The 57,671-nt window shown below is 36.9% G+C and carries 50 protein-coding genes and 1 pseudogene (1 of these 51 running past the window's edge); 49 read left to right on the top strand and 2 right to left on the bottom strand.

The annotated features are described in order from the left end of the window. The 18 genes from sdaAB to KRR19_RS00170 form a co-directional block, all read left to right on the top strand. Window positions 1–565 carry the 3' portion of an L-serine ammonia-lyase, iron-sulfur-dependent subunit beta gene (gene sdaAB / locus KRR19_RS00255; protein WP_060803492.1) on the top strand. The gene continues 98 nt to the left of window position 1, outside the view, so the window shows 565 of its 663 coding nt (coding positions 99–663); its start codon lies off the left edge, out of view; its stop codon occupies window positions 563–565. A 19-nt stretch (window positions 566–584) separates the two neighbouring features. Next, window positions 585–1,454 (top strand): L-serine ammonia-lyase, iron-sulfur-dependent, subunit alpha, encoded by an 870-nt coding sequence (gene sdaAA, locus KRR19_RS00250; RefSeq protein ID WP_057511041.1) that lies wholly within the window; start codon window positions 585–587, stop codon window positions 1,452–1,454. Between the two features lies 1 nt (window position 1,455). Beyond that, window positions 1,456–3,510, top strand: a complete 2,055-nt coding sequence (recG, locus tag KRR19_RS00245) for an ATP-dependent DNA helicase RecG (protein WP_207021286.1) — start codon at window positions 1,456–1,458, stop codon at window positions 3,508–3,510. A gap of 177 nt (window positions 3,511–3,687) precedes the next feature. Next, complete coding sequence (gene fapR, locus KRR19_RS00240) at window positions 3,688–4,245, top strand: transcription factor FapR (RefSeq protein WP_002480663.1); 558 nt, start codon at window positions 3,688–3,690, stop codon at window positions 4,243–4,245. Between the two features lie 7 nt (window positions 4,246–4,252). After that, window positions 4,253–5,239 (top strand): phosphate acyltransferase PlsX, encoded by a 987-nt coding sequence (gene plsX, locus KRR19_RS00235; RefSeq protein WP_060803494.1) that lies wholly within the window; start codon window positions 4,253–4,255, stop codon window positions 5,237–5,239. After that, on the top strand, window positions 5,232–6,158 hold the full coding sequence (gene fabD, locus KRR19_RS00230) for an ACP S-malonyltransferase (protein ID WP_002480665.1): 927 nt from the start codon (window positions 5,232–5,234) through the stop codon (window positions 6,156–6,158). The genes plsX and fabD overlap by 8 nt, the downstream gene beginning before the upstream one ends. Then, entirely contained in the window at window positions 6,151–6,888 is a 738-nt protein-coding gene (gene fabG / locus KRR19_RS00225) for a 3-oxoacyl-[acyl-carrier-protein] reductase (RefSeq protein ID WP_057511044.1), read from the top strand. Before fabD ends, fabG begins: the two co-directional genes overlap by 8 nt. 124 nt (window positions 6,889–7,012) lie before the next feature. Beyond that, window positions 7,013–7,246 carry an acyl carrier protein gene (locus tag KRR19_RS00220; protein WP_002480667.1) on the top strand — a complete coding sequence of 78 codons (234 nt, stop codon included), beginning with the start codon at window positions 7,013–7,015 and terminating at the stop codon, window positions 7,244–7,246. Window positions 7,247–7,405: 159 nt separating this feature from the next. Next, window positions 7,406–8,113, top strand: coding sequence for a ribonuclease III (gene rnc, locus KRR19_RS00215; protein ID WP_371106790.1), 708 nt, complete (start codon window positions 7,406–7,408; stop codon window positions 8,111–8,113). 40 nt (window positions 8,114–8,153) lie between these two features. Then, window positions 8,154–11,723 carry a chromosome segregation protein SMC gene (gene smc, locus KRR19_RS00210; RefSeq protein WP_207021284.1) on the top strand — a complete coding sequence of 1,190 codons (3,570 nt, stop codon included), beginning with the start codon at window positions 8,154–8,156 and terminating at the stop codon, window positions 11,721–11,723. Next, window positions 11,720–12,955: a signal recognition particle-docking protein FtsY gene (gene ftsY, locus KRR19_RS00205; protein WP_002480670.1), complete on the top strand. Its 1,236-nt coding sequence runs from the start codon at window positions 11,720–11,722 to the stop codon at window positions 12,953–12,955. Before smc ends, ftsY begins: the two co-directional genes overlap by 4 nt. Further along, window positions 12,942–13,274: a putative DNA-binding protein gene (locus KRR19_RS00200; RefSeq protein ID WP_002480671.1), complete on the top strand. Its 333-nt coding sequence runs from the start codon at window positions 12,942–12,944 to the stop codon at window positions 13,272–13,274. The genes ftsY and KRR19_RS00200 overlap by 14 nt, the downstream gene beginning before the upstream one ends. Window positions 13,275–13,287: 13 nt before the next feature. Beyond that, entirely contained in the window at window positions 13,288–14,655 is a 1,368-nt protein-coding gene (ffh, locus tag KRR19_RS00195; RefSeq protein ID WP_002480672.1) for a signal recognition particle protein, read from the top strand. Between the two features lie 161 nt (window positions 14,656–14,816). After that, entirely contained in the window at window positions 14,817–15,095 is a 279-nt protein-coding gene (rpsP, locus tag KRR19_RS00190) for a 30S ribosomal protein S16 (RefSeq protein ID WP_002480673.1), read from the top strand. Between the two features lie 112 nt (window positions 15,096–15,207). Next, window positions 15,208–15,711, top strand: a complete 504-nt coding sequence (gene rimM, locus KRR19_RS00185) for a ribosome maturation factor RimM (protein ID WP_002480674.1) — start codon at window positions 15,208–15,210, stop codon at window positions 15,709–15,711. Next, complete coding sequence (gene trmD, locus KRR19_RS00180; protein ID WP_156666888.1) at window positions 15,708–16,445, top strand: tRNA (guanosine(37)-N1)-methyltransferase TrmD; 738 nt, start codon at window positions 15,708–15,710, stop codon at window positions 16,443–16,445. The genes rimM and trmD overlap by 4 nt, the downstream gene beginning before the upstream one ends. Before the next feature lie 105 nt (window positions 16,446–16,550). Further along, window positions 16,551–16,901, top strand: a complete 351-nt coding sequence (gene rplS / locus KRR19_RS00175; RefSeq protein ID WP_002480676.1) for a 50S ribosomal protein L19 — start codon at window positions 16,551–16,553, stop codon at window positions 16,899–16,901. Between the two features lie 180 nt (window positions 16,902–17,081). After that, the gene (locus tag KRR19_RS00170) at window positions 17,082–17,396 is read left to right on the top strand and encodes a YxeA family protein (RefSeq protein WP_060803498.1); all 315 of its coding nucleotides are present in this window, start codon (window positions 17,082–17,084) and stop codon (window positions 17,394–17,396) included. Window positions 17,397–17,452: 56 nt separating this feature from the next. On the opposite strand, the gene KRR19_RS00165 is transcribed toward KRR19_RS00170, so the two are convergent. Both KRR19_RS00165 and KRR19_RS00160 read right to left on the bottom strand, forming a co-directional pair. Then, a complete protein-coding gene (locus KRR19_RS00165; protein WP_156666889.1) occupies window positions 17,453–19,084 on the bottom strand; it encodes a hypothetical protein in 1,632 nt (543 codons plus the stop codon). A gap of 91 nt (window positions 19,085–19,175) precedes the next feature. Beyond that, entirely contained in the window at window positions 19,176–21,878 is a 2,703-nt protein-coding gene (locus tag KRR19_RS00160; protein WP_253901099.1) for a YfhO family protein, read from the bottom strand. A gap of 238 nt (window positions 21,879–22,116) precedes the next feature. Between KRR19_RS00160 and KRR19_RS00155 the strand changes: the two genes are divergently transcribed. The 31 genes and pseudogenes from KRR19_RS00155 (at window position 22,117) to rbfA (ending at window position 57,503) form a co-directional block, all read left to right on the top strand. Beyond that, window positions 22,117–22,971, top strand: a complete 855-nt coding sequence (locus KRR19_RS00155; protein ID WP_002480680.1) for an ABC transporter substrate-binding protein — start codon at window positions 22,117–22,119, stop codon at window positions 22,969–22,971. Window positions 22,972–23,104: 133 nt separating this feature from the next. Further along, window positions 23,105–23,593, top strand: coding sequence for a GyrI-like domain-containing protein (locus tag KRR19_RS00150; RefSeq protein WP_105966839.1), 489 nt, complete (start codon window positions 23,105–23,107; stop codon window positions 23,591–23,593). 144 nt (window positions 23,594–23,737) lie between these two features. After that, window positions 23,738–24,607, top strand: coding sequence for a ribosome biogenesis GTPase YlqF (gene ylqF, locus KRR19_RS00145; RefSeq protein ID WP_023015701.1), 870 nt, complete (start codon window positions 23,738–23,740; stop codon window positions 24,605–24,607). Beyond that, window positions 24,607–25,383, top strand: coding sequence for a ribonuclease HII (locus KRR19_RS00140; RefSeq protein WP_156666891.1), 777 nt, complete (start codon window positions 24,607–24,609; stop codon window positions 25,381–25,383). The genes ylqF and KRR19_RS00140 overlap by 1 nt, the downstream gene beginning before the upstream one ends. A gap of 222 nt (window positions 25,384–25,605) precedes the next feature. Next, a complete protein-coding gene (gene sucC, locus KRR19_RS00135) occupies window positions 25,606–26,772 on the top strand; it encodes an ADP-forming succinate--CoA ligase subunit beta (RefSeq protein WP_002480685.1) in 1,167 nt (388 codons plus the stop codon). Window positions 26,773–26,792: 20 nt separating this feature from the next. After that, a complete protein-coding gene (gene sucD, locus KRR19_RS00130) occupies window positions 26,793–27,707 on the top strand; it encodes a succinate--CoA ligase subunit alpha (protein ID WP_023015699.1) in 915 nt (304 codons plus the stop codon). A gap of 220 nt (window positions 27,708–27,927) precedes the next feature. After that, on the top strand, window positions 27,928–28,818 hold the full coding sequence (gene dprA / locus KRR19_RS00125; protein ID WP_156666892.1) for a DNA-processing protein DprA: 891 nt from the start codon (window positions 27,928–27,930) through the stop codon (window positions 28,816–28,818). Between the two features lie 142 nt (window positions 28,819–28,960). Then, window positions 28,961–31,027: a type I DNA topoisomerase gene (topA, locus tag KRR19_RS00120; protein ID WP_023015697.1), complete on the top strand. Its 2,067-nt coding sequence runs from the start codon at window positions 28,961–28,963 to the stop codon at window positions 31,025–31,027. Window positions 31,028–31,110: 83 nt separating this feature from the next. Further along, window positions 31,111–32,418 (top strand): FADH(2)-oxidizing methylenetetrahydrofolate--tRNA-(uracil(54)-C(5))-methyltransferase TrmFO, encoded by a 1,308-nt coding sequence (gene trmFO, locus KRR19_RS00115; RefSeq protein ID WP_002480689.1) that lies wholly within the window; start codon window positions 31,111–31,113, stop codon window positions 32,416–32,418. A gap of 121 nt (window positions 32,419–32,539) precedes the next feature. Next, complete coding sequence (gene xerC, locus KRR19_RS00110; RefSeq protein WP_070626625.1) at window positions 32,540–33,430, top strand: tyrosine recombinase XerC; 891 nt, start codon at window positions 32,540–32,542, stop codon at window positions 33,428–33,430. Window positions 33,431–33,432: 2 nt separating this feature from the next. Beyond that, window positions 33,433–33,972, top strand: coding sequence for an ATP-dependent protease subunit HslV (hslV, locus tag KRR19_RS00105; RefSeq protein ID WP_023015696.1), 540 nt, complete (start codon window positions 33,433–33,435; stop codon window positions 33,970–33,972). 78 nt (window positions 33,973–34,050) lie between these two features. Then, the gene (gene hslU / locus KRR19_RS00100; protein ID WP_156666893.1) at window positions 34,051–35,457 is read left to right on the top strand and encodes an ATP-dependent protease ATPase subunit HslU; all 1,407 of its coding nucleotides are present in this window, start codon (window positions 34,051–34,053) and stop codon (window positions 35,455–35,457) included. Between the two features lie 33 nt (window positions 35,458–35,490). Continuing rightward, on the top strand, window positions 35,491–36,264 hold the full coding sequence (codY, locus tag KRR19_RS00095) for a GTP-sensing pleiotropic transcriptional regulator CodY (RefSeq protein ID WP_216733386.1): 774 nt from the start codon (window positions 35,491–35,493) through the stop codon (window positions 36,262–36,264). 186 nt (window positions 36,265–36,450) lie between these two features. After that, window positions 36,451–37,233, top strand: coding sequence for a 30S ribosomal protein S2 (gene rpsB / locus KRR19_RS00090; RefSeq protein ID WP_002480694.1), 783 nt, complete (start codon window positions 36,451–36,453; stop codon window positions 37,231–37,233). Between the two features lie 237 nt (window positions 37,234–37,470). Continuing rightward, window positions 37,471–38,352, top strand: a complete 882-nt coding sequence (gene tsf / locus KRR19_RS00085) for a translation elongation factor Ts (RefSeq protein ID WP_002480695.1) — start codon at window positions 37,471–37,473, stop codon at window positions 38,350–38,352. 138 nt (window positions 38,353–38,490) lie between these two features. Then, window positions 38,491–39,213 carry a UMP kinase gene (gene pyrH / locus KRR19_RS00080; RefSeq protein ID WP_002480696.1) on the top strand — a complete coding sequence of 241 codons (723 nt, stop codon included), beginning with the start codon at window positions 38,491–38,493 and terminating at the stop codon, window positions 39,211–39,213. Window positions 39,214–39,239: 26 nt separating this feature from the next. Then, on the top strand, window positions 39,240–39,794 hold the full coding sequence (gene frr, locus KRR19_RS00075) for a ribosome recycling factor (RefSeq protein ID WP_023015695.1): 555 nt from the start codon (window positions 39,240–39,242) through the stop codon (window positions 39,792–39,794). Window positions 39,795–39,979: 185 nt separating this feature from the next. Continuing rightward, complete coding sequence (locus KRR19_RS00070; RefSeq protein WP_002480698.1) at window positions 39,980–40,747, top strand: undecaprenyl pyrophosphate synthase; 768 nt, start codon at window positions 39,980–39,982, stop codon at window positions 40,745–40,747. A 19-nt stretch (window positions 40,748–40,766) separates the two neighbouring features. Beyond that, window positions 40,767–41,549: a phosphatidate cytidylyltransferase gene (locus tag KRR19_RS00065; protein WP_002480699.1), complete on the top strand. Its 783-nt coding sequence runs from the start codon at window positions 40,767–40,769 to the stop codon at window positions 41,547–41,549. Window positions 41,550–41,750: 201 nt separating this feature from the next. Beyond that, window positions 41,751–43,034 carry an RIP metalloprotease RseP gene (gene rseP, locus KRR19_RS00060; protein WP_002480700.1) on the top strand — a complete coding sequence of 428 codons (1,284 nt, stop codon included), beginning with the start codon at window positions 41,751–41,753 and terminating at the stop codon, window positions 43,032–43,034. Between the two features lie 21 nt (window positions 43,035–43,055). Beyond that, window positions 43,056–44,756 (top strand): proline--tRNA ligase, encoded by a 1,701-nt coding sequence (locus tag KRR19_RS00055; protein ID WP_156666895.1) that lies wholly within the window; start codon window positions 43,056–43,058, stop codon window positions 44,754–44,756. Between the two features lie 264 nt (window positions 44,757–45,020). Then, window positions 45,021–49,328: a PolC-type DNA polymerase III gene (locus KRR19_RS00050; RefSeq protein ID WP_105978763.1), complete on the top strand. Its 4,308-nt coding sequence runs from the start codon at window positions 45,021–45,023 to the stop codon at window positions 49,326–49,328. A gap of 137 nt (window positions 49,329–49,465) precedes the next feature. Further along, complete coding sequence (gene rimP / locus KRR19_RS00045; protein ID WP_156666896.1) at window positions 49,466–49,933, top strand: ribosome maturation factor RimP; 468 nt, start codon at window positions 49,466–49,468, stop codon at window positions 49,931–49,933. A 21-nt stretch (window positions 49,934–49,954) separates the two neighbouring features. Continuing rightward, window positions 49,955–51,208: a transcription termination factor NusA gene (nusA, locus tag KRR19_RS00040; RefSeq protein WP_002480704.1), complete on the top strand. Its 1,254-nt coding sequence runs from the start codon at window positions 49,955–49,957 to the stop codon at window positions 51,206–51,208. 18 nt (window positions 51,209–51,226) lie between these two features. Continuing rightward, a complete protein-coding gene (gene rnpM / locus KRR19_RS00035) occupies window positions 51,227–51,511 on the top strand; it encodes an RNase P modulator RnpM (RefSeq protein WP_057509824.1) in 285 nt (94 codons plus the stop codon). Further along, window positions 51,508–51,813, top strand: a complete 306-nt coding sequence (locus KRR19_RS00030) for a YlxQ family RNA-binding protein (protein WP_216733385.1) — start codon at window positions 51,508–51,510, stop codon at window positions 51,811–51,813. Before rnpM ends, KRR19_RS00030 begins: the two co-directional genes overlap by 4 nt. A 16-nt stretch (window positions 51,814–51,829) precedes the next feature. Then, complete coding sequence (gene infB, locus KRR19_RS00025) at window positions 51,830–53,965, top strand: translation initiation factor IF-2 (protein ID WP_023015689.1); 2,136 nt, start codon at window positions 51,830–51,832, stop codon at window positions 53,963–53,965. 95 nt (window positions 53,966–54,060) lie between these two features. Next, window positions 54,061–54,444 carry a VOC family protein gene (locus KRR19_RS00020; RefSeq protein ID WP_002480708.1) on the top strand — a complete coding sequence of 128 codons (384 nt, stop codon included), beginning with the start codon at window positions 54,061–54,063 and terminating at the stop codon, window positions 54,442–54,444. Between the two features lie 271 nt (window positions 54,445–54,715). Then, window positions 54,716–55,465, top strand: a complete 750-nt coding sequence (locus tag KRR19_RS00015; protein ID WP_207021282.1) for a glycerophosphodiester phosphodiesterase family protein — start codon at window positions 54,716–54,718, stop codon at window positions 55,463–55,465. Window positions 55,466–55,494: 29 nt separating this feature from the next. Beyond that, window positions 55,495–56,781 (top strand): annotated as a pseudogene (locus tag KRR19_RS00010) (MFS transporter). A gap of 374 nt (window positions 56,782–57,155) precedes the next feature. Further along, complete coding sequence (gene rbfA, locus KRR19_RS00005; protein ID WP_002480711.1) at window positions 57,156–57,503, top strand: 30S ribosome-binding factor RbfA; 348 nt, start codon at window positions 57,156–57,158, stop codon at window positions 57,501–57,503. Window positions 57,504–57,671 lie beyond the last annotated feature (168 nt).

The following is a 57,671-nucleotide window of genomic DNA, read 5'->3' as shown; positions in this document are numbered from 1 at the left end:
TGAATTATTCGGGGATTTGCCAGACCGTGTCGATATTTATTTATATGGTTCGTTTATGGAAACCTATCAAGGTCATGGGACAGATGTTGCATTAGTTGGAGGCTTGCTTGGTTATGATACAGACGATGACCGTATCAAGACCAGTTTACAGACGGCAGAAGAATTAGGAATGACTGTTAACTTTATTTCTATGCATGAAGATAAACCGCATCCGAATACGACGGTATTAAGTATGTCGAAAGGTGATCAAACGTTATCTGTTGAGGGTGTTTCTATCGGTGGAGGCAAAATTGAAATTGTCGCTATTAATGGTTTTCCAATCAGTATCTCAGGTAACTATCCAACATTATTAGTCTTTCATCGAGATACCTTCGGAACTATCGGACGAGTCACGAATATTTTAGGAGAAGCCAGTATTAATGTCGGTTCTATGCAAGTTGCGCGTAAAGAAAAAGGAGATTCTGCATTGATGACTTGTGAATTAGATGAAAGACCGGATGAAGCTATCTTAGATCAAATTAGAATGGTTAATGATGTTACAGCGGTATCCTTAATGGAAGATTAGAAAGAGAGGGGGATATAAGATGTTTCAAACAGTAGAAGAATTAGTAAAGAGATGTGAAACTGAAGACAAAGCGATTCATGAAATTATGTTAGAGCAAGAAATGGATGTGACGGGTGCGACGGCTGAGGAAGTATATGCGGGGATGTCGCATCATTTTAAAACGATGGAAAATGCCTTAGAAGAAGGGTTAAACGGGGTGACTTCTACAACGGGTTTAACGGGTGGCGATGCAGTACTGATTAAAAGATATTTAGAAAGCGGACAAGCTTTATCAGGTCCGATTTTATTAGATGCGGTGAGTAAAGCAGTGGCGACCAATGAAGTGAACGCGGCAATGGGAAAAATTTGTGCAACACCGACTGCGGGTTCTGCAGGGGTTGTGCCGGGTGTATTATTTGCGATTAAGCATCGTTTTAATCCTACGCAACGTGATATGTTGAACTTCTTGTTGACAGCAGGTGCATTCGGCTTTGTGGTTGCGAATAACGCATCCATTTCTGGTGCATCAGGCGGCTGTCAGGCAGAAGTCGGTTCTGCCGCTGCGATGGCTGCAGCCGCAACGGTTGAAATGGCTGGTGGTACACCGCAGCAATCAGCTGAAGCTTTTGCAATTTGTATGAAGAATATGCTAGGTTTAGTATGTGACCCGGTAGCGGGATTAGTTGAAGTGCCTTGCGTAAAGAGAAATGCGGCAGGTGCTTCGAATGCGCTTGTGTCAGCGGATATGGCACTTGCGGGCGTGACGTCGCGTATTCCGACAGATGAAGTGATAGAAGCAATGTATCGTATCGGGCAGACGATGCCTTCTGCACTGCGTGAAACAGGACGTGGCGGCCTCGCTGGAACACCAACCGGCCAACGCTTAAAACAACAAATATTTGGTGATTAACATGTCTAAAGTAAACCTCATTGATCAGCCGTATACGTTAGACCAAATCAAAGGTTTAGGTCCAAAACGTATAGCGGTGTTAAATGAATTAAATATTTATAACGTAGAAGATTTAGTGCTTTATTTACCTGTACGCTATGAAGATAATAGTGTGGTAGATTTAAACCAAGCAGAAGATCAATCAACTGTGACAGTGGTCGGCGAAGTTTACACAACGCCCACTGTCGCTTTTTTTGGCAGAAACCGTTCTAAAGTTACTGTCCATTTAATGGTCAACAATATAGCGGTTAAAGCTGTGTTTTTTAACCAACCGTATTTAAAAAAGAAAATCAACTTGCATGACCATGTGACAATTAAAGGTAAATGGAATCGTGCGAAACAAGAAATCAATGGCATGCGTCTCTTTACGACGAATCAGCCAGAACAAGCACAAGACGGCGAACAATTAGAACCCGTCTATCGCATTAAAGAAGGCATTAAACAAAAGATGCTTCGAGATATCATTCGTAAAGTGTTAGATGATATTGAGATCAACGAATGGCTATCTGAAGATTTACGTCAAAAATATAAACTAGAATCGTTAGCGTCAACGATTAGAACGTTGCATTACGCAGATAATAAAACGGCGATATTAAAAGCGCGCAGAACATATGCTTTTACTGAGTTGTTTTTATTTGAATTGCGGATGCAGTGGTTGAATCGTTTAGAGAAATCGAGTGATGAAGCGATTGAAATTGATTATGATTTAGCACAAGTCAAAGATTTTATTGACAGTTTACCGTTTGAATTAACGGATGCGCAAAAAACTGCAGTGAATGAAATCTTTAGAGACTTGAAAGCACCGCTTCGCATGCACCGCCTCCTTCAAGGTGACGTAGGTTCTGGTAAAACAGTCGTAGCCGCTTTATGTATGTATGCCTTAAAGACAGCAGGTTATCAATCTGCCTTAATGGTACCGACTGAAATCTTAGCGGAACAACATGCGGAAAGTTTAACGGAGCTATTTGGCGACCGCATGAATGTTGCGTTACTGACAGGTTCAGTTAAAGGTAAGAAGCGAAAACTCTTACTAGAGCAACTTGAAAACGGCACAATTGATTGTCTAATCGGTACACATGCCTTGATTCAAGATGATGTCTCTTTCCAAAATGTAGGACTAGTGATTACCGATGAACAACATCGCTTTGGTGTTAATCAACGCCAAGCATTACGTGAAAAAGGGGCTATGACGAATGTGCTCTTTATGACTGCGACACCGATTCCAAGAACGTTAGCCATTTCTGTTTTCGGTGAAATGGATGTGTCATCGATTAAACAATTGCCTAAAGGTCGTAAACCAATTAAAACGATGTGGGCAAAACATGAAGCCTATGAATCAGTACTAAACCAAATGACAGCAGAGTTAAATAAAGGCAGACAAGCTTATGTGATCAGTCCGCTCATTGAGAGTTCGGAACACTTAGAAGATGTACAAAACGTCGTAGAGTTATATGAATCACTCGAACAACATTATGGTGTCGGTCGCGTCGGCTTACTCCATGGTAAAATGCCTGCAGATGAAAAAGATGATGTAATGCAGCGCTTTAACCAACATGACATTGATATTTTAGTTTCAACTACAGTGGTTGAAGTGGGTGTAAACGTACCGAATGCGACATTTATGATTATTTATGATGCTGATCGTTTCGGTTTATCTACACTCCATCAGTTAAGAGGTCGTGTCGGTCGTAGCGACCATCAAAGTTATTGTGTGCTGATTGCCTCTCCTAAAACAGAAACAGGGATTGAGCGTATGACCATTATGACGCAAACGACAGATGGATTTGAACTGAGTGAGCGTGATTTAGAAATGCGTGGACCTGGTGATTTCTTCGGTGTAAAACAAAGTGGTCTGCCTGATTTCTTAGTCGCAAACATAGTCGAAGATTATCGTATGTTAGAAGTCGCAAGAGATGAAGCGGCAGAACTTATTCAATCAGGTGTCTTCTTTACAGACCAATATGCGATTTTGCGCAACTTTGTAGAACAAAATCTCTTGCATACAAGTTTTGATTAAAAATGAACGCTTTAAATAAAGACAAATCCTTTTGATTTAACAATACATGACACAACAGACTAATTTCGATACACTATACTTAATTAGGCTGTTGTGTTTTTTGTTGAGCAAATTTAAGAGAAAATGATATGATATGTAGGTAGCCTTAAGACTTGGTACTAATTAGGGGGTAAAGCGATGAAGTTGAAGAAACAAGAACGACGTGAAGCTATCAAACAACGACTGCAGGAAAACCCCTTTATGACTGATAATGAACTCAGTGATTTATTTTCTGTCAGTATCCAAACCATCAGATTAGATAGAACGTTTTTGAAGATTCCAGAATTACGTAAACGTATTAAAACCGTTGCTGAGCATAACTATAAGCATATTCGTGCAATAGAAGGAAATGAGATTATCGGAGATTTAATCCGGGTAGAACCAGATGTGACTGCAGAATCTTTAATTTATATTACGGAAGATTCAGTCTTTACACGTAATGACATTGCACGTGGACATATTCTTTTTGCGCAAGCGAATTCATTATGCGTTGCTTTAATCCAAAAGAGTATGGTGCTGACAAGAGAAAGCCAAGTGACGTTTTTAAAACAAGTGAAACTGCATGATACAGTCCATGCCTTTGCGCAAGTGGTTGATTTCGGTTCGAAATATATTACTGTTGCGGTTTCGTCTTATGTGAAAGATAAATGTGTTTTTAAAGGTACATTTAAAATGTATTATTATAACGAGGAGTGATCACGAAATGGTGACATTAGCCATTGATATGATGGGCGGAGATGACGCACCGGGTATCGTGTTAGAAGCGGTAGAGCAAGCGTTGAATGACTTCCCAGATTTACATATAATTTTATTCGGAGATGAAGCACAGTGCACACTAAAACATGACCGTTTGGATTTCCGTCATACGACTGAAGAAATCGAAATGGAAGATGAGCCGGTTCGTGCCATTAAACGTAAGAAAGACAGTTCAATGGTCAGAGCTGCACAAGCAGTTAAAGATGGTGAAGCTTCTGGTTGTGTCTCAGCTGGTAATACCGGTGCTTTGATGTCAGCAGGTTTATTTATTGTCGGCCGTATTAAAGGTGTCGCACGTCCAGCATTAGTTGTAACTTTACCGACAGTTTCAGGTAAAGGCTTTGTATTCTTAGATGTCGGTGCGAATGCGGATGCGAAACCAGAACATTTATTACAGTATGCGCAACTCGGCAATATTTACGCTGAGAAAATCCGTGGTATCGGTGCACCGAAAGTTGCATTATTAAACATCGGAACTGAAGCGAAAAAAGGTAACAGTTTAACGAAAGCGACGTATGATTTAATGAAAGCTGATCCATCATTCTATTTCTCAGGAAATGTTGAAGCGAAAACTTTAATGGAAGATGCGGCTGATGTCGTGGTCACTGATGGCTTTACAGGCAATATGGTCTTAAAGAATTTAGAAGGCACTGCGAAATCAATCGGTAAAATGTTAAAGTCTACATTAATGGCAAGCTTTAAAAATAAATTAGCTGCCTTAGTCTTGAAAAAAGACTTAAGCAACATGAGTAAAAAAATGGATTACGCTGAATATGGCGGATCTGTATTACTTGGCTTAGATGGTATTGTGGTTAAAGCACATGGCAGTTCTAATGCGAGAGCTTTTTATTCTGCGATTCGCCAAGCGAAAATTGCAGGAGAACAACATATTGTTGAAGTAATGAAAGAGACGGTAGGTGAACAAAATGGGTAAAACAGCAATTATTTTTCCAGGACAAGGTGCACAAAAAGTAGGTATGGCGCAAGATTTGTATCAACAAGATACAAAAGCTACTGAAATTTTAGATGCTGCACAAGATGCGGCAGGCTTTGATTTATTAGAAACTATGTTTACAGATGAAGAAGGTAAACTAGGCGAAACTGAAAACACACAACCGGCATTGTTAACACATAGTATTGCGTTATTAAACGCATTAGGTGATGTTGATGCGGACTATACAATGGGACACAGCTTGGGTGAGTATTCAAGTTTAGTCGCAGCAAAAGTCTTAGCATTCGAAGATGCGGTTAAAATCGTCCGTAAAAGAGGCGAATTGATGGCACAAGCTTTCCCAAGCGGTGTCGGCAGCATGGCAGCGGTACTTGGTTTAGATTATGATGATGTCGCAAAAATCTGTGAAGATTTATCAGAAGAAGGTTCTATTATTGAACCGGCGAACATCAACTCACCAGGTCAAGTTGTAGTTTCAGGCCATAAAACAGCGATTGATCGTATTGTAAAAGAAGGTAAAAGCTTAGGTGCGAAACGTGTCTTACCATTAAAAGTGTCAGGACCTTTCCACTCATCTATGATGCAAGTCATTGAAAAAGACTTCGAAGATTACATCAATCAATTCGAATGGCACGATGCTGAAATTCCGGTTGTTCAAAACTATCATGCGCAAGCTGAAACTGACGCAGAAGTGATTAAACAAAACATGGTCAAACAATTGTATTCACCAGTTCAATTCATTCAATCAACAGAGTATTTAATTGAACAAGGTGTCGATCACTTTATTGAAATCGGACCTGGCAAAGTTTTATCGGGCTTAATCAAGAAAATCAACAGAGACGTTAAATTAACTTCGATTCAAACACTCGAAGATGTTAAAGGATGGAATGAACATGAGTAAAAGTGCATTAGTAACAGGAGCTTCAAGAGGTATTGGGCGCAGTATTGCGTTACAGTTAGCTGAAGAAGGTTATAATGTCGCAGTCAACTATGCAGGCAATAAAGACAAAGCAGAAGCAGTTGTCGCAGAAATCAAGGATAAAGGTGTTGAAGCCTTTGCGATTCAAGCAGATGTCGCAAATCCTGATGAAGTTAAAGACATGATTCAAGAAGTCGTAAAACAATTCGGTTCTTTAGACGTATTAGTCAACAACGCAGGTATTACACGTGATAACTTATTAATGCGTATGAAAGAACAAGAATGGGATGACGTGATCAACACAAACTTAAAAGGTGTGTTCAATTGTATTCAAAAAGCAACACGTCAAATGATGAAACAAAGAAGCGGTGCAATCATCAACTTATCTAGTGTGGTGGGCGCAGTCGGCAACCCTGGTCAAGCAAACTACGTTGCGACTAAAGCAGGGGTTATCGGTTTAACAAAAACTGCAGCACGTGAACTTGCGTCACGTAACATTACAGTTAACGCAGTAGCACCAGGCTTTATCGTTTCTGATATGACAGATGCATTGAATGACGACCTTAAAGATCAAATGAAATCACAAATTCCATTAGGCCGTTTCGGTGAAGATACAGACATTGCGAACACAGTAGCTTTCTTAGCTTCTGACAAAGCAAAATACATTACTGGCCAAACTATCCATGTTAATGGTGGTATGTTTATGGAATAATAACCATTAATTCACGAGAAGTAGTGGGATTACACTATTTTGTGGGGTAATCCTACTTGTATTCTTGATGATAAAATGGGAAAATAATAGAGTCGTATAGGCTTTTTAAAGGAGGTGAATCGACGTGGAAAACTTCGATAAAGTTAAAGATATCATCGTTGACCGTTTAGGTGTAGATGCTGACAAAGTAACTGAAGATGCATCTTTCAAAGATGATTTAGGCGCTGACTCACTTGATATCGCAGAATTAGTTATGGAATTAGAAGACGAGTTCGGTACTGAAATTCCAGATGAAGAAGCTGAAAAAATCAATACAGTTGGTGACGCAGTAAACTTCATCAACAACCTTGAAAAATAATAACAATATTATCTGAGTCGTCTTAATCAGCGACTCAGATTTTTCTTTTGTTTTGCATTAAATTCACGTAAAATGAGACACATAAGCGCATATAGCGCGATGTTGTATTCTGTAAAATTAAAAGGAGGTCATCTTTTGACCAAGCATAAGAAAGACGCTATGCTGCAGGCTTTTAATCAAAAGTTTGCACAAAAAATGGAGATGTTACATCTCACGTATGACCATTTACCTCTTTATCAACAAGCATTTTCACATTCTAGTTTTATCAACGATTTTAATATGGACCGACTTGCGCATAATGAGCGCTTAGAGTTCTTAGGAGATGCGGTATTAGAATTGACGGTTTCACGGTATTTATATGACAAATATCCAGGATTGCCTGAAGGGAATCTGACAAAAATGCGCGCGACCATCGTTTGTGAACCCTCACTTGTAATATTTGCGAATAAAATCAAATTAAATGAATTAATCCTACTTGGCAAAGGCGAAGAAAAAACTGGTGGACGCACACGTCCGTCGCTCGTATCAGATGCCTTTGAAGCTTTTGTAGGCGCTTTATACTTAGATCAAGGATTAGATGTGGTATGGCAATTTGCGCAAGAAGTTATCTTCCCATACGTTGAAGATGATGCGCTAATGGGTGTCATTGACTTTAAAACACAATTCCAAGAATATATTCATCGCTTGAATAAAGGCAGTGTCACATATCGTTTAATTCATGAAGAAGGTCCAGCACATCACCGTCTCTTTACCTCAGAAGTATTATTAGAAGGTGAAGCGGTGGCAGAAGGCCAAGGCAGAACGAAGAAAGAATCAGAACAAAAAGCCGCAGAGAAGGCTTATAAAGTGATGAATCAGAAACAATGAACAAGCTGTGTCTAACAGTGATAGGGAGATCGAGTGAAGTATGGTTTATTTAAAATCAATCAATGCAGTCGGATTCAAATCGTTTGCGCAGCAAACTGAAGTCCACTTTGACCAAGGTGTGACCGCAATTGTAGGTCCGAACGGCAGCGGTAAAAGTAACGTAACAGATGCCATCAAATGGGTCTTAGGTGAACAATCTGCGAAATCTTTACGCGGTTCGAAAATGGAAGATATTATCTTTTCCGGCGCAGAACATCGCAAAGCGCAAAACTATGCGGAAGTTCGATTAAAATTAGATAATCATGCACATCAATTAAACATTGAAGAAGACGAAATCATCGTTACACGCAGGCTGTACCGCAGCGGCGAGAGTGCGTATTATTTAAATAACGAACGTGCCCGTTTAAGAGATATCACAGATCTTTTTTTAGATTCAGGACTAGGTAAAGAAGCATTCAGCATTATCTCACAAGGCCGTGTAGATGAAATTTTGAATGCGAAACCCGCTGACAGACGTCAAATTATTGAAGAATCTGCAGGTGTATTAAAGTATAAAAAGCGTAAAGCAGCATCTGTTCAAAAGTTAGATCAAACAGAAGAAAACTTAAATCGTGTTGAAGATATTTTGTATGATTTAGAAGGTCGTGTAGAACCTTTAAGAGAAGAAGCTGCGATTGCGAAAGAGTACCAACATTTATCTAAAGAAATGAAGAAAAGCGATGTATTGGTGACGGTTCATGATATTAATGAGTATAACGAAGCTATCAGTAAAGCAGATGAACGCTTAAATATCTTAAAGAGCCAACAAGCGCAAAAAGAAGCAGACCAAAATCGCTATTCTCGCACGCTAGCGAATTATAAAGCGGAATTAAATCAACAAAACGATGAAATTGAACGCTTGAATTATCAGTTAGTCCAAGCAACAGAAGCAGCAGAAAAATTATCAGGTCAGCTGAATGTATTAGAAGAACGTAAGCGTAACCAATCACAAACGAATGCGCGTTATGAAGAAGAACAAGAAGCATTGCAAGCACAACATGCGCAATTGATTGAAGATCAACAACAAGCTAAAGCAGATAAACAAACGCTGACTGAAAAACAACAAAGTTTAGCTGCAGAAGTGAAAAAGCTTGAAGACCAATTATATGTATCAGATGCAGATCATGAAGAGCAACTAGAAGAGATTAAAAACAGTTATTATGATTTAATGTCTGAACAATCAGAGGTTAATAACGATATTCGCTTCCTCCAACGCACTATCGAAGAAAACGAAGCCAAACAAAATCGTTTAGATAGTCGTTTATTAGATGCGTTCAACCAATTAAAATCAATTCAGTCTGAAATTAATCAAATCACAGCACAACAAAAAGAAAAACAACAACAATTAGCTTCCTTAGAGCAACAACAAAAAGACAATGAAGCACAACTGACTGAAACGAAAAATAAACAAAACGAATACGAAGAAAAGTTATACCAAGCGTATCGTTATACAGATAAATTGAAAGCTAAAATAGAAAGTTTAACCAGTCGTGAAGAAGACTATACGTATTTCTTCAATGGTGTAAAACATGTCTTGAAAGCGAAAAACAATCCATTGAACGGTATCCATGGCGCAGTAGCAGAAGTGATAGATGTACCCTCAGAATTAACTACAGCCATTGAAACAGCATTAGGCGCTTCTATGCAGCATATTATTGTGGATACTGAAAAAGATGGACGCCAAGCGATTGCTTATTTAAAACAAAACCGTTTAGGCAGAGCAACATTCCTACCGTTAAATGTTATTCAACCAAGACGTTTACAAACAGATATTATGAACACTGCCCAACAAGCAACAGGTTTTGTCGGGGTGGCTGCGGATTTAATCGGTGTAGATAACACCTATAGTGCGATTATTTATAATTTGATCGGCAATACCATTATTGTCGATGATTTAAAACACGCAAATGAATTAGCACAAGCGATTCGTTATCGTACACGTATTGTGACACTAGAAGGCGATATCGTGAATCCAGGCGGCTCTATGACTGGTGGCGGTCAACGTCAGACGAAAAGCATTTTAGCACAACGTGATGAATTGACGCAGTTGCGTGAACAGTTGAAACAATTTGAACAGCAGACAACTCAATTTGAAATAGAAGTTCAAGCAGTCAAAGATGAAGCGAATCAATTGAGTGAAACATATTTAAAAATCAGTCAGCAATATAACGAAGCTAAACAAGCGGTACATAATATCGAACTAGAATTAGACCGTTTGAAGAAAAGTGAAGCACATATTAAGAGTGAACATGAAGAGTTTGAATTTGAGAAAAATGATGGCTATCAAAGTGAAAAGAGCCGTGAAACTTTAGAAGCGAAACAACAACAAAAAGAACAACTTGCGAAAAAGTTAGCTGATTTAGAACAACAAATCGAAAGTTTGACGCAATTATCTAAAGAAGGTAAAGAAAGTACTGCGCAATTACAGCAACAATTGCATCAAAAACAATCAGATTTAGCTGTGTTGAAAGAACGTAGTAAAACACAACGTCAACAACTTGAACGTATTGATAATCAAATCAAACAAAATCAACTTCAACAAGAAAAATTAGCAGAAGATATTGAGCTGTTTAATTCTGATGAAGTGACAGGACAAAAAGCTTTTGAAACGATTCAAAAAGATATTGAAATCAAACAACAAGAAAAAGCAGATTTAAATGAACGCTTAGACGTATTAAAAGGTAAACGTCAAGAAACGAACGCTTCAATAGAAGAATTTGATGACAAACTTCAAGAAACACATCGCGATATCCTATCAATTGAAAACAGCTATCAAGATATCAAAGCAGAGCAATCCAAATTAGATGTGTTGATTTCACATAGTATGGATTACTTAAATGATGATTATCATTTAACGTTTGAAGCGGCAAAAGACCTCTATGAACAAGATGAACCGATTGACGCTTTAAGACAGAAAGTGAAATTGACTAAAATGTCGATTGAAGAATTAGGTCCAGTTAACCTTAATGCGATTGAACAGTTTGAAGAAGTGTATGAACGCTTTACTTTCTTAGATGAACAACGTACTGATTTAAGAGAAGCGAAAGCGACATTAGAACAAATCATTCGTGAAATGGACCAAGCGGTAATGGATCGATTCAAAACAACATTCCATGCGGTTCAAGGACATTTCTCAGAAGTGTTTAAATCATTATTCGGCGGCGGTCAAGCTGAATTGAAATTAACAGATGATGACTATTTAACTGCAGGTGTTGAAATTATCGTACAACCACCAGGTAAGAAGCTGCAGCATTTGTCATTACTTAGTGGTGGAGAGCGTGCATTAAGTGCAATTGCTTTATTATTTGCGTTATTGAAAGTACGCTCAGCACCATTTGTTATACTAGATGAAGTAGAAGCAGCATTAGATGAGGCGAATGTGATTCGTTATGCGAATTACTTAAGACAATTATCTGAGAAGACACAGTTTATTGTGATTACACACCGTAAAGGAACAATGGAAGCGGCTGATAGACTATATGGTATTACGATGCAAGAATCTGGTGTATCTAAACTGGTAAGTGTGAATTTAAATACGATAGATGAAGTGTTGAAGGAGGAAGAAAAATGAGCTTTTTTAAACGACTAAAAGATAAGTTTGCGGGCAAACCAACGGAAGAAGAAAAAGAGCTTCAAGACTTGGACCAAACGGAATCGTCAGAAGAAGACAAGAAACCAGCTGAAAAAGAAGAAAAATCAACGTTACCTGAAGCAAAACCTAAAGAAGAACCGAAAGATGATTTCGATTTTGATGACGGTTTAATTTCTATTGAAGAATTTGAAGAAATTGAATCTCAAAAATTAGGTGCGAAATTCAGACAAGGTTTAGAGAAATCACGTGAAAACTTCCAAGAGCAATTAAATAACTTGATTGCACGTTATCGTACTGTGGATGAAGATTTCTTCGAAGCCTTAGAAGAAATGTTGATTACTGCTGACGTAGGTTTCAACACAGTGATGGAATTAGTTGATGAACTACGTACAGAAGCACAACGACGTAACATTAAAGAAACAGAAGACTTAAAAGAAGTTATTGTTGAAAAAATTGTAGAGATTTATCAACAAGAAGACGATAATTCTGAAGTGATGAACTTAGAAGATGGCCGTTTGAATGTCATCTTAATGGTCGGTGTCAATGGTGTAGGTAAAACGACTACTATCGGTAAATTGGCACACCGTTATAAAGCAGAAGGCAAGAAAGTGATGCTTGCGGCAGGTGATACATTCAGAGCCGGTGCAATCAACCAATTAAAAGTATGGGGCGAACGTGTCGGAGTAGATGTTATCAGCCAAAGCGAAGGTTCAGACCCAGCAGCTGTGATGTATGATGCGATTAATGCGGCTAAACACCAAGGTGTCGATATTTTAATCTGTGATACTGCAGGACGTTTACAAAACAAAGCGAACTTGATGAATGAGTTAGAAAAAATGAAACGTGTCATCGGACGTGCGGTTCCAGATGCGCCACATGAAGTATTGCTTTGCCTTGATGCGACAACAGGACAAAACGCATTATCACAAGCACGTAACTTCAAAGATGTAACGAATGTCACAGGTATTGTATTAACAAAACTTGACGGTACTGCTAAAGGTGGTATTGTATTAGCCATCCGTAATGAACTGCATATTCCAGTTAAATATGTCGGTTTAGGTGAACAATTAGATGACTTACAACCATTCGATCCTGAAAGCTATGTTTATGGCTTATTTGCGGACATGATTGAACAAACAGTTGAAGAACATCAAGAAGAAGCAGCAGAAACAACAGAAAACGACGGTGACACACCTGATGAGCAAAAATGATTTAGTTAAAACATTGCGTATGAATTACTTGTTTGATTTTTATCAATCTTTATTGACGAAAAAACAACGTAATTATTTGGAATTATTTTATCTTGAAGATTACTCTTTGAGCGAAATCGCAGATACTTTTGATGTGAGTCGCCAAGCAGTATATGATAACATAAGAAGAACTGGTGATTTAGTAGAAGATTATGAAGCGAAATTAGCGCTTTATTCAAAATTTGAACAACGTCGTGAAATTTATACTCAAATGAAAGCATCTATTGAAGATCCGGATGCCTTGAAACAATATATTGAGAAACTAGAAGAATTAGAATAAGGAGGTCACTTGGATGGCATTTGAAGGATTATCCGATCGTTTACAAGCGACCATGCAGAAGATCCGAGGAAAAGGGAAAGTGACTGAAGCGGATATTAAAGCAATGATGCGTGAAGTGCGTCTTGCATTGCTTGAAGCCGATGTTAACTTCAAAGTGGTAAAATCATTTATCAAAACTGTCTCTGAACGTGCTTTAGGTTCAGATGTCATGCAATCTTTAACACCTGGCCAACAGGTTATCAAAATCGTTAAAGATGAATTAACACAATTAATGGGCGGCGAAAATGCGACGGTTAATATGGCAAATAAACCGCCGACAGTTGTGATGATGGTTGGTCTGCAAGGTGCAGGTAAAACGACAACTGCAGGTAAATTAGCATTATTAATGCGTAAAAAATACAATAAGAAACCATTGTTGGTTGCAGCCGATATCTATCGTCCAGCAGCGATTGACCAACTTCAAACAGTCGGTAAACAATTAGACATCCCAGTCTATAGTGAAGGCGACCAAGTCCAACCGCAACAAATCGTTGACAATGCATTAAAACATGCTAAAGAAGAACATTTAGACTTTGTGATTATCGATACAGCAGGTCGTCTGCATATTGATGAAAAACTGATGAACGAATTAGCTGAAGTTAAAGAATTGTCTAAACCAAATGAAATTATGTTGGTTGTAGATGCGATGACTGGTCAAGATGCAGTCAACGTTGCGCAATCATTTGATGATCAATTAGGTGTAACAGGTGTTACTTTAACAAAACTTGATGGTGACACTCGAGGCGGTGCAGCTTTATCTATCCGTTCTGTTACGCAAAAACCGATTAAATTTATTGGTGTCAGTGAGAAACTTGACGGTTTAGAATTGTTCCACCCTGAACGTATGGCGTCACGTATCTTAGGTATGGGTGATGTGTTAAGTTTAATCGAGAAAGCTCAACAAGATGTAGATGAATCTAAAGCAAAAGATTTAGAGAAGAAAATGCGTACTGCTTCATTTACATTAGATGATTTCTTAGAACAATTAGACCAAGTTAAAAATCTTGGACCATTAGATGAAATCATGAAAATGATTCCGGGTATGGGCAAAATGAAAGGTATGGATAAGTTGAATATGAGCGATAAACAAATCGATCATATCAAAGCAATTATCCAATCTATGACTTTAGCTGAACGTGAAAGACCAGAAATCTTAAACGTATCTCGTAAGAAACGTATCGCAAAAGGATCAGGTCGTTCACTTCAAGAAGTTAACCGTTTGATGAAACAATTCAATGACATGAAGAAAATGATGAAACAATTTACTGGCGGAGGCAAAGGTAAAAAAGGCAAACGCAGTCAAATTGAAAATATGATGAAAGGCATGAACTTGCCGTTCTAATCGAAAAAGGTGTTGTGAGCAGCGACTTACAACACCTTTTACTGTGTATTAGAGATAAAAAATAAAATTGGTAAAGAGAAACCTCTTTACAAACTTTCTGATACCTGTTATTATTATTTCTTGTAGAAAAGAAAACAAAGACCCAAAGGAGAGAATTATACATGGCAGTTAAAATTCGTTTAACACGTTTAGGCTCAAAAAGAAATCCATTCTACCGTATCGTAGCAGCAGATGCTCGTGCGCCACGTGATGGTCGTATCATCGAACAAATCGGAACTTATGATCCGGTTACTAAAGATGCGTCACAAACAGTTAAAATCGACGAAGAGTTAGCACTTAAATGGTTAGCTAACGGTGCGAAACCAACTGATACAGTTCACAATATCTTATCTAAAGAAGGTATTTTGAAAAAATTCGACGACCAACGTCAATCTAAGTAATTTAAGCTATAAGTTGCTTTAATCTCATAACCCTGAGACAATACACTTGTCTTAGGGTTATTGTTAAGTATTGGAGCTTTTTTCACGAGACCAAATATTGGAGGCAATGTGCATGAAAGTAGAAGTCGGTAAAATTGTAAATACACATGGGATAAAAGGTGAGGTACGTGTGAAATCTAACTCAGATTTTACAGACACACGCTTTCAACCTGGTGAAGTTTTGACATTGAATCACAAAGGCGAAGAAATTGCGTTAACAGTCGCTTCTTATCGTATGCACAAAGGGTTCCATATGTTGACATTTGAAGGTATCAACAACATTAATGATGTGGAGCACTTTAAAGGTGATATTCTGACACAAGAGCGTGATCATGAAGCAATTGAACTTGATGAACATGAGTTTTACTATTCCGACATTATCGGCTGCACAGTTTTTGATGGTGAAACACCGATTGGTCGTGTGAAAGAAATTTTTGAAACAGGTGCCAATGATGTATGGGTCGTTCAAGGTGATAAAGAGTACTTGATTCCCTATATCGCAGATGTTGTCCAAGAAGTAGATGTCTCTGGGCGCCGTATTCAAATTACGCCATTGGAAGGAATGTTCGACGAGTGAAAATTGATTATTTAACGCTGTTTCCAGAAATGTTTGATGGCGTATTAAATCATTCTATTTTAAAGCGTGCACAAGAGAAAGAGATTCTAACAGTGAACACCGTCAATTTCAGAGATTATGCGGTTAATAAACATAATCAAGTTGATGATTATCCATTCGGCGGCGGTCAAGGTATGGTATTGAAACCAGAACCTGTCTTTAATGCGATGAAAGAACTTGAGACGACAGAAAATACACGTGTGATATTAATGTGCCCACAAGGCAAACCCTTCTCACAAGCAGTGGCAGAAGAGTTGAGCCAAGCAGAACACTTAGTGTTTATTTGTGGTCATTATGAAGGCTATGATGAACGTATCAGAGAACATTTAGTGACTGATGAAATCTCAATTGGAGATTATGTATTAACAGGTGGAGAATTGCCTGCGATGAGCATGACAGATGCGATTGTACGCTTGATTCCAGGTGTACTCGGCAATCAACAGTCACATCAAGATGACTCATTCTCTGATGGTTTATTAGAGTTTCCGCAATACACACGTCCAAGAGAATTTGAAGGTATGAAAGTACCAGACGTCTTATTATCAGGTAATCACGCAAACATTGATGCATGGCGACATGAACAAAAATTAATTAGAACATTTGTCAAAAGACCCGATTTACTAACAAAGTATCCATTAACATCAGAAGATGAAAAAATACTTGAAAACTACAAAAACCAATTGAAAACCAAATAGCAGTGTGCTAATATTATTTAAGTGTGCTAAGCACGAAAAATCACTATGATCCGCTGCTATTTTGTTGTCGAGGCAAGAACATAGTTTGAAGGAGAGAATAATAAAATGAGTAATCACAAATTAATCGAAGCAGTTACTAAATCACAATTACGCACAGACTTACCAAACTTCCGTGCCGGTGACACTGTACGTGTACACGTACGTATCGTCGAAGGTACTCGTGAACGTATCCAAGTCTTCGAAGGTGTCGTAATCAAACGTCGCGGTGGCGGAGTTTCAGAAACTTTCACAGTTCGTAAAATTTCATCTGGTGTAGGTGTGGAACGTACATTCCCATTACACACACCAAAAATTGAAAAAATCGAAGTAACTCGTCGCGGTAAAGTTAGACGTGCTAAACTTTACTACTTACGTAACTTACGTGGTAAAGCTGCTAGAATTAAAGAAATTCGCTAATTTTAGACAGATAGACATACGAGTAGACAAGGCTGTTCCTAATCATGGAACAGTCTTTTTTTATGTAAATTGTCGTATGAAAATTCTGAAAAATTAGGTATAATGAAAGCATTCTATAAAACGAAAATCATTATTTTTACAAGTACAACAAGAAAATCATCATAGAAGGAGTAGAAGTAAATGAAAAAGAAGGTTTTAGTAACGATTGCGATATTGTTATTCTTTGCGGTTGTCGCATTCAGTATTGTCAGGAATGAATACACAGATCGTGTTAATCCGTTTCTAACTACAGAAAAATCATATGCGAAGGTTGAAAAAGGTACGCAATACTATGAAAATGTTCAAGCTTATTCAAAAGATGGAGAACGTGTGCCTTATAAGCTGACATTCAATGGTTTTGATCCTCAAAAAGAGAATGTTGTGATTATCCATAAAGGCAAGTATGTGAAAGAAATCCATTATCTCGATACATTGCCTAAAGATGTAAAAGAATAAGAACGATAAAAGAATCGCCATTTTAATAGAGAAGGCGATTCTTTTATTTATATAGTTTAGATAGAGTTGTCACTATTCCAATCATCTGCACTTGGCTTTTGATGTGTGTGATATTGATGAATGATTTCATTGTATTCTCGTTGGTTATGTCCTCTGTATGCCCATAGTCTCACTTTAGAATAAACAATTTTGACATGTTTTAAAACATGTTTCGTTTTTACATTGTTATACAATCCTTGTGCTTTCCACATTTGTACAGCATCCTTCAAGTCATCTTCTTTTGGCACCATTTTGATATTAGGAAGGATGACATCTTCGAAAATAGCAATCTCAACCATATATATAGGAATATCAAAGGATTCTCCTTGGAGGTTGATGCTACTTCTTAGAAATAGCAGACTGTCTTCGAATTTCTTATTTTCTATCCACTCCTCTGAAGTAGCGGCTTTAAACAATGCCATAAGTGTTGAAGGTAAATAGTAAGGGACAGTTTCATATAATGCATTTAGGGTTTGATAAGCTTCTTTTAACGTCGTATGTGTAAGATAATTATCGCTGATAGCAACCATGTGACTTTTATAATCTGTGCTTATCTTATCTTTTATAGATGCGCTGGTTTCATGTGCTTCAAAGTATGAATTATAAAGTTTGACCACAATTTTAATAGGGATAAAACCGTATAAGTTTACAAGTGCTTCAAAGAATTTGATTTTAGTTTCAGTGTTCAAATCAGTAAGAATATTTGCCTGGATTTTATTATGCATCAAAGCTGGTAGAACCTTTTTGGCTTCCCCGACTGATAATCGATTATGGCACAAATCTTTTAATAACGCTTGTTGAAGGTCTTCATCTAAGGCTTGATCTGTAAAATCTTCAATCGACTGTTTAAGTATTTCTTCAGGCTGCAGACCACGTAAACTAAAATAACACTTTAAATGTTCAAATAAGTCACAAGGTAAATAAATCATACTGAGTTCAATGTCGCTAAACAAAATAAAGACCGCAATATTTTCACCAGGGAGTTCTGCACCTACAAAACTGTTTCTATCCTCATAAACCATATACGCAAAAAGTATACGTAAAGGTGGCACGATTTGAATTAATTTTTCAAATAAGCCATAATCTCTTATCACTTTTTTGGTGATTAAGGTACACTTTTCAGAATCAGTCAGTTTATCATAATTTTTAATATTAGCCATCACACATATAAAGTCTAAATTTTTTGTGCTATAACGATCAGCTAAACATGTTTCAAAATCCATGGTTTCATATAATCTACGCTTTTCTTCTATTGAAGCTAAAGTTTCGATTTTTGTATGAACCCAATCTTCAAGCAAAGGTAAGGAGGAATATTTTTCATTTAAACAATAGTGGTTATAATCATTTAAAAATTCAGGTGAGAGGTAGTAGCGGTCTTTAGCAATAGGGATGATATAGTGTGTCGCTTTCAAATGAGTGAGTTGATAATAGTCTGTTCTAGAAAGTGTGATTATCGTAAGTGTGGAATTTAAAACAGACTCAAGTAATGCTTTTTCAGAAGCATTTAGAAGGTGATCGAAATGATTCATTAATGTCTGATAGGAAATAGAGTTACTTTGAAGTGCTTTAGTAGAAAGTGAAGTGTTAAATTTTGGAAGTATGTGACTCAGATATTCGTGATTGGTGCTTTGGTAGTTACGTTCTTTCATGTTGTGTTATCAAACCTTTCTAGGCGAATGTTAATGGAGTAGAGATATAAAAATAGTATAAGTAAGAAGATAATAGGCTGTATATGCATAATCACAGACAGTAAAAAAAGCGTAAGTCATTGGTAAAAATAGTGTTGGGGATTAAAAAAACAGTGCGTATCCAAAATATAGAAGGATACACACTGTTTGTTTTATTGTTTCGTCTGAGTAGATAACGGCACCAGACCACGCTCAACACTAAACCAATTCCTGTGATGACGATTAATGGTTTTAATAATGACGGTTCATATTTTAAATAAATATCTGTTTGACCTTTCTTAGTTGGAATTACTGTCATAATGCCATTACCTTGTTTAACTTCATGTTTCTTACCATCGATTAACGCATACATTCCATTTCTATAGGCAGCAGGTAAGACAATATAACCTTGTGCTGATTTTGGTTTTTGAATGTGTAAGTTACGGTTATTCTTAGTAACTTTGACAGGTGTTAAAGTATCTTTAGTACGATTTAAAGTACTGTAATCTTCACCATAAATACCTTTAAGCTGTAGACGGTATTTACCTTTTGGTAGTTGTAACTTCAGTTCTGGTGAAGCTTTAATACGCATAGTCACAGGGTTGACGAACCGTCGGTATTTGTAGTCTAAGCGATTACGTTTTTGTTTATATTCATTGATTTTTACGTAGTGTTCTGAAGCTGGTGCGATACGTTCAACATCCATTTCTACATACATATCTTGATACTTATTCGCAACGGATTCAGGTAGCTGCATAGTTAAACCACCATTGTTTTTTTGAACTTGAATATGTTTTTGATCTATTTGTTTTGCATCGCGTAATGTTGTCTTTGCTTTTTGTAGTAAGTTAGGGTTCGTTTTTAATGTTGAATTACCTTTTTTATCATCCCAAACAACGCCTTCTAACATGGCTTGTTCACGATCTAACGGTGATTTTAATTGGTCCATATTAAATGTTTTATTGGTAATATGTGCACTTGGATAATCAATTTGATTTTTTGAATGAACAAAGATTCTATCATCATGTTTGATTTTATCTTTTAGTTCGAAACCGTATGGTATGTTTTTATCTGATTCCATTTTGAAGCGGTCTGTGACATCCCATAAAGCCATTAAGTTAGCTCGGTTATTAAATAAACGATAGGTACTGTTTTTATCAATCGGCATATTAATCTGCATCACATTATCATAATAATTAAGAATTTCACCATCAAAGATGCTTGAATAAAGCGAGATGCCGTTATAGTTGTAAATGAATGGTGAGTTTAAACCATAAACACTCATATAATCAATACGCATTAAATCATCTTGATTTTCTTTTTGAATGGCTTTGATTTTTTTATTTAGCGGATGACTGAAGTAATCATAATTTGTGACTTGTTTTACTTCTGCTTCATACTCAGACAAGATATTTTCTTTATATTCTTTTAACTGCCAGAATTGTTGGACTAAAATCAATGCGATTAACATAAGCTTCATCCAATGCTTCATCTGACCTTTATAGATAATTAATATCAATGCCAATACTGTGATGATGACAACTGTGCTGATCCACCAATGCCATTCGCCTTCAGCATAACGTGATGAAATGATTAAGACTAAAACGGCTGGAATTGTTGCGGCAATTAAAGAAATGATAGACATTTCCGCTAAATATTGAATCATCAAAGCAACCAATATTGCGGCACTCATTGCCAGCATATAGACCCATCTGCGTTGCGGGATAGAAAAGCCGTTAAAGAAACTATCAAATGGGTTGGTAAATGAACCTAATAAGAAAATCCATGTCATAATCGCAAATAAACGATAGAAATAATGTTTGTATAGTTTAAATTGCAGTAGGGCAATCAAAACTAAAATCGACAATAAAATATGAAAACCTGATATAAATGTTTGTTTATCTGTGTTCAATAAATCTACAAAGAATGGATACTCTAATAATGGATTTTGTTTACGATCATTATGCAAGAATGAGCTGACACCTGTGTAAAATCCAAAACTAGCGACCATTAAACTTAATAGTATAGTTACCACTGTAATATAAATCTTCTGTATGCGGTTTAAGATATCCTCTTTATAAACTGCGACAGTTCTATAAATTAAATAAGCACCGATAATAATAGCTTCATAGTAACTGAAATAAAAGTTCGACATCAGCGTTAAGCCTAAACCGATAATCAATAAAGCGGCTTTACGTTCTCTAAATAACTTTTCTACACCTAATATTGTCAACGGTAAGTAAATCAATACATCACCATAAAATGACCAAGTGAAGTTGAAATACATCATGACATTAGAAGCGGTGTATAAAATTGTAGCGATCAGTGCGGTATAACGTTTTAATTTAAAATAGCGCATCATATAGTAAGCAGCAATAAATGTCAAAATAGCTTTGACAATCGCAAAGAATAATTGGTTTCCTGGCCAAAATTCAATACTGCTTGGATTCATATGTAAGAGATGTTCGCCTAACCACACAAATAAAAAGTTTAAGTAGGTAAGTGGAGAGGTTGAATAATAATAAGCTAAATCTGCGATATAATCTCCGCCTAAACCGAAAGAAATATCGTAGAAACTTGAAAAGTGTGTGACGTGTTCATATAAGTATTTTTGAAATGGCATCATTTGTCTGAAACCATCGCCTGCACCACTGAATACAATTTGATGTTTCGTATAAGCGCGGATTGCAGGATAGAAAATAATCAGCATCATTAATGTGCCGATACCAGCAATTTTTAAAAAACGCACTAGGTTATGTTTTAGGGTGAATTTCATTTTTTGTCTCTCCTGAAATTAAAATGCATATGTAGAATTAGGTAATATACTACATATACCCTTTTTAATTTTAGCAGTAACGCGATTATAAAGGGAAATAAATCAACTAATATTAAAATTTTGTAAAGTATCATATTAACTTAATATGAATAATGTCTAACATATAGGGAATATAACTACCGGTAACAATTATATGGGAGTACTATCAATAACAAATCAATTTGGAGGTCTTAATCATATGGTTGAAGTAAGAAATGAATCAGGCATCACTCAAGTTGCGGAGAATGTGGACAGAGTTGCCGCATTAGAATTTTCATTCGTAGATGATTTATTAGCTTTAGATATTAAACCAGCTGCGATTGCTGATGATGGGAATAAAGAGAATTTATTTGAAGCAGTCAGAACACAGATTGGTGAATATGTTTCTTTAGGAGATAGAAACAATCCTGATTTAGATGCTTTAAGAGAAGCGGAACCACAATTAATTATTGCTGACGGTGAACGTCATCACAAAATCTATAGAGATTTAGAAAAAATTGCACCGACAATTTTACTTGAAAGCTTTGATGGCGATTATAAACAAAACTTAGAGTCATTCGAGTTAATCGGTAAAGCTGTATCAAAAGAACAAAAAGCGAAAACACGTGTCGCTGTGCATGAACAAAAGATCAAACAAATCGAAGAGGGTATTACGTTAGATAAAAGTTTAGGCACATTGGCTGCAGTAGTGACAGATAATCATATTGTAGGGCATGATGCGAACAGTTATGTTGGTCAATTCTTAAAACGTCTTGGCTTCAAAATGGCAATCACTCAAGCGGACTCAAAAACGTATCCAGAATATAAAGATGGACCATATCTAAAATTAACGGATGAACAATTAAAAACATTAAATCCAGAACGTTTAATTTTAATGGTTGATGATGAAAATGCAGATGCATTAGAAGAATTACGTCAATCAGAAGTTTATAATTCAATCAATGCGAAGAAAAACGGACGTATTCATTTCGTAAACCGTGAATTATGGGCAAAATCACGTGGTTTAGTAGCGTCTGAACACATTGCAGAAGACTTAGCGAAATTCGAAGAATAAGTCTAAGTGAGATTAATACAAGTACCGAAAACATCTACCTTTTTCGGTACTTGTATTTTTTTATGCCATATTATAGAGAATATAGGGTATTAAACACTAATCAAGTTTAATTGAAATGACGGGAGTGGCGTATATGGAATACGAAGTAAAGCATTTAAATGAATTAAAGGTTATTGGTTATTTGAGTAAATATGCGACGATGCAAGACGCGCAACAAAATTTACCGAAAGCATGGCAAAAGTTTCGTGAATCAGGTGAAGAACAAACTTTATCTGAATTAAGCAACCACCAATTAGAAGGATACTTAGGAGTGATTGTACCTACAGAAGCAGGGATGAATTACTTAATTGCAGTAACTTCTGATAATCAATTTGGATCAGGCTTGCATCCTTATGCTCTACCTCAAGGCGATTATATGGTAGTAAATGCTAAAGGACCTGTACCAGAATCAATCCAGCAAGTATGTCAAAAAGTGTTTAACCCTGAGTTCTTAGCAAGCGAAGGTTATCACATGGCTGAAGGACCAGCTTTTGAATTCTATCCACATGGAGATGTGACTTCATCAGATTATGAAGCACAAGTGTATGTGCCGGTGGTAAAGAAAGAAGAATTAAACAACTAATATAAATTTAATTATTGATGTAAGAAACTCAAGCACTTAATCAGTTGTTTGGGTTTCTTTTTTCATTTTTTCAAGACTTCCAAAATATAGTATAATAGAGAGAATGTAAAATAGAGTAAAGCGATGAATGAAAGGTGATGAAACATGGTTATTCAATGGTATCCAGGGCATATGGCGAAAGCTAAACGTGAAGTGTCCGAACAGTTAAAGAAAGTGGATGTGGTCTTTGAATTAGTAGACGCACGTATTCCTTACAGTTCAAGAAACCCGATGATTGATGAAGTGATTCAAAATAAACCACGTGTGGTTATTTTAAATAAAAAAGATATGGCGAATTTAAATGAAACAGCCAAATGGGAAGACTATTTCAGAAGTAAAGGTTATTTCCCAGTATCAGTAGATGCGAAGCATGGTAAAGGCTTGAAATCAGTAGAACAAGCGGCTGTACAAGCGACAAAAGAAAAGTTCGAACGTGATAAAGCGAAAGGGTTAAAACCACGTGCAATCCGTGCCATGATTGTAGGTATTCCAAATGTAGGGAAATCTACGTTAATTAATAAACTTGCAAATAAAGCTATTGCGAAAACAGGTAATACACCAGGTGTAACGAAACAACAACAATGGATTAAAGTAGGTAAATCACTGCAATTATTAGATACACCAGGGATTTTATGGCCGAAGTTCGAAGATCAAATAGTTGGTAAGAAATTAAGTTTAACAGGTGCGATTAAAGACAGTATCGTACACTTAGATGACGTAGCCATTTTTGGTTTAGAGTTCTATAAAGCACACGCGCTTGAAGCATTACAAAAACATTATAATGTTGATTTAGATGCAGAAGCTGAAAATATTGAATGGTTTGATGCGATTGGACGTCGACGTGGTCTATTACAACGCGGCAATGAAGTGGATTATGAATCAGTCATTGAATTAATTATTAATGATATTAGAAATGCGAAACTTGGTACACAAAGTTTTGATATTTATAAAGAGATGGCAGATGAAATTAAATAATGGGACAGTCAATCAAAGCAATTAAAGAAGCGTTAAAAGATGTAAAAACTTTAGCTGAACTGGAAACACTTGAATGGCATCAAGATGAAAGAAAAGGTGTACAGCAAGCTTTATTAAGTCGTAAAAGACAATTAGAAAAGGAAGCGGCACTTGTTGAGCAGTACCAAGAGATGATGTTATATGAAAATGATATTTTAGCGCATGACAATAAGGCGATTATTTGCGGTATAGATGAAGTCGGCAGAGGACCTTTAGCTGGTCCAGTAGTCGCATGTGCTGTGGTATTAAATGAAGGGCATGCATATTATGGCTTAAATGATTCAAAGAAAGTTTCGGCTGCTAAACGTGCACAGTTGAAATCTGCGCTAGAAGCAGAAGCGACATATGCTTACGGAATTGCGACTCCAGAAGAAATCGATGATTTAAATATTTATCAAGCAACGCAAGTGGCGATGATACGTGCGATTGAAGCTTTATCTATCAAACCGACGCATTTATTGATTGATGCGATGGAATTACCGTTAGATATTGAACAAACTTCTATCATTAAAGGTGACGCAAAAAGTGTGTCCATAGCAGCAGCCAGTATCATGGCAAAAGAATACCGTGATGCTTATATGCGTGAACTCGCAAAACAGTATCCGGGATATGATTTTGAACATAATGTCGGTTATGGCACAAAAGCACATTTAGCAGGAATTGATAAATTAGGTGTGATTCCAGAACATCGTAAATCATTTGAACCGATTAAATCTCTTACAACAAAATTGTTTTAAAAATAAGGTTGGTGCAAATTGTAATATTTGTTTCCAACCTTGTGTAATATTCAGATTAATTTGAAAAAAGCTAGAATAGTTGCAATATCACACTTCGCGAGGATTCGAGATAAAGTCTAAAAGTTAACAAAATTGACAAAAATAGCCGCTTTCAGTTTACAATAGCGCTTACATTTTCTATAATTAACAGTGTACTTAACCTAAGAAACAGGAGGATGGAGAATGAATATCCACGAGTATCAAGGAAAACAAATCTTTCGTTCAATGGGCGTTCCAGTTCCAGAAGGACGTGTAGCATTCACTGCTGAAGAAGCAGTAGACAAAGCTAAAGAATTAGACACTGATGTTTATGTTGTAAAAGCACAAATCCACGCTGGGGGTAGAGGTAAAGCTGGCGGTGTTAAAATCGCTAAGTCATTATCTGAAGTGGAAGCTTACGCTAATGAATTATTAGGTAAAACACTTGTAACTCACCAAACAGGTCCACAAGGTAAAGAAGTTAAACGTTTATACATTGAAGAGGGCTGCGATATTCAAAAAGAATATTATGTCGGATTCGTTATCGACCGTGCAACAGATCGTGTAACGTTAATGGCATCTGAAGAAGGCGGTACTGAAATTGAAGAAGTAGCGGCTAAAACGCCAGAAAAAATCTTCAAAGAAACAATCGATCCTGTTGTTGGTTTAGCACCATACCAAGCACGTCGTATTGCATTCAACATTAATATTCCAAAAGAATCAATCAATAAAGCGGCTAAATTCTTAATCGCTTTATACAATGTATTTATCGAAAAAGATGCATCAATCGTTGAAATCAACCCATTAGTTACAACTGGTGACGGTGATGTTTTAGCGTTAGATGCGAAAATCAACTTTGACGATAACGCATTATTCAGACACAAAGACATTTTAGAATTACGTGATTTAGAAGAAGAAGATCCAAAAGAAATCGAAGCTTCTAAATATGATTTATCATACATCGCTTTAGATGGCGACATCGGCTGCATGGTTAACGGTGCAGGTTTAGCGATGGCTACAATGGATACAATCAATCATTTTGGCGGAAATCCGGCTAACTTCTTAGACGTAGGCGGCGGCGCTACGAAAGAAAAAGTTACTGAAGCATTCAAAATCATCTTAGGTGATGATCATGTTAAAGGTATCTTTGTTAATATCTTCGGCGGAATCATGCGTTGTGATGTTATCGCAGAAGGTATCGTAGCAGCAGTTAAAGAAGTCGACTTAACATTACCTTTAGTAGTTCGTCTTGAAGGTACAAATGTTGAAATCGGTAAACAAATCTTAAAAGATTCAGGTTTAGCAATTGAGCCAGCGGCAACTATGGCTGAAGGCGCTCAAAAAATTGTCAAACTTGTCAAAGAAGTCTAAGGAAAGGATGAGACACTAAGATGAGCGTATATGTAGATAAGAACACAAAAGTAATTGTACAAGGTATCACTGGGTCTACAGCCCTTTTCCATACGAAACAAATGCTTGAATATGGTACTCAAATCGTTGCTGGGGTAACTCCTGGTAAAGGTGGTCAAGTTGTTGAAGGTGTACCAGTATTCAACACTGTAGAAGAAGCGAAAAAAGAAACAGGTGCAAACGTATCAGTTATTTACGTACCAGCACCATTCGCAGCTGACGCAATTTTAGAATGTGCTGACGCTGAATTAGATTTAGCAATCTGTATTACAGAACACATTCCTGTATTAGATATGGTTAAAGTTAAACGTTATTTAGAAGATAAACACACTCGTTTAATCGGACCAAACTGCCCAGGTGTTATTTCACCAGATGATTGTAAAATCGGTATTATGCCTGGCTACATCCACAAAAAAGGCCACGTAGGTGTTGTATCTCGTTCAGGTACATTAACTTACGAAGCAGTGCATCAATTAACTGAAGAAGGCATTGGTCAAACTACAGCGGTAGGTATCGGTGGCGACCCAGTCAACGGTACAAACTTTATCGATGTATTAGATGCATTCAATAAAGACGAAGACACTAAAGCTGTCGTAATGATCGGTGAAATCGGCGGTACTGCTGAGGAAGAAGCGGCTGAATGGATTAGTAAAAATATGACAAAACCAGTTGTAGGATTCATTGGTGGTCAAACAGCACCTCCAGGAAAACGTATGGGTCACGCTGGTGCGATTATTTCTGGCGGTAAAGGTACTGCTAAAGAAAAAATCAAAACATTGAATGACAATGGTGTTAAAACGGCAGATACACCTTCTGAAATTGGTTCAACATTAATTGAAGCAGCTAAAGAAGCAGGTATCTATGAAGAGTTATTAACAGTTAAAAAAGACGCGTAATTCACTGCGTTTTATAAATCAGGCATGGATTTGTACTTAGGTACAAGTCTGTGCCTTTTTTCATGTTAAAGTTGAGTATTCACATAGTCATTGAAACATAACTTGATTTTTCATATATAATAGTAGAAACTCTGAATAAGCTTTTGTATAGAAAAGTATTGTTTCCATTATATAAAAGGTCGTATAATAACGAAAAAACCACAAGAAAGCAGGTAAACGATTGAACCTCAAAGAATTAGATTTAGAACTCCTCAGATTACGCTACGCAGGTTACTCCACAAAGCAAATATACGCACTTTTAATCAGGTATCCAGACTATTTTGGACTAAATTTACCAGAAAGAATGACAAAACTTCGACAATTTTCACAAAATACTGCCTCTAAAACTATGCTTCTGCATTATCAAACATATTGTCAGATAGAGCCTAATGATATTTATCAATCTTTGGTCTCTCGAAACATCTACTTAATTTCCATTTTTCATCCTGATTATCCTCACTTACTTAAACACATTTATGCACCTCCATTATTATTATTTTGTAAAGGCAATAGAACTTGCTTAAAAGCACCTCACTATTTAAGTGTCGTCGGTTCTAGAGAAGCGACAAAGTATACACAAAATGCATTAGAATACCTCTTTAAGAATGAAGCATTACATGAGCTCGTTATCGTTTCAGGTTTAGCTAAAGGCGGAGATGCATTTGCACATGAAGCGGCTTTACACTATAATATGGCAACGATTGGCGTTTTAGCATTTGGTCATTATCATCATTATCCTAAAGAAACGCGTGCATTACGAAAACGAATAGAACAAACAGGTTTAACCCTCTCAGAATATATCCCCACAGATAGACCTGCCAGATATAAATTTCCGGAGCGTAATCGTATCATTAGCGGTTTATCGCAAGGCGTACTGATTACTGAGTCTAGAGAAAGAAGCGGCGCACAAATCACAGTAGATTTAGCTTTAGAACAAGACAGAAATGTTTATGTGTTGCCAGGCAGCTTATTTCAAAAATTGACCATAGGAAATTTAAAACGCGCACAAGAAGGCGCGAAAATCGTTTTGAGTGCGCAAGATATTATGGAAGATTATGAAACATTAAATTGATTGAAAAAATGAAATAAAGACTTAAATGAAATGATGTCTGTTCATTTTCAGGTGAATTAAAATATTGACAAATGTAAAATAAACCGTTTATCATTTATCTTTGTAACAAGGAACATTTTATTGAAGCAGAGGGGGATCTACTTTGGCAGATAATTTAGTCATAGTTGAGTCGCCTGCAAAAGCTAAAACAATTGAAAAATATTTAGGGAAACGATATAAAGTTATCGCTTCAATGGGGCATGTCAGAGATTTGCCAAGAAGCCAAATGGGCGTTGATGTTGAAGATGATTTTGAACCCAAATATATTACGATTCGTGGTAAGGGACCAGTCGTTCAAGAGTTGAAGAGACATGCTAAAAAAGCAAAGAAAATCTTCCTAGCAAGTGACCCGGACCGTGAAGGTGAAGCAATTGCATGGCACTTAGCAAACATTTTGAAATTAGATGAACATGCGAAAAACCGAGTAGTATTTAACGAAATTACAAAAGATGCAGTTAAAGAAAGTTTTAAAACGCCGAGAAGTATTGAAATTAATTTAGTGGATGCACAACAAGCACGTCGTATTGTAGACAGATTAGTAGGTTATAACATTTCTCCGGTATTATGGAAAAAAGTTAAAAAAGGACTTTCAGCAGGACGTGTTCAATCTGTCGCATTACGTTTAGTCATTGATCGTGAAAATGAAATCCGTAACTTCAAACCAGAAGAATACTGGAAAATAGAAGGGAAATTCCGTTATAAAAAATCTACATTTACAGCGAAATTCCTTCATTATAAAAACAAACCGTATAAACTACAAAAAAATGAAGACGTTAAATTCATTACAGACCAATTAAATGGTAATGAGTTTGAAGTGACTAAAGTCACACGTAAAGAGAAGAAACGTAATCCAGCAAATCCATTTACAACGTCTACTTTACAACAAGAAGCTTCAAGAAAATTAGGCTTCAAAACAAGAAAGACTATGATGGTTGCACAACAACTTTATGAAGGTATTGACCTTAAACGTCAAGGTACAGTTGGTTTGATTACGTATATGCGTACTGACTCTACACGTATTTCTGCAGATGCGAAAGCAGAAACAAAAGATTTTATCACTGAAAAGTACGGTAAAGAATATGTATCTCATCGTAAACAAACAGGTAAGCAAGGGGATCAAGATGCACACGAAGCTATTCGTCCTACAAAGACTCTGCGTACACCTGACGAAATGAAATCATTCTTAACAAAAGACCAACACCGTTTATATAAATTGATTTGGGAACGTTTTGTCGCAAGTCAAATGGCACCTGCTGTAATTGACACAGTTGCGATGGATGTTGAACAAGGTGATATTAAGTTCCGTGCGAATGGTCAAGCAATCAAATTCAAAGGATTCATGACATTATACGTTGAATCTAAAGATGAAGAAGAAGAACAAAACAAACGCTTGCCGATTATTGATGAAGGTGAAACTGTAATCGCAACAGATATCGAACCTTCTCAACACTTCACACAACCACCTCCAAGATATACAGAGGCGCGTTTAGTTAAAACGTTAGAAGAATTGAAAATCGGTAGACCATCTACGTATGCGCCGACAATTGATACGATTCAAAAACGTAATTATGTGAAGTTAGAAAGTAAACGTTTCGTACCTACTGAATTAGGTGAAATTGTTTATGAGCAAGTCAAAGAATACTTCCCGGAAATCATCGATGTTGAATTTACAGTCAATATGGAAACATTGCTGGATAAAATCGCTGAAGGCGATGAAAATTGGCGTAATGTTGTCGGCAACTTCTACAATGGCTTCAAAGACGATGTAGAACGTGCTGAAAAAGAAATGGAAAAAATTGAAATCAAAGATGAGCCTGCTGGTGAAGATTGTGAAAAATGCGGTTCGCCAATGGTGATTAAAATGGGACGTTACGGCAAGTTTATGGCTTGTTCAAACTTCCCAGATTGCAGAAACACGAAAGCCATCGTTAAAGAAATCGGCGTGAAATGTCCGAAATGTAAAGATGGCGAAGTGGTAGAACGTAAATCGAAGAAAGGCAGAATCTTCTACGGCTGTTCAAACTATCCAGAATGTGACTTTATCTCATGGGATAAACCAGTCGGCAGAGATTGTCCGAAATGTGATCATCATTTAGTTGTTCGTAAAAAAGGACGTTCTAGTCAAGTCGTATGTTCGAACTGTGATTATAAAGAAGAAGTACAAAAGTAAAGTAAGAGCTGAGAGGTTGGACACAAAAAGCACAACGCTGCTTGCGTCTCGCCTCTTTTCATCTGAATGAGGAGGATTTATTTATGACAGAGACAGTTAACGTGGTCGGTGCAGGTTTAGCTGGTTCAGAAGCTGCATACCAGCTTGCGCAACGAGGTATTAAAGTTAATTTAATTGAAATGCGTCCAGTAAAACAAACACCAGCCCACCATACAGATAAATTCGCGGAATTAGTTTGTTCGAACTCATTACGCGGCAACTCACTGACAAATGCGGTAGGTGTGTTAAAAGAAGAAATGCGTCGCTTAGATTCATTGATTATTAGAGCGGCTGATAATGCACGTGTGCCAGCTGGCGGTGCGTTAGCAGTAGATAGACATGACTTTGCGGGTTATATTACTGATACTTTGAAATCACATCCGAATATTACAGTTATCAATGAAGAAATTGAGAAAATCCCTGAAGGTTATACAATTATTGCGACAGGTCCATTAACGACAGAAGGGCTTGCGAAAGAAATTGTGGATATTACAGGTGAAGATCAACTTTACTTCTATGATGCGGCAGCACCGATTATCGAAAAAGATACGATTGATATGGATAAAGTCTATTTGAAGTCACGTTATGATAAAGGTGAAGCGGCTTACTTAAACTGCCCGATGACAGAAGAAGAGTTCGACCGTTTTTATGATGCGGTGTTGGAAGCGGAAGTTGCGCCGGTAAATGAATTTGAAAAAGAAAAATATTTCGAAGGCTGTATGCCATTTGAAGTAATGGCTGAGCGCGGACGTAAAACATTACTATTTGGGCCAATGAAACCTGTAGGATTAGAAGACCCTAAAACAGGTAAGCGTCCATTTGCGGTGGTTCAATTACGTCAAGATGACGCAGCAGGCACACTTTATAATATTGTCGGATTCCAGACACATTTAAAATGGGGTGCACAAAAAGAAGTTATCCGTTTAATCCCTGGTTTGGAAAATGTTGATATTGTACGTTATGGCGTTATGCACCGTAATACATTTATCAACTCACCGGATGTCTTAAGTGAAACATATCAACTTAAAGGACATGATCAAGTTTACTTTGCAGGTCAAATGACTGGTGTAGAAGGTTATGTGGAAAGTGCTGCCAGCGGTTTAGTGGCTGGTATCAATGTGGCGCATAAACTACAAGGCAAAGCAGAAGTGATTTTCCCGCGTGAAACAATGATCGGCAGTATGGCATATTATATTTCACATGCGAAGAACAATAAGAACTTCCAACCGATGAATGCAAACTTCGGTTTAGTGCCGTCACTTGAGAAAAGAATTAAAGATAAAAAAGAACGTTATGAGCAACAAGCGAATCGTGCTTTAACGTACTTAGAAAACTTTAAGCAAACATTGTGATAAATTATGAATATTTTGATAAAATAGATTTGTGTTTAGAAAACGTTTGCGGTTTCGAGACTTAAATCACTGCAGCTCCCTCTGTCTATATGCTACAATGCAAATGATGGAGGGGTTTTTATTGAATAAAATCCAAGATTCTTTTTTATACATGTTAAAGGTAGAACGCTTTTTTTCTAAACATACTTTGAAATCATATCACGACGATTTGATGCAGTTTAATTCTTTTTTAGAACAGGAGCATTTACAATTAAAATCTTTTGAATATAAGGATGCAAGAAATTATTTATCTTATTTATATTCAAAAGGCTTGAAAAGAACAACAGTTTCTCGTAAAATTTCAACGTTACGGTCTTTTTATGAATACTGGATGACGCAAGATGACACAGTAATAAATCCTTTTGTTCAACTTGTGCATCCAAAGAAAGAGCAATATTTGCCTCATTTTTTCTATGAAGAAGAAATGAGTGCATTATTTGAAACAGTTGAAGAAGATGAACATAAAGGCATGCGTGATCGTGTCATTTTAGAATTATTATATGGTACGGGCATTCGTGTTTCAGAATTAGTGAACATTAAGTTAGAGGATTTAGATTTAAATTCACCAGGTGTGAAAGTGCTTGGGAAAGGTAATAAAGAACGCTTTATTCCTTTTGGAAATATGTGCAGAGAGAGTATTGAACGTTATCTTTCAGAATTTCCTCCGCTCAAAAAAGCGTCTCATGATTATTTGCTTGTAAATATGAATGGGCGACCGATTACTGAACGGGGCGTTCGTTATGTGTTGAATGATATTGTGAAACGCACATCGGGCGTGACGGATATTCACCCGCATAAATTGAGACATACTTTTGCGACACATATGTTGAATGAAGGTGCGGATTTAAGAACAGTGCAATCTTTGCTTGGTCATGTCAATCTTTCAACGACAGGGCGATATACGCATGTTTCCAACCAACAATTGCGCAAAGTCTATTTAAATGCACATCCTCGAGCTAAAAAGGAGAAATAGGAATGAATAATTCAATTCATGCGACAACAATCTTTGCGGTCAGACAAAATGGTCATGCTGCAATGGCAGGCGACGGTCAAGTGACATTAGGACAACAAGTCATCATGAAACAAACAGCAAGAAAAGTTCGTAGACTGTATGATGGCAAAGTCTTAGCTGGCTTCGCTGGTAGTGTGGCAGATGCCTTTACACTTTTCGAAAAATTCGAAACTAAGTTGCAAGAATTCAGCGGTAATCTAGAACGTGCTGCAGTTGAACTTGCACAAGAGTGGAGAGGCGATAAACAGCTGAGACAACTTGAAGCAATGCTGATTGTGATGGACAAAAACGCAATATTAGTCGTCAGCGGTACAGGTGAAGTAATCGCACCTGATGATGATTTAATTGCGATTGGTTCAGGCGGCAATTATGCTTTAAGTGCTGGACGTGCTTTAAAACGTCATACAGACATGTCAGCAAAAGATATGGCTTATGCAAGTTTGAAAGTCGCTTCAGAAATTTGTGTTTTCACAAATGACAACATTATTGTCGAAGAATTATAAGTACAACGAAAATTAAGACAACATTATTTTTCCAAAACATTGGAAGAGGTAAATTATATATTGGAGGTTGATCAACGAATGGATGCTAGCGCAATCAAACTTACCCCAAGAGACATTGTATCGCGTTTGAATGAATACATTGTCGGTCAAGATGACGCTAAGAAGAAAGTAGCCATTGCTTTGAGAAACAGATATCGCCGAAGTCAGTTGGACGAAGAATTAAAACAAGAAATCGTTCCGAAAAACATTTTGATGATTGGTCCAACTGGTGTGGGTAAAACTGAAATCGCAAGAAGAATGGCCAAAATCGTCGGCGCACCATTTATTAAAGTTGAAGCAACTAAGTTCACAGAGGTAGGCTATGTTGGACGTGATGTTGAAAGCATGGTACGTGACTTGGTTGATGTTGCTGTCAGACTTGTTAAAGAAGCTAGAAAGGAACAAGTTAAAGACGAAGCGATTAAAAAAGCGAATGAAAAATTGGTTAAATTGCTCGTACCGAGTATGAAGAAAAAAGCGAACCAAAATGCAGGTAATCCTTTTGAATCATTATTCGGCGGAATGATGCCGAACTTTGGCAACCAAGATGAGGAAGATGAAGAACCGCCAACAGAAGACGTTAAAACAAAACGTTCTGAAATTCGCCGTCAATTATTAAATGGTGAATTAGAAGAAGAAAAAGTTCGTATCAAAGTTGAACAAGACCCAGGTGCAATGGGAATGTTAGGTACAAACCAAAACCAACAAGTTCAAGACATGATGAATCAATTGATGCCTAAGAAAAAAGTGGAGCGTGAAGTTCCAGTGAAAACTGCACGTAAAATTCTAGCTGATGATTATGCAGATGAATTAATCGATCATGAAACAGCAAACCAAGAAGCGCTAGAATTAGCAGAACAAATGGGCATTATCTTTATCGATGAAATTGATAAAGTAGCCAGCAATAATCATGCAGGCGGCCAAGACGTATCAAGACAAGGTGTACAACGTGACATCTTACCGATTGTCGAAGGCAGTGTCGTTCAAACGAAATATGGTAGTGTCAACACTGAACACATGCTCTTTATCGGAGCAGGTGCTTTCCATGTGTCAAAACCAAGTGATTTGATTCCTGAATTACAAGGACGTTTCCCAATTCGTGTTGAACTTGAAAGTTTATCAGTTGAAGATTTCGTGAATATTCTTAAAGAACCAAAACTTTCACTGATTAAACAATACGAAGCATTATTACAAACAGAAGAAGTAACGGTTAACTTCACAGACGAAGCGATTACGCGCTTAGCTGAAATTGCTTTCCAAGTTAACCAAGACACTGATAATATCGGTGCACGTCGACTTCATACGATTTTAGAAAAAATGCTGGAGGATCTTTCATACGAAGCACCTGGAATGCCGAATGCGGTGGTAGAGATAACAGCACAATATGTTGACGATAAATTGAAATCTATTTCTACAAACAAAGATTTAAGTGCATTTATCTTATAAACTTATAATTACAAATACAAAAGGAGAAGAAAAATGAGTTTACTTTCAAAAACAAGAGAATTGAATACACTGTTGCAAAAACATAAAGGAATTGCTGTAGATTTTAAAGACGTAGCGCGTAAAATTAGTGAGGTAACTGTAACTAATGTATTTATCGTTTCACGCAGAGGTAAAATCCTAGGAGCAAGCTTAAATGAATTGTTGAAAAACAGTCGAATCAATCAAATGTTGGAAGACCGCCATATTCCAAGTGAATATACTGAAAAATTAATGGACGTCAAACAAACAGAATCAAACATTGATATCGATGATGATTTATCTGTATTCCCTCCAGAAAACAGAGATGCGTTCATTGATAGTAAAACAACAATCTTCCCAGTATTAGGTGGTGGAGAACGTTTAGGTACTTTAGTACTTGGCCGTGTATCTGATGAGTTTAATGAAAACGACTTAGTACTAGGTGAATATGCAGCAACAGTATTAGGTATGGAAATCTTACGTGAAAAACACAGTGAAGTAGAACAAGAAGCACGTGATAAAGCAGCAATCAACATGGCGATCAATTCTTTATCATACTCAGAAAGAGAAGCAATCGAGCATATCTTTGAAGAATTAGGCGGTAAAGAAGGATTATTAATCGCATCTAAAGTTGCTGACCGTGTCGGCATCACGCGTTCAGTTATCGTAAATGCATTACGTAAACTTGAAAGTGCTGGTGTTATCGAGTCACGTTCACTTGGTATGAAAGGTACTTTCGTCAAAGTTAAAAAAGAACAATTCTTAGACGAATTAGAAAAAACAAAATAAGACGATAGAACGCTGACAACTTAAATTTTAAATATTGCTTTATTGACGGCAGTATGTTATATTTAATGACGGCTATAAAGCCGATAACACACATAAAGAGCTGAAATGTAATTGGTGCGATGTTATTGCGTCGTTATTACATGAGCTATTTATGGAGGAAAATAACCAAATTGGAGGATTTTAATCATGGCAGTAATTTCAATGAAACAATTGCTAGAAGCAGGTGTTCACTTCGGTCACCAAACACGCCGTTGGAACCCAAAAATGAAAAAATACATTTTCACTGAAAGAAATGGTATCTATATCATCGACTTACAAAAAACAGTGAAAAAAGTTGACGAAGCTTACAACTTCCTTAAACAAGTATCAGAAGATGGCGGTAAAGTCTTATTCGTAGGTACTAAAAAACAAGCTCAAGAATCAATTAAAAATGAAGCTGAGCGCGCTGGTCAATTCTACGTTAACCAAAGATGGTTAGGCGGAATCTTGACTAACTACAAAACAATCTCTAAACGAGTAAAACGTATTTCTGAAATTGAAAAAATGGAAGAAGACGGCTTATTCGAAGTATTACCTAAAAAAGAAGTAGTTGAAATCAAAAAAGAATACGACCGTTTAATCAAATTCTTAGGTGGTATTCGTGATATGAAATCAATGCCTCAAGCATTATTCGTAGTTGACCCTCGTAAAGAGCGCAACGCGATTGCTGAAGCACGTAAATTACACATCCCAATCGTAGGTATCGTTGATACTAACTGCGATCCAGATGAAATTGATTACGTAATTCCAGCAAACGATGATGCTATCCGTGCCGTTAAATTATTAACAGGCAAAATGGCTGATGCGATCTTAGAAGGACAACAAGGTGTTTCTAATGAAGAAGTAGCTGCTGAGCAAAACATCGACTTAAAAGAAGAAGATAAAGGCGAAGCAAAAGAAACTGAAGAAACTTCTGTTGAATCAAACTAAGAATAATTCAAAATGGGTGATAAGATATTGAGGCTTATCACCTTTTTTTAAAAATAATATGAATAAAAAGTAAAGCTTTTATTGAGTATGCGATGCATACTTGATAAGCGTATAAAAAATAAAGAATAATCAGAGTTTACGCGTTTAACGCGAGACAAATAGAGTTATAATTAGAGAGAGAACTGATATACTATATTTGACTGATTATATTATGTTATATAAATGGAGGAAAATTGAATGGCACAAATTACAGCTAAATTAGTTAAAGAATTGCGCGAAAGAACTGGCGCAGGTATGATGGATTGTAAAAAAGCATTAGTAGAAACTGATGGCGATATCGAAAAAGCAATCGACTACCTACGTGAAAAAGGTATTGCGAAAGCTGCTAAAAAAGCAGATCGTATTGCTGCTGAAGGTATGACTTATGTTGGAGTTAACGGTAACGATGCTGTAATCGTTGAAATCAACTCTGAAACTGACTTCGTAGCACGTAACGAAGGCTTCCAAGAGCTAGTTAAAGAAATCGCTAACCAAATTCTTGAAACTAAACCAGAATCAGTTGACGCATTGTTAGAAACTAAATTATCAACAGGTGACACTGTTAGCGAACGTATCAACAAAGCAATCTCAACAATCGGTGAAAAATTAAGCTTACGTCGTTTCGCAGTTAGAACTAAAGGCGACAACGATGCATTCGGTGCATACGAACATATGGGCGGCCGTATCAGTGTATTAACAGTAGTTGAAGGTACAACTGACGAAGAAGCTGCTAAAGATGTTGCAATGCATATTGCTGCTATCAATCCTAAATATGTTTCTTCTGACCAAGTAAGCCAAGAAGAACTTGCACACGAAAAAGAAGTATTAAAACAACAAGCATTAAATGAAGGTAAACCAGAAAAAATCGTTGAAAAAATGGTTGAAGGCCGTTTACGCAAATATTTACAAGAAATTTGCGCAGTTGACCAAGACTTCGTTAAAAACCCTGATGTTACTGTTGAAGAATTCCTTAAATCAAAAGGCGGTAAATTAACTGACTTTGTACGCTATGAAGTAGGCGAAGGATTAGAAAAACGTGACGAAAACTTTGCTGACGAAGTTAAAGGACAAATGAAATAATAATCTATTAAAATGTTGAACAAGAAAGAAGACACCCTTGTATATCTATATAAATGCACACATTTGTATCGGACGTACCTCAATGTGTCTTCTTTACTTGTATCACATACATATTTTTACTATAGAGAGGATAAGAAAATGGCTGAAACTTCTAAATACAATCGCGTTGTCTTGAAATTGAGCGGAGAAGCACTAGCAGGAGAAAAAGGATTCGGAATTAATCCAATCATCATTAAAAGTGTTGCAAAACAAATTGCAGAAGTCGTAGAATTGGACTGTGAAATCGCAGTTATCGTTGGAGGTGGCAACATCTGGAGAGGTAAAACTGGCAGTGATTTAGGTATGGATCGCGGGACAGCTGACTACATGGGTATGTTAGCAACAGTTATGAATGCATTAGCACTCCAAGACAGTTTAGAACAACTTGACTGTGATACACGTGTTTTAACATCAATCGAAATGAAACAGGTCGCTGAACCTTATATTAGACGTCGTGCAATCAGACACCTAGAGAAAAAACGTGTTGTAATTTTTGCTGCGGGTATTGGCAACCCTTACTTCTCAACAGATACAACAGCTGCATTACGCGCAGCTGAAGTAGAAGCTGATGTAATTTTAATGGGTAAAAATAATGTTGACGGTGTTTACTCAGCTGATCCAAAAGTTGATAAAGACGCAGTTAAATATGAGCATTTGACATACATTCAAATGTTACAAGAGGGTCTTCAAGTCATGGACTCAACTGCCGCTTCATTCTGTATGGACAACAACATTCCGTTGAATGTGTTCTCTATTTCAGAAGAGGGTAATATTAAGCGTGCGGTATTAGGCGAAGAAATCGGAACAACTATAACTAAATAATTTTATAAATTTGAGGTGTAAGAAAGATGAGTGACATTTTAAGCGAAACGAAATCAAGAATGAAAAAATCTATCGAGAGTTTATCACGCGAATTTGCGACAGTTAACGCAGGTCGTGCAAACTCTAACTTATTAGCTAGTGTAAATGTTGATTACTATGGTGCACCAACACCTGTACAACAATTAGCAAGCATCAACGTACCTGAACCACGTTTATTAGTAGTATCACCTTATGACAAATCATCAATCTCTGAAATTGAGCGTGCAATCAACGCAGCAAACTTAGGTGTTAACCCTACAAGTGATGGTGAAGTGATTCGTATTACAGTACCTGCTTTAACTGAAGAACGTCGTAAAGAATTAGTAAAAGACGTTAAGAAAATGGCTGAAAATGCGAAAGTATCTGTACGTAATATTCGTCGTGACAGCAATGATGAATTGAAAAAAGACGAAAAAAATGGGGATATCTCAGAAGATGAATTACGTTCAGCAACAGAACAAGTTCAAAAAATCACTGATGATTCTATTAAAGAAATTGAAAAAGTATTAGATGAAAAAGAAAAAGACATTATGGCTGTCTAATCATCTAAACAGATTTAAGCAAGACAGTGTTTAAATCACTTATTAAAACTGTACCAACTCAGACTTTGGTACAGTTTTTTAATTGTTCTATTCATTGCGTTTAACGAGTGTGATAAAATGATAGATAATTGCATGAATAATCTATTATAATGTAACAGAGATAGATTGAGCTCGGAGGATAGACCATGTTTAAAAAGCTAAGAAATAAGAATCGTTCTGAAACTGAAACGAACCATTCAGAATTAGATTTACATAACATACCCGAACATATAGCGATTATCATGGATGGTAATGGCCGTTGGGCGAAGAAACGTAAAATGCCAAGAATCAAAGGGCATTATGAGGGAATGCAAACCATTAAGAAAATCACAAGAGCAGCAAATGATATTGGTGTAAAGTATTTAACGCTCTACGCCTTTTCAACTGAAAATTGGTCCCGTCCTGAACAAGAGGTAAATTATATTATGAATTTACCAGTGAATTTCCTTAAGACTTTTTTACCTGAATTAATTGAAAAAGATGTCAAAGTTGAAACTATCGGATTTACAGATGATCTGCCGGCATCAACGTTAAAAGCAATTAATCACGCGAAAGAAAAGACAGCACATAATCAAGGACTTAAATTGATTTTTGCGATTAATTACGGTGGAAGAGCAGAAATCGTAGACAGTGTTCGTCGAATGTTTGATGATATGCAGAAACAAGGATATAATAGCGAGGATATCACTGAAAGTATGATGAATCAGTATTTAATGACAAGTCAGTATCCTGATCCTGAATTATTGATTCGCACATCTGGGGAACAACGTATCAGCAATTTCTTAATATGGCAGATTTCATATAGTGAATTTATATTTGACCAGAAATTGTGGCCTGATTTTGATGAACAAGAATTGTATGATTGTATTAAGATATATCAAAAAAGACAACGTCGCTTCGGCGGGCTATTATAATTTAAGGTAGGAATTTAATATGAGAGTAAGAACGGTCACGGCTATTATTGCCTTAATCATCTTTTTACCGATATTAATTATCGGTGGTCAAGTACTGATGTACTTTTCATTTTTACTAGCGTTTATCGCTTTAAAAGAATTACTAAATATGAATAAAATCCGTTTTATTTCTATACCAGGGATTATCAGTGCACTTGGGCTCGTCATTATTATGTTGCCGCAAGATTTAGGTTCATTAGTCCCTGCTATACAGTTGAAGGGACTTGTAATCATGAGTTTCGTGGTACTAAGTTATACGGTTATGTCTAAGAACCGCTTCAGCTTCATCGACGCAGCCTTCTGCTTAATGTCTGTTGCATATGTCGGCATCGGCTTCATGTACTTATATGAAACACGTGAAGCAGGACTTGCCTTCATTTTATATGCTTTCTTAGTCGTATGGACAACAGATACAGGGGCTTACTTATTTGGACGCAGTATCGGTAAACATAAATTATGGCCGGTTATCAGTCCGAATAAAACGATTGAAGGTTTTATCGGCGGCGTGCTATGCAGCTTGTTGGTACCGATCATTATGCAGATGTTTATTGAATTCCCAGTCAACATTTTCGTTATGATGGTTGTAACGGTTGTATTAAGTATGTTCGGACAACTTGGCGACTTAGTTGAATCAGGATTCAAACGTCACTTTGGTGTGAAAGACTCAGGTAAAATATTACCAGGACATGGTGGTATTCTCGATCGCTTCGACAGCTTTATGTTCGTATTACCGCTATTAAATATTTTACTTTTACAAAACTAAAAATGTGAGGCATGCGGTTATGCAAACAAAGAAACAGCGTTTGCTTAAGGCATGCCTCATTTTTGTAACATCGTATATTTGTTGTATGTTCGCATGATTTTCATTAAAATGATTTTATAAAATGTTACCGTCACATGTATCTTGTTTAAGCAAGTTTTACATATTTGATGGACCAATTAATTAAATAGGAGTGGCCCAATTTTGCTAATAACTATACTATCTTTTATTATCGTATTCGGCGTATTAGTCTTCGTGCATGAGTTCGGTCACATGTTCTTCGCGAAGCGTGCAGGGATTATGTGTCCTGAATTTGCGATAGGCATGGGACCGAAAATATTCAGTTTCAGAAAGAATGAAACGTTATATACTATCCGTTTATTACCCGTCGGCGGTTATGTCCGTATGGCAGGGGACGGTTTAGAAGAACCGCCTGTAGAACCAGGTATGTCAGTTAAGATTAAATTAAATGATCAAGATGAAATTACGCATATCTTGTTAGATGATCAACATAAATTCCAACAAGCAGAAGTCATTGAAGTGAAGAAAATTGACTTCAAAGATGAAATGTATTTAGAAGGTATTACCTCTTATGATGACGAACGCCATCGTTTTTATATTGCGAAAGAAGCATATTTTGTAGAAAATGGTTCGTTAATCCAAATTGCACCACGTAATCGTCAATTGGTACATAAGACACCATGGCAAAAATTCTTAACATTGTTTGCGGGACCATTATTCAACTTCTTGCTTGCGATTGTGATTTTTATCGGATTAGCATATTACCAAGGCACACCGAATAATGTGGTGAAACAAGTCGCGGATAATACACCAGCACAAGAAATCGGTTTGAAGCCTGGTGATAAAATTGAACAAATCGGTGATAAAAAAATTGAGAACTTTAAAGATATCACAAAAGCTTTAGAAGATAATAAAGGTCAAAAAGTTTCAATTCAATATGAGCGTGACGGTCACCAAAAATCAGCTGAATTCAAACCTAAAAAAGTCGTTGAGAAGTTAACCAAACTGACATCTCAAACACGCTATATCTTAGGTTTCCAACCTGATAAAGACCATAGCTCTCTGATTGCGCCGCTTACAACAGGTGTAGAGCAATTCTTCAAAGCAGGAACGATTATTTTCACAGCAATTGTGTCTATGATAGGCAGTATCTTTACAGGTGGATTTTCATTCGACATGTTGAATGGACCTGTCGGTATTTACCATAATGTTGATACTGTGGTGAAAACTGGTATCATTAACTTGATAGCATGGACAGCTATGTTAAGTGTGAACTTAGGTTTAATGAACCTATTACCAATTCCAGCATTAGACGGCGGAAGAATTCTGTTCGTTATTTATGAAGCGATTTTCAGAAAGCCCGTCAACAAAAAAGCGGAAGCCTACATTATTGGTGCAGGTGCTATATTTGTAGTAATTATTATGATATTAGTGACATGGAATGACATACAACGTTATTTCTTATAGGAAATGGAGGAGCTCAGTTTTATGAGACAGTCAAAAGTATTTATACCAACGTTAAGAGAGGTGCCAGCGGAAGCTGAAGCCTTAAGTCATCGATTACTGTTAAAAGCAGGATTGATTAAACAAAGTACAAGTGGAATTTATAGTTATTTACCACTTGCGACACGTGTATTAAATAATATTACATCAATTATCAGAGAAGAAATGGAGAAAATTGATGCGGTAGAAATCTTAATGCCGGCATTACAACCTTCAGAATTATGGGAAGAGTCAGGACGTTGGGAAGCTTATGGCAGTGAATTGATGCGTCTGACTGATCGTAATGGTCGTCAATTCGCGTTAGGACCAACACATGAAGAAGTCGTCACATCATTAGTACGTGATGAATTGAAATCTTATAAGCAATTACCTTTAACACTATTCCAAATTCAATCTAAATTCAGAGATGAAAAGCGTCCGCGTTTCGGTTTATTACGCGGTCGTGAATTCATTATGAAAGATGCGTATTCATTCCATGCGGATGAAGCGTCATTAGATGAGACATACAATGATATGTATGATGCATATGGCCGTATCTTTAAGCGTGCGGGTATTAACGCACGTCCAGTTGTCGCAGATTCAGGCGCAATCGGCGGCAGCCATACTCATGAATTTATGGCGTTAAGTGAAATCGGTGAAGATACAATTGTTTACAGTGAAAACAGCGACTACGCTGCTAATATTGAAAAAGCAGAAGTTGTGTATGAGCCAAAAGCACACGATGAAGCTTTACTGGAATTAGAAAAGGTTGAAACACCAAATGCGCATACAGCACAAGAAGTGGCAGATTTCTTAAATCGCCCACTAGATCAAATTACGAAATCAATGGTATTCAAAGTGGATGGCGAATTTGTGATTGTCTTAGTACGTGGCCATCATGAAGTGAATGACGTAAAATTAAAAGCTTACTTCGGTACAGACAATATTGAACTTGCGAGCCAAGATGAAATTATCAACTTAGTGGGTGCGAACCCAGGTTCAATCGGACCTATTCAAGAAAAAGGCATCAAAGTATATGCGGATAATTTCGTACAAGAAATTCCTAATATTGTCGTTGGTGCCAATGAAGATGGTTACCATTATGTGAATGCGAATCCAGAACGTGACTTTAACGTAGAGGCGTTCGGAGACTTCCGCTTCATCTTAGAAGGTGAACTGCTCAGCGATGGTTCAGGCGAAGCTAAATTCGCAGAAGGTATCGAAGTTGGACAAGTCTTCAAACTCGGCACAAAATACTCTGAATCTATGAATGCGACATTCTTAGATAACCAAGGTAAAGCACAACCATTAATCATGGGATGCTATGGTATCGGGGTTTCAAGAACATTAAGTGCGATTGTAGAACAAAACAATGATGACAATGGTATTATCTGGCCTAAATCAGTGACACCATTTGAAGTACACTTAATTACGATTAATCCTAAGAAAGATGATCAAAGAGAACTTGGTGATGAGTTATACCAAGCACTTCAAGCATCATTTGAAGTCTTATACGATGATCGTAAAGAACGTGCAGGTGTTAAATTCAACGATGCTGACTTAATCGGTTTACCAGTACGTGTTGTAGTTGGTAAACGTGCGGCAGAAGGTATTGTTGAAGTGAAACGTCGTGACAATGGAGAAAGCGAAGAAGTTGCGGCAGCAGATTTAGTGAATTACGTGAAAGATTTATACGAACAGATTTAATTTTATAAATCAACAAGCCGAAGTGCTCTGACTGCACTTCGGCTTTTTACATAGCGAAAAATTCAGTTTGCTCATTTTAAGTATTACTGGAAATTTGGTATAATATTTTAGAACTTCAGAACAGAGATGAAAATCAACCGCGTTGTCAAACGTGGTTCCATTTTTTCTATACTCAAAAGGGCATGCACCTTTTTAAATAAATTAAAATTCTCCCTAACCGTATGAACGATGTAATTAATGACTAAGGTGGTAATGGTCTTGGCAATGACAAATCAAGAAAAATTTAAAGTGTTAGCTGATCAGATTAAAATTGCGAATCAGCTCGAACCAGATATTATAGAAAACAGTGAATTAAACCGCATTGATGTCTCTCAAAAAGAGCGGACATGGTTATTTCAAATTACACTGCCTCGCTTTTTAACTTATGAAGACTACATGTTATTTACCCACGCTTTGATTGAAGAATTTAAAGAGATTGCGACTGTAGATTGGCATTTTGTTGTTCAAGATACAAGAAACCAAGATGAGTTTGCGATGAAATACTTCAACCATTGTATTGAACAGACGAGATTGTCACCCAAAGTAAAAGGACAATTAAGACAAAAACGTCTGATTACTTCAGGTAATGTCTTAAAAGTGATGGTTTCAAATGATATTGAACGTGATTATTTCCATAAAGCGTGTAACGGCAGCTTAGTCAAAGCATACCAACAATGCGGCTTTGATGTGAATAAGATTGTCTTTGAAACAGACACGTCTGAACATGATAATGATTTAGCTTCATTAGAAGCACATATTCAAGAAGAAGATCAACAAAGCGCAAGAGAAGCAACTGAAAAATTAGAACGTATGAAAGCTGAAAAAGCTAAGCAACAAGATAATAACGAAAGTGCTGTTGATAAATGTCAAATCGGTAAACCAATCCAAGTGGATAACGTCAGACCGATTGAATCTATTATTGAAGAAGAATTCAAAGTGGCGATTGAAGGCGTTATCTTTGATATGAATATCAAAGAACTAAAAAGTGGTCGTCACATCGTAGAATTAAAAGTAACAGATTACACAGACTCACTCGTACTAAAAATGTTTACACGTAAAAACAAAGACGATTTAGAACATTTCAAAGCGTTAAGTGTCGGTAAATGGGTACGTGCCCAAGGCCGTATTGAAGAAGATACTTTCGTACGTGATTTAGTCATGATGATGTCTGATATTGAAGAAATTAAGAAAACACCAAAACTTGATAAAGCAGAAGATAAGCGTGTGGAATTACATCTGCATACAGCGATGAGTCAAATGGACGGTATTAATCAAATCGGTGATTATGTGGCACAAGCTGCGAAATGGGGACATCCTGCCATCGCAGTAACGGACCATAATGTCGTTCAAGCTTATCCAGATGCGTTCAGTGCTGCTGAAAAGCATGGCATTAAAATGATTTACGGTATGGAAGGTATGCTGGTCGATGATGGTGTACCGATTGCATACAATCCGACTGACCGTAATCTTAAAGACGCGACTTATGTGGTATTTGACGTTGAGACGACTGGTTTATCAAACCAATACGACAAAATTATCGAGTTAGCCGCTGTAAAAGTCCATGATGGTGAAATCATTGATAAGTTCGAACGTTTCAGTAATCCGCATGAGCGTTTATCTGAAACTATCAAGAATTTGACGCACATCTCAGATGAAATGTTAGTTGATGCTCCTGAAATTGATGATGTATTAACAGAATTCAAAGAATGGGTCGGAGATGCGATTTTCGTTGCCCATAACGCATCCTTCGATATGGGCTTCATTGATACTGGCTATGAACGTGCAGGTTTAGGCCATTATACAAATGGTGTTATCGATACTTTAGAATTATCACGTACGATAAATACAGAATTTGGTAAACATGGTTTGAACTTCTTAGCCAAAAAATATGGTGTTGAACTGACACAACATCACCGTGCCATCTATGATACAGAAGCTACGGCTTATATTTTTATTAAAATGTTGAAACAAGTGGATGAACTCGGTGTTAAAAATCATCAAGATATCAACCAATCACTATCAAACGAAGATGCTTATAAACGTGCACGTCCAAGTCATGTGACGATTTTAGTTCAAAACCAAACAGGTTTAAAAAACTTATTCAAGATTGTCAGTGAATCTTTAGTGACGTATTACTATCGTACACCGAGAATTCCACGTTCATTATTAGATGAGTACCGTGAAGGTTTATTAATCGGTTCAGCATGTGATGAAGGTGAAGTCTTTACTGCGGTAATGCAGAAAGACCAATCACAAGTTGAACATATTGCGAAATATTATGACTATATAGAAGTACAACCGCCTGCGTTATACCAAGATTTAATCGATCGTGAATTGATTCGTGATAATGAAACTATGATTGAGATTTATCAACGTTTGCTTGAAGCGGGTAAAGCAGTCAATGTGCCAGTGGTTGCGACAGGTAATGTGCATTACTTAAATGAACATGATGCGATTGCACGTAAAATCTTAATCGCGTCTCAACCAGGTAACCCATTAAATCGTTCTACGTTACCTGAAGCACATTTCAGAACGACAGATGAAATGTTAGATGCATTCCATTTCTTAGGTGAAGAGAAAGCGAAAGAAATTGTCGTTGATAATACACAAGCACTAGCTGATCGTATTGAACGTGTTGTACCGATTAAAGACAAATTGTATACACCTAATATGGATGGTGCGAATGAAGAGATTCGTGAAATGAGTTATGCGAATGCGCGTAAATTATATGGTGATGATTTACCACAAATTGTTATTGATCGTCTTGAAAAAGAATTAGAAAGTATTATTGGTAACGGATTCGCTGTTATCTACTTGATTTCGCAACGTTTGGTTAAGAAATCACTCAACGATGGTTACTTAGTAGGTTCACGTGGTTCTGTCGGCTCAAGCTTCGTTGCGACAATGACTGAAATTACCGAAGTGAATCCATTGCCGCCGCACTACATTTGTCCAAAATGTAAGAAGAGCGAGTTCTTTAATGACGGTTCCGTCGGTTCTGGTTTCGACTTGCCAGATAAGACATGTGAATGTGGTGCTGAAATGATTAAAGAAGGCCAAGATATTCCTTTCGAAACATTCTTAGGCTTCAAAGGTGACAAAGTACCAGATATTGACTTGAACTTCAGTGGTGAGTATCAACCTGAAGCACATAACTACACGAAAGTCTTATTCGGTGAAGATAAAGTATTCCGTGCCGGAACTATCGGTACAGTCGCAGAGAAAACTGCATTCGGTTATGTCAAAGGTTATTTAAATGACCAAGGTATTCATAAACGTGGTGCTGAAATTGACCGTTTAGTTAAAGGTTGTACTGGTGTTAAACGTACAACAGGCCAACACCCTGGCGGTATCATTGTAGTACCTGATGATATGGATATTTATGACTTTACTCCGATTCAATATCCAGCGGATGACCAATCATCAGCTTGGATGACAACGCACTTCGACTTCCACTCCATTCATGACAACGTCTTGAAACTAGATATTCTTGGGCACGATGATCCGACGATGATTCGTATGCTTCAAGATTTATCAGGCATTGATCCGAAAACAGTGCCGGTCGATGACAAAGAAACAATGCGTATTTTCAGTACACCAGAATCCTTAGGTGTCACAGAAGAAGATATTTTATGTAAGACAGGGACATTCGGTGTACCAGAATTCGGTACAGCGTTCGTTCGTCAAATGTTAGAAGATACGAAACCGACAACATTCTCTGAACTCGTTCAGATTTCTGGATTATCCCATGGTACTGACGTATGGTTAGGCAATGCCCAAGAATTAGTACGTTCAGGTACATGTGATCTATCTGGAGTTATCGGTTGTCGTGACGATATCATGGTGTATTTAATGTATGCCGGATTAGAACCATCATTAGCCTTCAAAATTATGGAGGCAGTACGTAAAGGTAAAGGCCTGCAAGAAGAATGGGAAGAAATTATGAAAGAGAATAATGTACCGGATTGGTATTTAGACTCATGTAAGAAAATCAAGTACATGTTCCCGAAAGCCCATGCGGCAGCATACGTATTAATGGCGGTACGTATCGCTTACTTCAAAGTGCATTATCCGTTATATTACTATGCGTCTTACTTTACTGTTCGTGCATCAGACTTTGACTTATTAACCATGATCAAAGATAAAGAAGGTATCAAAGCGGCAGTGAAAGATATGTATTCTAAATACATGGAACTTGGCAAGAAAGAAAAAGACGTTTTAACTGTGCTTGAAATCATGAACGAAATGGCGCATCGCGGTTTCCGTATGCAGCCGATCAGTTTAGAAAAGAGTCAGGCATTTGAATTTATTATTGAAGGCGATACATTGATTCCACCGTTTATTGCGGTGCCAGGTCTAGGTGAAAACGTAGCGAAACGTATTGTTGAAGCGCGTAATGAAGGACCGTTCTTATCTAAAGAAGACTTGAATAAGAAAGCGGGTCTTTCTCAAAAAGTCATTGAGTATTTAGATGATTTAGGTTCATTACCTGGTTTACCTGATAAAGCACAATTATCAATTTTTGATATGTAATGCTTAAAAAGTGTCAACTGTGCTACAATTGGCATTTAAAGATGTACTGTGTTATAATCATAGTGCGTAAAAAATGAACTTTAGTCACGAAGAGTGGGGTTTACCCGCTCTTTTCTATTTGTATAAAGGAGGTCAGCATGAGTAAAATTACTGAACAAATCGAAACAATTATTCAACCGGTTTTAGATGAACTGAATTTTGAACTCGTGGATATTGAATTCACAAAAGAAGGTAGAGACCGCTATCTTAGAATCTCTATTGATAAAGAGGGCGGCGTTGATTTAAATGATTGCACATTAGCATCAGAAAAAATCAGCGCAGCAATGGATGAAGCAGATCCGATTGAACAAATGTATTACCTAGACGTTGCGTCACCAGGTGCTGAGCGTCCTATCAAAGACGATAAGGCGTTTCGTAATGCAGTCAATCAACCTGTATTTGTCACTCTTTATGCGCCGGTTGAAGGTGCTAAAGAATGGTTAGGTGTCTTGCAGTTAGTAGATGACGAGTCAGTTGTGATCGAAGTGCAAGTCAAATCAAAGAAAAAGCAAGTTGAAATCCCAAGAAATAAAATTGCTAAAGCACGTCATGCAGTTTTGATTTAACGTGAGTAGGAGGATTTAACCGTGTCAAATGAATTAATATTAGCAGTAGAATATTTGGAAAAAGAAAAGAAAATTCCTAGAGAAGTACTAATCGATGCGATTGAAGCAGCATTGATTACTGCTTATAAAAAGAACTATGAATCTTCACGTAATGCACGTGTGGAATTGAATATGGACGAAGGTACGTTCAAAGTTATCGCACGTAAAGAAGTCGTAGAAGAAGTATTTGATGACCGCGATGAAGTGGACATCAGTACAGCGTTGGTGAAAAACCCAGCATATGAAATCGGTGATATCTACGAAGAAGATGTTACACCGAAAGACTTCGGCCGTGTGGGTGCACAAGCAGCAAAACAAGCTGTGATGCAACGTTTGCGCGATGCTGAAAGAGAAATTCTTTATGATGAATTTATCGATAAAGAAGAAGATATCATGACTGGTATCATCGACAGAGTCGATCACAGATATGTGTATGTTAACTTAGGACGCACTGAAGCGGTATTATCTGAAGCTGAAAGAAGTCCAAATGAAAGTTACATTCCAAATGAACGTATCAAAGTATACGTTAATAAAGTAGAACAAACGACAAAAGGTCCTCAAATCTATGTATCACGTAGTCATCCTGGCTTATTGAAACGTTTGTTTGAAGAAGAAGTACCTGAAATTTATGATGGTACTGTTGTGATTAAATCAGTTGCACGTGAAGCGGGCGACCGTTCAAAAATCAGTGTCTACTCTGAGAATGATGATATTGATGCTGTCGGCGCATGTGTAGGTGCAAAAGGTGTCCGTGTTGAAGCGATTGTTGAAGAGCTTGGCGGAGAAAAAATTGATATCGTACAATGGAATGAAAATCCTAAAGTCTTTGTGAAAAACGCATTAAGCCCTTCACAAGTTTTAGAAGTAATTGTAGACGAAGACAATCAATCTACAACAGTAGTCGTTCCTGATTATCAATTATCACTAGCTATCGGTAAACGTGGTCAAAACGCACGTTTAGCAGCGAAATTGACAGGTTGGAAAATCGATATTAAATCTGAAACAGATGCACGTGAAGCAGGTATCTACCCAGTGCCAGAACAAGACGAAGTTGAAGAAACACCAATCGAAGAAGATCTTTCTGAAGATGTGGTAGTGGCACAAGTAGAAGAAGTACCTGAAGTTGAGGAAGTTGAAGATGTTGAAGTAGAAGAAGCGGAAGACATTGAAGCAGCTGAATCAGAAGAAGACGAAGCTTCAGAAGAAACAGAAGCTAAAAAAGACGTAGAAGAATAATTTGGAGTGAATGCCTTTATGAAGAAAAAGAAGATTCCAATGAGAAAGTGTATACTTTCAAATGAAATGCGTCCCAAAAACGATATGATTCGTGTGGTTATAAACAAAGAAGGTGAAATTTCTGCAGATGCGACAGGTAAGAAACCTGGACGTGGTGCGTACGTTTCTAAAGATGTAGCACTTGTAGAAAAAGCACAGCAAAAAGGGATTTTAGAGAAGTTCTTTAATGCTGATGCTGAAACTTTAGAGCCTGTCTATAAAGAAATCATACGTCTCATTTACAGAGAAGAGATTCCAAAATGAATAAGAGCAACATCTTGAATTTTTTAGGATTGGCAATGCGGGCTGGCAAGGTTAAAAGTGGTGAGTCGGTTATTCTGACAGAAATCAAAAAGCGAAAAACATCGTTAGTGATTCTGTCTGAGGATGCGTCATCGAGGACAACCAAAGAAATCAGTCAAAAATGTGAGAGTTATCACGTTCCGTTGCGTATATTCGGTACAAGAGAAGAGTTAGGCCAAGCACTTGGCAAATCTTCTCGCGTGAATATAGCTATAATGAATAACGGTTTTGCCAAAAAGCTATTATCAATGATAGATGAATAACGTAAGGAGTGATTATATGAGTAAAAAGAGAATTTACGAGTATGCAAAAGATTTAAAATTAAAAAGTAAAGATGTTATTGATGAATTGAAGAAGATGAATGTTGAGGTGTCTAACCACATGCAAGCGTTAGAACCGAATGAAATCAAAGAGTTGGATAAAAAATTCAAACCAAATTCATCTAAAGATAAGCAAAACGATAAAGCTGCTCAAAATAATCACAAAAAACATCAAAACAATAATAAAGATAAAAATAATAATAACAACAATAATAGCGGTAATGCTAAAAAGAATAATAAAAAAGGCAACAAGAACCACAACAAAAATAATAATAAAAACAACAACAAACATAAGAAAAACAATAATCAAAAACCAGCACCAGAACAACCGAAAAAAGAAATGCCAGAAAAAATTACTTATTTAGAAGGTATTACGGTTGGCGAATTAGCTGACAAAATGAATATTGAGTCATCAAGTATCGTTAAGAAATTATTCTTACTTGGTATTATGGCAAACATTAACCAATCATTAGACGATGAAACAATTGAGTTAATCGCTGATGATTATGGTGTAGAAGTAGAAAAAGAAGTAGTCATTGACGAAGAAGACTTAGATATCTACTTCGATGATGAAGAAGAAGATCCGGATGCAATTGAGCGTCCAGCAGTTGTAACAATCATGGGACACGTTGACCATGGTAAAACAACGCTACTTGACTCAATCAGAAATACACATGTGACACAAGGTGAAGCGGGCGGTATCACACAACATATCGGTGCTTACCAAATCACAAATGACGGCAAAAAAATCACTTTCTTAGATACACCTGGACACGCAGCCTTCACTACTATGCGTGCACGTGGTGCGCAAGTCACTGATATCACTATCTTAGTGGTTGCAGCAGACGATGGTGTTATGCCTCAAACAATTGAAGCGATTAACCATGCAAAAGAAGCAGATGTGCCGATTATCGTAGCGGTAAACAAAATTGATAAACCAACAGCAAACCCTGATCGTGTTATGCAGGAATTAACTGAACATGGTTTATTCCCTGAAGACTGGGGAGGCGACACAATCTTCGTACCACTTTCAGCATTAAGCGGTGACGGTATTGAAGACCTATTAGAAATGATTGTCTTAGTATCAGAAGTACAAGAATTAAAAGCGAACCCAGACAAACGTGCTGTCGGTACAGTTATTGAAGCTGAATTAGACAAATCACGTGGTCCTGCGGCATCATTATTAGTTCAAAATGGTACGTTGCATGTGGGAGATGCTATTGTAGTAGGTAATACGTTCGGTCGTATCCGTGCAATGGTGAATGATTTAGGTCAACGTATCAAATCAGCTGGTCCATCAACACCGGTTGAAATTACTGGTATTAATGATGTACCACAAGCCGGTGACCGCTTCGTTGTCTTCTCAGACGAAAAACAAGCACGTAGAATCGGTGAAGCACGTCATGAAGAAAGCATCTTACAACAACGTCAAGAAAGCAAAAACGTTTCATTAGACAACTTGTTCGAACAAATGAAACAAGGTGAAATGAAAGACCTTAACGTAATCATCAAAGGTGACGTACAAGGTTCAGTAGAAGCATTAGCAGCTTCACTTATGAAAATTGATGTTGAAGGTGTTAACGTTCGTATCATCCATACAGCAGTGGGTGCAATCAACGAATCTGACGTTACACTTGCGAATGCTTCAAACGGTATTATCATCGGCTTCAACGTACGTCCTGACTCTGGTGCGAAACGTGCAGCTGAACAAGAAAATGTAGACTTACGTTTACACCGTGTTATCTACGACGTAATCGAAGAAATTGAATCAGCGATGAAAGGTATGCTTGACCCTGAATACGAAGAAAAAGTTATCGGACAAGCTGAAGTTCGTCAAACATTCAAAGTTTCTAAAGTCGGTACAATCGCAGGATGTTATGTAACTGAAGGTAAAATCACACGTAACGCAGGAGTACGCGTCATCCGTGACGGTATTGTCATCTTCGAAGGTAAACTTGATACGTTAAAACGTTTCAAAGACGATGCGAAAGAAGTGGCAAAAGGTTACGAGTGCGGTATCACAATTGAAAAATACAACGACTTAAAAGTTGACGATATTATCGAAGCATACGAAATGGTTGAAATCCAACGTTAAACTTGATAATTTAGATAAAAGCACTTCCTTAAGCGGGAGTGCTTTTTCGTATGATTAAGGGAATACTATCATAAATATAATTGGGAGGTGTATGTATGATGGTTAACAATATTTGGTTTAATCTTGCGAGTCAGGACTTAGACAAAAGCAAGAAGTTTTATCAAAATATCGGCTTTGAGATTATGGAACGTCCGGAACAAGAGGGCAAGATGTTCGGTATCAAAGCAAAAAAAGGCTCTCCGATAATGATTGTAGCCATGAAATACTTTGAATCATATATTCATCGCGTACCTTATGGTAATGATGCGTTGATTTCACTTTCGGTTGATACAAAAGAAGAAGCACATCAACTTAAAGAAGATGTACAGAGTTTCGGAGGTAAAATTATCGATCAACCTAAAGAACGTGATGGTTTTTATGGCTTCACATTTGAAGATATTGATGGGCATTTCTTCAACATTCTAGTTTTTGATGAATAAAAATCATAAAACATATTAAATATCCAATCTGATGATAGTCTCAGCACTGTATTCAGATTGGATTTTTTTATTTTAAAACAGATTGACCTCTATAAGAACTGGGTTTGTAAATGTATTGTAAAGTTTCAATAAAAACCATAAAACTTATTGAAATAGGCTTTGTATAGGCATATGATTAAATTGAAATTATACATAATTTTTAACAAGTTGTGGGAAGTTGAATTTAATATCGCTACAGCAATCTATTTTATAATCTAGAAGGTGAACAGCTATGAAAACAATCTTTGGACACAGGGGTGTACCAAGTGTCGCACCAGAGAACACGTTAGCATCTTATCATGCCGCAGCAGAAATTCCTGAACTGCAATGGATTGAAGTCGATGTCGGAATTACTGCAGATGAACAATTAATAATGATTCATGATGATTATTTAGATCGTACAACTTCAATGACAGGAGAAATCAGTGAAACCTTATTTAAAGATATCCAACAAGCGAGTGCAGGTTATTGGTTCCATCCAAAATTCAAAGAAGAAAAAGTTCTAACTTTCGATGAATTTATTGATTTTGTGAATGCCTCTCAACTAAATGTCAATATTGAACTAAAAGGTATTACAGGTAATCATGGACCAAAATTAGCTAAATCATTAATTAAACAGTTAGTTGAAGCAATGCCGAAATTTAGTCCTGAAGTAGAAATATTATTTTCTAGTTTTAATATTCCATTGCTTAAAGCAGTTCAAGAAGCACTTCCTCAATATCCTAGAGCGGTACTCTATGAAATGTGTGCATTTTATGAAGATTGGCGTACAGTTTTAGATTTTTGTGATACACATATTTTGCATTTGGAAGATATTGATTTGACTGAAGCGTTAGTCAGACGTATCAAAGATGATGGTTATATTTTAAATGTATATACTGTGAATGATGTAGCTAGAGTGAACCAACTCTTTAACTTTGGTGTGGATGGTGTGTTTACTGACTATCCGCAAAAATTAGTACATTTGCAAGAATCACTTTGACATAGGCCGCAACTAGGAGGAAAAACAACATGAATTGGCTGATGCATAAACTAGGATTGAAAAATGCGAGACAACTGGCAGGATACCTTTCTGTTGTCACTGCAGGACAAATTATTTATTCAGGATTCGAAGCTTTTAAAGGTACGTTTTATCACCAACTCTTGCAGGTACTGCATGTTAATAATGCGGAACTTGGTGTGATTTTTAGTTTAATCGGGTTATCAATGTTCTTCTATATTCCAGGTGGATGGATCAATAATAGATTCTCGATTCGTTCTTTACTCATCACGGGGATGTCAATTCGTTTTATTACGATGTGTATCGTGATTTTCTTGAATCCAAGCTTTACGATATTAAAAGTGATCGCAGTCATTTGGGGGTTAGTTGAAGCGTTCTTCTGACCTGCAGTATTGAATGGGGTAGTTTTCTTCACTGATCGTGAACATAGAGGTTTAGGTTTTGGATTATTAGAATCCATTCGCCGTGCACAAGAAATGTTGATGAACTTATTACTTGTAGCCATTATGGCTGCGGTGAGTGGCGTCGTCGTATTAAAAGGCGGTATGTTAGCCTATAACTTATTATTAATCCCGATGATTATTTTAATATGGAAATTTGTACCGAAAAATGGGATTGCGGCTGATGAATCGCATAATCAAGAAACAGGTTATAAATCTGCGAAAGCTTTAAAAGGGTTATTGTATGTGTTAACACAACCAAAAGTGTGGTTAGCCGCGATTACCGCAATGTCAGTATATTGGGGCTATATTATTTTGATATACACTGTACCTTACTTACAAAGTGTTTATCATTTAACAACAGCACAAACTGCATTTTTCGGTGTAATCAATACAGCATTGATGGGGGTTATCGCAGGTGTTATTGCGGGAATGATTTCGGACTTTGTCTTTAAATCTTCAGCGAAAATGATTGGTGTAGCATTACTCGCATCAACAGTTATTTTAATCATTATTGTATACTTTAAAATCGGAACACAGTTAAGTATTGTCTTATTAGTAATCTTGTCATTAACGACATTCTTATCAAAAAGTGTATTGCTTGCGCCAATTTCAGAATTGAAATTACCTGAAGATTTTTCAGGGTCTGCAATGAGTGTCGGTTCGTTTTTAGCGTATGCGCCAGTCTTTTGGGTGTATCAATTAAATGGTAATTTACTGGATGCATTTAAAGGACATGAAGCTGTTGCCTACCAAATGATTTTTAAAATTGGTATTGTGGTCGCATTATGTGGTGCAGTTTCAGCATTAGTATTAACGTATTTGATGAAACGTTCACGACAACGAGAAGTTCAATAATGAAATGAAATTTAAAAATGAAACGACTAAAAATAACATAATAGTGATTGAATTATTTTTAGTATGAATAAGAAATTTTAACCCAAGTACTTTAAACGCTTGATACAGCTATAAAGTGCTTGGTTTTATTTTTGAAGGAGACTATTATTTTTAAAAAGTATGTGTTCATTTCTGAAATGTAAAGATTGTTTTGAAATGATATCTTATACGTTTACGCAAAATTAATATGCTTAACTGTTTCTTAACATGTTGCGCGTGTCATATTGATTAATTGTTCAATATAAAGGGAAAAGTTTTGTAAAAGGGACGATTATAGTTTATAATCTTGGATTGAACTCAATCGTTCATTGTTGAAATAAAGAGGTGAAACACACATGAGTAAAATGAGAGCAGAACGCGTTGGTGAACAATTAAAACAAGAGTTGATGGATATTATCAACAATAAAGTTAAAGACCCGAGAATCGGATTTTTAACTATCACTGACGTACAAGTGACAAACGATTTATCTCAAGCTAAAGTCTACTTAACAGTATTAGGTAAAGAAAAAGAAGTAGACGATACGTTTAAAGCGTTAGAAAAAGCACGAGGCTTTATTAAAGCGGAATTAGGTTCAAGACTTCGTCTAAGAACAATTCCAGAATTATATTTCGAATATGATCACTCAATCGAGTACGGTAATAAAATCGAAAGAATGATTCAAGATCTTCATAAAAATGACTAATTAAATGAAGTTATGGGCAGCTATGCAAGTGCATAGCTGCTCAGACTGTCGACAAAGTCCTACGGACTTGTCGGCATTTTTTATTTTTTAACATTTTACATAATAACCTTTTCCCCATTTCTTGTATAATGATAGTAATAAGATAATGAGGTGATAGTATGCTAAATA

It is taken from the genome of Staphylococcus sp. CWZ226, assembly GCF_018986355.1.
In the GTDB taxonomy this organism is placed as follows: Bacteria; Bacillota; Bacilli; order Staphylococcales; family Staphylococcaceae; genus Staphylococcus; species Staphylococcus simulans.
Note: the sequence above shows the minus strand (reverse complement) of the source record. Positions and strands in the feature narration are given on the sequence as shown.

Excerpts from the sequence above, each read along its gene's own strand:
- sdaAA (WP_057511041.1), top strand. The coding sequence starts at position 585 with ATGTTTCAAACAGTAGAAGAATTAGTAAAGAGATGTGAAACTGAAGAC.
- recG (WP_207021286.1), top strand. The coding sequence starts at position 1,456 with ATGTCTAAAGTAAACCTCATTGATCAGCCGTATACGTTAGACCAAATC.
- fapR (WP_002480663.1), top strand. The coding sequence starts at position 3,688 with ATGAAGTTGAAGAAACAAGAACGACGTGAAGCTATCAAACAACGACTG.
- plsX (WP_060803494.1), top strand. The coding sequence starts at position 4,253 with ATGGTGACATTAGCCATTGATATGATGGGCGGAGATGACGCACCGGGT.
- fabD (WP_002480665.1), top strand. The coding sequence starts at position 5,232 with ATGGGTAAAACAGCAATTATTTTTCCAGGACAAGGTGCACAAAAAGTA.
- fabG (WP_057511044.1), top strand. The coding sequence starts at position 6,151 with ATGAGTAAAAGTGCATTAGTAACAGGAGCTTCAAGAGGTATTGGGCGC.
- rnc (WP_371106790.1), top strand. The coding sequence starts at position 7,406 with ATGCTGCAGGCTTTTAATCAAAAGTTTGCACAAAAAATGGAGATGTTA.
- smc (WP_207021284.1), top strand. The coding sequence starts at position 8,154 with ATGGTTTATTTAAAATCAATCAATGCAGTCGGATTCAAATCGTTTGCG.
- ftsY (WP_002480670.1), top strand. The coding sequence starts at position 11,720 with ATGAGCTTTTTTAAACGACTAAAAGATAAGTTTGCGGGCAAACCAACG.
- KRR19_RS00200 (WP_002480671.1), top strand. The coding sequence starts at position 12,942 with ATGAGCAAAAATGATTTAGTTAAAACATTGCGTATGAATTACTTGTTT.
- ffh (WP_002480672.1), top strand. The coding sequence starts at position 13,288 with ATGGCATTTGAAGGATTATCCGATCGTTTACAAGCGACCATGCAGAAG.
- rpsP (WP_002480673.1), top strand. The coding sequence starts at position 14,817 with ATGGCAGTTAAAATTCGTTTAACACGTTTAGGCTCAAAAAGAAATCCA.
- rimM (WP_002480674.1), top strand. The coding sequence starts at position 15,208 with ATGAAAGTAGAAGTCGGTAAAATTGTAAATACACATGGGATAAAAGGT.
- rplS (WP_002480676.1), top strand. The coding sequence starts at position 16,551 with ATGAGTAATCACAAATTAATCGAAGCAGTTACTAAATCACAATTACGC.
- KRR19_RS00170 (WP_060803498.1), top strand. The coding sequence starts at position 17,082 with ATGAAAAAGAAGGTTTTAGTAACGATTGCGATATTGTTATTCTTTGCG.
- KRR19_RS00165 (WP_156666889.1), bottom strand. The coding sequence starts at position 19,084 with ATGAAAGAACGTAACTACCAAAGCACCAATCACGAATATCTGAGTCAC.
- KRR19_RS00160 (WP_253901099.1), bottom strand. The coding sequence starts at position 21,878 with ATGAAATTCACCCTAAAACATAACCTAGTGCGTTTTTTAAAAATTGCT.
- KRR19_RS00155 (WP_002480680.1), top strand. The coding sequence starts at position 22,117 with ATGGTTGAAGTAAGAAATGAATCAGGCATCACTCAAGTTGCGGAGAAT.
- KRR19_RS00150 (WP_105966839.1), top strand. The coding sequence starts at position 23,105 with ATGGAATACGAAGTAAAGCATTTAAATGAATTAAAGGTTATTGGTTAT.
- ylqF (WP_023015701.1), top strand. The coding sequence starts at position 23,738 with ATGGTTATTCAATGGTATCCAGGGCATATGGCGAAAGCTAAACGTGAA.
- KRR19_RS00140 (WP_156666891.1), top strand. The coding sequence starts at position 24,607 with ATGGGACAGTCAATCAAAGCAATTAAAGAAGCGTTAAAAGATGTAAAA.
- sucC (WP_002480685.1), top strand. The coding sequence starts at position 25,606 with ATGAATATCCACGAGTATCAAGGAAAACAAATCTTTCGTTCAATGGGC.
- sucD (WP_023015699.1), top strand. The coding sequence starts at position 26,793 with ATGAGCGTATATGTAGATAAGAACACAAAAGTAATTGTACAAGGTATC.
- trmFO (WP_002480689.1), top strand. The coding sequence starts at position 31,111 with ATGACAGAGACAGTTAACGTGGTCGGTGCAGGTTTAGCTGGTTCAGAA.
- hslV (WP_023015696.1), top strand. The coding sequence starts at position 33,433 with ATGAATAATTCAATTCATGCGACAACAATCTTTGCGGTCAGACAAAAT.
- hslU (WP_156666893.1), top strand. The coding sequence starts at position 34,051 with ATGGATGCTAGCGCAATCAAACTTACCCCAAGAGACATTGTATCGCGT.
- codY (WP_216733386.1), top strand. The coding sequence starts at position 35,491 with ATGAGTTTACTTTCAAAAACAAGAGAATTGAATACACTGTTGCAAAAA.
- rpsB (WP_002480694.1), top strand. The coding sequence starts at position 36,451 with ATGGCAGTAATTTCAATGAAACAATTGCTAGAAGCAGGTGTTCACTTC.
- tsf (WP_002480695.1), top strand. The coding sequence starts at position 37,471 with ATGGCACAAATTACAGCTAAATTAGTTAAAGAATTGCGCGAAAGAACT.
- pyrH (WP_002480696.1), top strand. The coding sequence starts at position 38,491 with ATGGCTGAAACTTCTAAATACAATCGCGTTGTCTTGAAATTGAGCGGA.
- frr (WP_023015695.1), top strand. The coding sequence starts at position 39,240 with ATGAGTGACATTTTAAGCGAAACGAAATCAAGAATGAAAAAATCTATC.
- KRR19_RS00070 (WP_002480698.1), top strand. The coding sequence starts at position 39,980 with ATGTTTAAAAAGCTAAGAAATAAGAATCGTTCTGAAACTGAAACGAAC.
- KRR19_RS00065 (WP_002480699.1), top strand. The coding sequence starts at position 40,767 with ATGAGAGTAAGAACGGTCACGGCTATTATTGCCTTAATCATCTTTTTA.
- KRR19_RS00055 (WP_156666895.1), top strand. The coding sequence starts at position 43,056 with ATGAGACAGTCAAAAGTATTTATACCAACGTTAAGAGAGGTGCCAGCG.
- KRR19_RS00050 (WP_105978763.1), top strand. The coding sequence starts at position 45,021 with ATGACAAATCAAGAAAAATTTAAAGTGTTAGCTGATCAGATTAAAATT.
- rimP (WP_156666896.1), top strand. The coding sequence starts at position 49,466 with ATGAGTAAAATTACTGAACAAATCGAAACAATTATTCAACCGGTTTTA.
- rnpM (WP_057509824.1), top strand. The coding sequence starts at position 51,227 with ATGAAGAAAAAGAAGATTCCAATGAGAAAGTGTATACTTTCAAATGAA.
- KRR19_RS00030 (WP_216733385.1), top strand. The coding sequence starts at position 51,508 with ATGAATAAGAGCAACATCTTGAATTTTTTAGGATTGGCAATGCGGGCT.
- infB (WP_023015689.1), top strand. The coding sequence starts at position 51,830 with ATGAGTAAAAAGAGAATTTACGAGTATGCAAAAGATTTAAAATTAAAA.
- KRR19_RS00020 (WP_002480708.1), top strand. The coding sequence starts at position 54,061 with ATGATGGTTAACAATATTTGGTTTAATCTTGCGAGTCAGGACTTAGAC.
- KRR19_RS00015 (WP_207021282.1), top strand. The coding sequence starts at position 54,716 with ATGAAAACAATCTTTGGACACAGGGGTGTACCAAGTGTCGCACCAGAG.
- rbfA (WP_002480711.1), top strand. The coding sequence starts at position 57,156 with ATGAGTAAAATGAGAGCAGAACGCGTTGGTGAACAATTAAAACAAGAG.